Below are 56,110 nucleotides of genomic sequence, written 5' to 3' on the forward strand. Positions count from 1 at the left end.
CCGCCAGTTCATCGAGCACGAGATCAACCCCCACGTCGATGAATGGGAAAAGGCCGGTCGCTTTCCGATCCACGAAATTTTCCGCAAGGCCGGCGACCTCGGTCTGCTGGGGATTTCCAAACCGGAAAAATTCGGCGGCATGGGACTGGATTACAGCTATTCGATCGTCGCCGCCGAAGAATTCGGCACCATCCATTGCGGCGGCATTCCGATGTCGATCGGCGTGCAGACCGACATGTGCACGCCCGCCCTCGCCCGCTTCGGCTCCGATGAACTGCGCGAGGAATTTCTGCGACCGGCCATCACCGGCGAGCAGGTCGGCTGTATTGGCGTGTCGGAAGTCGGCGCCGGTTCCGACGTCGCCGGGCTCAAGACCACCGCCCGCAAGGATGGCGACGACTATGTGATCAACGGCAGCAAGATGTGGATCACCAACTCACCGAGCGCCGACTTCATCTGCCTGCTGGCCAACACGTCGGATGACAAGCCGCACGTCAACAAGTCACTGATCATGGTGCCGATGAACACGCCGGGCATCAGCCTCAGTTCGCACCTGGACAAGCTCGGCATGCGCAGCTCGGAAACCGCCCAGGTATTTTTCGACAACGTGCGCGTCCCCCAGCGCAATCGCATCGGCCACGAAGGCGCCGGGTTCATGATGCAAATGCTGCAGTTCCAGGAGGAGCGTCTGTTCGGCGCGGCGAACATGATCAAGGGTCTGGAATACTGCGTCGACAGCACTATCGAGTACTGCAAGGAGCGCAAGACCTTCGGCAGTGCGCTGATCGACAATCAGGTAATCCACTTCCGCCTCGCCGAATTGCAGACCGAAATCGAATGCCTGCGGGCGCTGGTCTATCAGGCCACCGAGCAATACGTCAAAGGCCACGACGTCACCCGGCTGGCCTCGATGGCCAAACTCAAGGCCGGGCGCCTGGGCCGCGAAGTCAGCGACAGTTGCCTGCAATACTGGGGCGGCATGGGGTTCATGTGGGACAACCCGGTGGCCCGCGCCTATCGCGACGTACGCCTCGTATCGATTGGCGGCGGTGCCGACGAAATCATGCTGGGCATCATCTGCAAACTGATGGGCATCCTGCCGGGGAAAAAGAAATGACGACCCTGCCCGATTGCCGGACGCTATTGCTCGAATCTCATAACGGCGTGCTGCACATCACCCTCAATCGCCCGGAAAGCCGCAACGCCATGAGCCTGCAAATGGTCGCCGAGTTGCGTGCGGTGCTGACCGCCGTGCGCGATGACCGCAGCGTGCGCGCCCTGGTGCTCAGTGGCGCCGGCGGGCATTTCTGTGCCGGGGGCGACATCAAGGACATGGCCAATGCCCGTGTCCAAGGCAGCGATGCCTATCGGGAGCTGAACCGCGCCTTCGGTTCATTACTGGAAGAAGCGCAGTACGCCCCGCAGGTGTTGATCACCGTTCTGCAGGGCGCGGTGCTCGGGGGCGGTTTCGGGCTGGCATGCGTCAGCGATATCGCAATGGCCGATCATCAGGCGCAATTCGGCCTGCCGGAAACCAGCCTTGGCCTTTTGCCGGCGCAGATCGCACCCTTTGTGGTGCAGCGCATCGGCCTCACCGAAGCCCGCCGTCTGGCGCTGACCGCTGCGCGATTCGACGGCCATCAGGCACGGCGCCTGGGGCTTGTGCACTTTGTCGAAGAAGATCCACAGGCGCTGGCCGAACGGCTGGAAGACGTGCTGCAACATGTTCTGTGCTGCGCCCCCGAAGCGAACGCCGCCACCAAAAAACTGCTGCTGGCCAGTGCTGGCCAGCCGTCGAGCGGACTGCTGGATGAAGCGGCGCAACGGTTCAGCGAAGCGGTAACCGGCGCCGAGGGGATTGAAGGCACGATGGCGTTTGTGCAAAAGCGCAAACCCGGATGGAGCACCTGACCCTGTGGGAGCGGGCTTGCCCGCGAAGAGGCCCTTCAATCCACCGCCAAAAACTCAGGAAAATCACCATGCCCGCCATCCATAAAATCCTGATTGCCAACCGCGGTGAAATCGCCTGCCGCATCCAGCGCACCGCCCAGGCCCTCGGCTATCGCACGGTTGCGGTGTTCAGCGACGCCGACGCCGATGCACTGCATGTGCGAATGGCGGATCAAGCGGTGTACATCGGCCCGGCGCCGGTGCAGCAGTCCTACCTGAACATCCCGGCCATCCTCGCCGCGGCCCGCCGCAGCGGTGCCGACGCGATCCATCCCGGGTATGGCTTCCTCTCGGAAAACGCCGAATTCGCCCGGGCCTGTCAACACGCCGGCCTGACCTTCATCGGTCCCGACGTCGACGCCATCGAGCTGATGGGCAGCAAGCGTCAATCGAAAATCGCCATGCTCGCCGCTGGCGTCCCATGCATCGACGGCTATCAAGGCGCAGATCAGGATGACACCACCCTGATCCGCGAAGCCGAACGCATCGGTTATCCGTTGATGATCAAGGCCAGCGCCGGCGGTGGTGGACGCGGCATGCGTCTGGTGCATCACGCAGAAGAACTGGCAGCGCAACTGCGCACCGCCCGTTCCGAAGCAATGAATGGATTCGGCAGTGACGAACTGATCCTGGAACAGGCGTTGATCGAACCGCGTCACGTCGAAGTGCAGTTGTTCGGCGACCGACACGGCAACCTGATCTACCTCGGTGAACGGGATTGTTCGATCCAGCGACGCCATCAGAAAGTCATTGAAGAAGCGCCGTGCCCGGTAATGACCGAGGCGCTACGGCAAGCGATGGGCGAAGCGGCGCTCAAGGCCGGGCGCGCAGTGAACTACGTGGGCGCCGGCACGGTGGAGTTTCTGCTCGATGCCCGCGGCCGGTTCTACTTTCTGGAGATGAATACCCGGCTGCAAGTGGAGCACCCGGTGACCGAATTGATTACCGGACTGGATCTGGTGGCGTGGCAGCTTCTGGTTGCCGAAGGTCAGCCACTGCCGCTGACCCAGGCGCAGGTGAAACTCGACGGCCACGCGATGGAAGTGCGCCTCTATGCCGAAGATCCGGCGCAGGAGTTTCTGCCGCAGACCGGTCGGATCGAAGGCTGGGAACCAGCGCTGGATCGCGGTGCGCGGATTGATCATGGCTTGCTCGAAGATCAGTCGATCACGCCGTTCTACGACCCGATGCTCGGGAAACTGATCGCCCATGGCGCCACTCGCGAGGAAGCCCGGCGCAAGCTGTTGTGCGCGGTGCAGGACAGCGTGTTGCTGGGGGTGCAGAGCAATCAGCGGTTGCTCTGCAGTCTGTTGCAGCATCCGCAGTTCATCAGCGGCGAATTCGGCACCGGGTTCATACCGCAATATTTCACCGACCATCCATGTCTGCATCCCCACACTCCGAACACCGAAGAACTGGCAATCGCGGCATTGCTGTTCTATCAAGCGGCCGCCGGTTCGCATCGCACACCTCTGGCCGGTTGGCGCAACAACGCCGGCGCACCGCTGCACTATCTTTTGGGCCTCGACGATCAGACGTGGAACGTGCAACTGCTGCCTGCCGCACATGGCATCGTTCGGGTTCAGGTCGCTGAACGTGACTTCGAACTGAAGCTCATCGAACACGGCGAACACTCGATATCGCTGGAAATCGAAGGCCTTCGTCAGCGCCACAGCTATCGTCTGCGCGACGACCGGCTCTGGCTGTTCACCCGTCCCGGCAGCCTGCACCTGGTGGATCGAACTCATGCCGTGATCGACAGTCAGACCAGCGTCAGCTCCGGCACCTTGAAAGCCCCGATGGATGGCGCAATCATCGACGTGCTTGTCACCGAAGGCAGCCCGGTCAGCAAGGGCCAGCTGCTGGTGGTGCTGGAGGCGATGAAAATGGAGCATCCGCTCAAGGCCGGCATCGACGGCGTGCTCAAGCGGGTGCAGGTCAAGGTCGGCGATCAGGTAAAAAATCGTCAGGTTCTGTTGCAGGTCGAGTGAGTCGCCGAACGTATCCGTAAGGTTTGACTACGCTCTGACTATCAGGACGCGGAAATCAGGAACCCTGCGATGCCCCATTGGCTGGTCATTGATCTGGAAGCCACCACCGACGAAGGTGGCTGGCCGGTAACGGAAATGGAGATCATCGAGATCGGCGCCACTCTGGTGGATCGTGCCGGTCGCGAGCAGGATCACTTTCAGCGCTTCGTCAAGCCGACGCGTCGGCCTCTGTTGACGCCGTTCTGTCGCGAACTCACCCACATCACCCAGGCCAATATCGACGCCGCCCAGACGCTGAGCGAAATGTGGCCGACGTTCGAGCGCTGGCTCGGCCAGCACCTTGCACGCCTTGAAGGCTGGGCCAGCTGGGGTGACTACGACCGCAAACAATTGCTTCAGGAATGGCAGCGCCTGCAACTCGACAGCGCGTTGAGCCGTACTCCGCACATGAACCTCAAACAGCGCTTTGCCAAGGCCAGGCGCCTCGAACGGCCTTTGGGGCTCAATGGCGCCCTGCAACTGGCAGGCATGCAGTTCAGCGGCCAACAACATCGTGCGCTGGAAGATGCACGCAATACCGCCCGATTATTGCCGCTGGTGCTGCCGCTCTAGCGCAGGTGACGGCGCCATGAGCCTTGTGCATACTGGCCGGCCCTTTTTAACCCTTTTACGCCCTTTTCGAGAGGAATCGCCCATGTTTAAAGTCAACGAGTACTTCGACGGCACCGTCAAGTCGATCGCCTTTGGCACTGCTGAAGGCCCTGCGACCATCGGCGTCATGGCCCCGGGCGAATACGAATTCGGCACCAGCCAGCGTGAAATCATGCATGTGGTATCCGGTGCGCTGACCGTCAAACTGCCGGACAGCAGCGACTGGGAAACCTTCGCTGCCGGCAGCCAGTTCAACGTGCCGGCCAACAGCAAGTTCCAGCTGAAAGTGGCCGTCGACACCGCTTACCTGTGCGAATACCGCGGCTGACACCCCGGTTTCCTGCGGCAATGAAAAATGCCCGTGTCCAGTGACACGGGCATTTTTCGTTTCGGGGCGGTTATTCGAGGATTTCCACCGGCATGCCGATTTCGAGGCGACCATTGCTGTCATTGACCAGGTTCTGCCCGAACATCGCGCCGTCGGCCTGGGCGCGGGTCTTCTGCAGGGTCGCCAGTGGCTCGCGGTCGGCGCTGCGCTCGCCGGTCTGCGGATCGATGGTGGTGAGAATGCAGCGAGAGCACGACTTGACCACGCGGAACTCGACATCACCGATGCGGATGCGCTTCCAGCCATCCTCGGCGTACGCTTCGCTGCCCTCGATTACCAGATTCGGACGGAACCGCAGCATTTCCAGCGGACGTCCGACTTCCTGCGAAAGATGCTGCAACGACGCCTCGCCAATCAGCAGCAGCGGGAAGCCATCGGCAAACGCGACCTGATCGTCATCTTTGCCATACCCGGCCTGAGTCGTCCGGGCGCGATCCAGCGGAACCTGTACCAGACGAGTCGGCTTGCCGATGAATCGACTGACCCACGCCGCAGCCTCATCACCGGCATCGGGCACCCGCAGGGTATCGCGCCAGATGGTCACGCCGCGCAGTTCAGCGTCGCTGCCAGGCAAGGCGATATCGATCGCCGAATGCCCCGGCGCATTGAGAGTCAGGCCACCAGCGGCATTCCACAGCGCCGACAACTGGCTCATCTTCGCTTCGGCGCGCTGGGTCAGGAATCGCCCGCTGGCCTCGTCCACCAGCATCCAGCGGCGGTCGCCTTCAAGCCCCAGTCTGTCCAGGCCGATCCCTTGCAGAACCTCGGCTCTGGCGGATTTCAACGGGTAACGATAAAGCGCGCTCAGACGCAGCATGGCCAGCTCCCTGGTGGCGGAAAAATGCCACCCTATACGAGCTTTCTCATCGAATCAAAGGCTGCCGCACGGTCAGCCCGCGACCGGAGCGTCAGGCAGGCACTCCATCAAGCATCAGACGCTGGCGCACTACATCGACCAGTTTGTCCGGCTGGAATTTGGAAAGGAAATTATCGCAGCCGACCTTCTTGACCATCGAATCGTTGAAGCTGCCGGACAACGAAGTATGCAGCACGACGTACAGACCACGCAGACGCGGATCATTACGGATTTCGGTGGTCAGGCGATAACCGTCCATTTCCGGCATTTCCGCATCGGTGAAGACCATCAACAGTTTGTCGGTCATGCTCACCCCGGTATCGGCCCATGCCTTGAGCATGTTCAAGGCTTTCAGACCGTCACTGGCAATGTGCATTTTCACACCCAACTGGCCGAGGGTGTCGCGCAACTGCGACAACGCCACATTGGAATCGTCCACCAGCAGCACCTCACGACCGCGGGCCTGCTCCAGAACCGGGTCTTCGAGCTTGTCGCGGGACACTTTGGCGTTGTAGGGAACGATTTCGGCGAGCACTTTCTCGACGTCGATGATTTCCACCAGTTGATTGTCGACCTTGCTGATGGCCGTCAGGTAATGTTGGCGGCCGGCGCTGCTCGGAGGCGGCAGGATGGCTTCCCAGTTCATGTTGACGATACGATCCACGCCACCGACAAGGAACGCCTGCACCGAGCGGTTGTACTCGGTGACGATGATCGTGCTGTCGGGGCCCGGCACCAGCGGGCGCATGCCGATCGCCTGAGACAGGTCGATCACCGGCAGAGTCTGGCCGCGCAGGTTGACCACACCGCAGACAAACGGATGACGCTGGGGCATCAAGGTCAGCTTGGGCAGTTGCAGGACTTCCTGGACCTTGAACACGTTGATCGCGAACAACTGGCGCCCGGCGAGTCGAAACATGAGAATTTCCAGGCGATTCTCACCCACCAGTTGCGTGCGTTGGTCTACCGTATCGAGAATGCCGGCCATCAAATGACTCCTGGGGCTTGTACTGGTGAATTCATTAAAGGGGTTTATCGGCTGATGACGGCCGATCTTGATGCCCGTTGCAAATCACCTACAAAATGCCATGAGAAAGCATTGATGTCACATTAACATCATGCTTTACTGACCCCGTGATTTCATCTGCTACATTCTCTGCGGCGCGACCTCGATTTGCACCGTAGGTTCCCGTGCCTAAGGGATTCCCCTAGTAACAATCAGGCCCAACCTGATGTTCGCAATATCCAATAGCCATTAATGTGACGCCATTCTCATTGCATGAACGGAGTCAGGCTTTTGTGTGTGATCGCAGGTCAGTGGAACCCCACCCTCTCGAAACCCCCGGCACACGCCTCGGCACAGCAGGGCGCGATCTCACGACGGTTCATGATCGTCGACACACACGACATTCGCTCATCAGACATGACGTTGTGGAGATAAGCATGCCGAACGACCGCAAAGAGTGGGCACAGCGATTCCCCGAATTTCTCGTCGAGGCTGAAACGCTCCTGGCCAAGTCCGAAGAATGCCTGAGCCACTTGCAGTTGATCAGCAATGACCGGGACGCCATCGATTGCATGCTCGGCACTCTGCTCAAACTGGCGAACAGGGCTGACGCCCTGGCACTGGGCGCGGTCTCGGAGTTTTCCCGTCATCTGCACGGGTTGCTCAGCCGGACTCAGGACGGCGTCGACCTGCATGCTCAGGCGCTGGAGGCCCTGAAGGACTGTTTCACCTTGATGGCCTGGCAGCTTGAGCTGGTCGACCCGAGTACCGGGCAGCTGAGTCTGGACGAAAGCGAACAGACTTCCCTCATCGAAGCATTCGCCTTTCAGGTCGGACAGAGCCAGTTTCAGCCACCGCTCCAAAGTAAAACCCTATCCCTCGTATCCTACTCGGAGCGACAGGCCTGAGCGGGAGCATTCCAGGCCCGGTGCAACACCGTTAGTTTGAACCATCGAATGTCGCAATTGATTAACTCATGCCTGCCAGCGACACCTGTGAACAATTAATAACGTTCCATGAATGCAACCTGACTGCCACGGATGTCAGGGTTTACCTGTGCGTTTGTGAAAAATGAATCTTCGGGCCGCCGCGATAATTATCAAATCCGGTAAATCAACTTTTCCATTATGGAACTCGCGTCCAACGTGGCGTATATCCTGACTCTTCGGACATATAGGCGAACGCGACCAACGGTATGTTAAGTGGTATTATGCCGCCCGTTAGTTGCTTTCAGTTAATGGCACCGTGACTTCAATGAGCGACCTGCAGCAAAAGTTGGCAGTCATTTATCGATCACTGAACCTTGTTGAAAACAGCAGCCTGAACCACATTATTTTCAGACAGAGACCGACAATCACACTGACCGGTCTGCCCGCAGCGAACATCCATTGGCTCCATCCGCTATGTACGCCAGCCTCAAGTCAATCACCACATGGCCTCCCTCCCGAGAAAACGCGCGCCGTTTCACTCTCTTGCTGTGCATTGGAGCGGCAACGGGCAGCCTTTTGACTTATGGTCTGTCGGCCCCGGTCTCGCTGGGTCTGCTGTTGATCAATATTGCAGCTGCCGGCTGTGTCTGGATACAACATCGCCTGTCGCGCAAATCGATCAAGCTCAAGCCTCAGGAGCTGGCCGACCGATTGCTTGAAGTCCAGGAGAACGAACGTCATCGTCTGAGCCGTGAACTGCATGACGATATCGGGCAACTACTGACCGCCGCCAAGTTGCAAAGCGAATGGCTCAAACGACGCCTGCCGGAAGACTTGCAGGAACAGTGCTCGGCTCTCTGCGACACCCTTGAGGAAACACTCAATAAAGTCCGTGACGTTTCGGCCATTCTCAATCCTCGGCAGTTGACCAGCCTCGGCCTCGAAGCCAGCCTGCGCGCGCACTTGCTCAAGACGCTGGCCAATACGCCGGTTCACTGGAGTCTCGACTGCCAGCAACGTCTGAACGGCATCCCCGAAGAAATGGCGGTCGCGGCCTTTCGAATCACTCAGGAAGCCGTGACCAATATCCTGCGTCATGCGCAGGCCAAAAATCTGCTGATCCGCCTGCAGCGTCTTCCGCAAGGGTTGACCTTGCTGATCAGCGATGACGGCTTGGGCTTCGCCCCGGCTGCCAATCCCGGCCTTGAAGGACAACGTGGCATGGCCGGAATGGCCGAAAGGATCGAGCAATTGGGGGGCACCCTGAGCGTGAGGAGCGAGCCGGGCAACGGCACTCAAATCGAAGCACTATTCCCGTGGGCGCCCCGGGCACTCGAGCGGGCCAGTACGAATAAGGTTATGCGTTGACTTGTAACTTACTTCTGGTGGATGACCACTCGCTGATCAGGGCCGGCGTGCGCGCTCTGGTGCTGGATATTCCGGGCTATGCGGTAATCGGCGAGGCCAATGACGGCTCGCAACTGCTCGAAATGGTCGAGCAGATGAACCCCGATATCGTCTTGCTGGATATTTCCATGAAGGAAACCGGCGGCCTGGAAGCCTTGCAACGGCTCAAACGGATTCGTCCGCACAGCAAGGTTCTGATTCTGTCGATGCACACGGACCCGGCGCTGATCATGCAGGCGCTGGAGTCCGGGGCCCATGGTTACCTGCTCAAGGACACGACCGCCACCGAGCTGGAACACGCCCTGGAAGCCCTGCGCAATAACGAACGTTACTTGAGCCCTGCCATCGCCCACACGGTGATCAATCAGGCATTGACCCGCAACCAGAAACAGCAACCGGAAGTCGCCGACTCTCACAATCTGACGGCGCGCCAACTGGAAATACTGCGCCTGATCGTGCGTGGCAAGTCCACACGCGAGATCGCCAACGGCCTGGGTCTGAGTATCAAGACCGTGGAAACCCACCGCTCGCAGATCATGAAACGTCTGCAGATCTACGACGTGGCGGGACTGGTGCTGTTTGCCGTGCGGGAACAGATCATCAGTCTTGACGACTGACAGGTCGGGGGTTGCCCAGCAGAGGCGAATCCTGTGGCAGATGCACGCGCAATGCCGCCGGGCGCGCCGAGAATCGCAGGCTCTCCCCTTCCAGTGGCTCTCCGTCAAGATTGATGCACAGTCCTTCGGCCACCTTGATTTCAACCCAAGGCAATCGCGTGCGCACGAACATGTTATCGAGGCCGAAACCATCGCTTAGCAGGGTTTTCAGGGTGCCAACCAACTCCTGAGGAGCCGGCAGGATACTGATATCCAGCAGGCCATCATCAACCTGTGCCTCCGGACACAGCACGTGTCCTCCGCCCGCCTGGCGACCATTGCCGATGCCCAGTGCCAGCAGCTCTCCACTCCAATGGAAACCCGGGCCCTGCAATTCGCCATACGCGGCATGCAACTCACTGAACCGGGACAGACCGGTGAACAGATAGGCAGCCCCTCCGAGGACCTTTTTCAAGTCCTCCGAGGTATTGGCGGTGACTTGACTGCCGAATCCACCGGTGGCCATGTTCAGGAATATCTGTCCGCCCACCTCCCCCAGATCAATGTCATACGCAGGCGTATCGAGCAGCTCGAGCGCCTCGGCCGGCTCCAGAGGAATGCCTGCAGCGCGGGAAAAATCGTTGGCAGTGCCCAACGGCAGCAACACCAGACTGGCCTTGCCGGGATCAGACGCCAAGGCTTCGGCGATGTCCCGCAACGTACCATCGCCGCCCCCGGCAATGATATGACTGAATCCTGCAGACAGGGCTTCCTTCACCAGACGCCGGGCGTCACCGTCCTCCCAGGTAAGACGCACCGCGATATCCCAACCCTGGCTGCGCTTGTATTCAACGGCCGCACGAACCGACTCGTTGAGTGCTTGCTTGCCATGCAAAATCAGCCATGCCTTGTGCTTTTCCATTGTTGGTCACTCCCGGAAATGAATCTGTTCGGGACATCTTGACCCTCAAGGTACAGAAAAGAGCCGTCGCAGTTTCAAGCAATTGCCGGGATCGGGCCTGCTCTTCCTGCAGGCCGGTATTTTTTCGTACGAAATGAAAGGAATCGGCTCAATTGACCTGTCCTTGTCATTGGTACACCGTGTCTCGGCAACATTAATCTTTCACCCGAACACACAGGGATGTGCAGGTAATGCGTGAGTACTTCACCGGGAATTTCGATCATTCGAACGGCATTTTTTGCCGGAGAAAAACAAGGGCGGCAGGCGGGCGGTTCAATGCGCAGTCATGAAGCAATAATGTCAGTGAGTCCGGTTGCCCCTTTCTCCGATGCTCGAACCAGCCCTGAAACTGAAATCAAAAGCGACGCCAACAGCAACGGAGAAACCATCATGGAACCCCGTTTCACCGAGCTCGAAACTCACCTCAAATACATCCGTCGTGACATGGATGAAGTCAGAGGGGACGTCAAAGCCATCAAATACCGTCTTGCCTACGCTGCTGGCGCTACAGCAGTGGTGATTACACTGCTTGGCTGGATAGCCAACAGCCGTTTCGACCAGGTGGTTGCACTGATCAGCCGTTGACAGTCTGAACTGCAGGCCCTCACCGGGCCTGCAGTTCAGGGTTCAGCCGAGCAGGTCGCTCAGCGGAATGAAGGGCACGCTCTCCCCCTGCTCCAGCGTGCGCCCTTCCTGGACCTCTACCAATCCATCGGCCCACGCAGCGCTACGCAGGACACCGGAACTCTGATTACGGTAAATCATCGCTTGTCCCTGCTCCAGGCGTCCCCGCAGAAACTCGCGCCGATTGCCGGCATGGGGCCAGACGAATCCTGCCGGAACCGGAAACTTCAACGGCTCGACATCCTGCACACCCTGGCGACGAAGCAGATACGGCTTGGTCAGCAAGGCGAAAGTCACAAGAGTGGATGCCGGATTACCAGGCAGGCCGATGACCGGAACGTTGCGAAAATGACCGACAGTCAAAGGTTTGCCGGGCTTTATTGCCAGTTTCCAAAGCGTCAGCTCACCCTCTTCCCTCAGCGCGACGCCAAGGAAATCCGCCTCTCCGACCGACACACCACCGGTGGACAGAATCAGGTCAGCCTCTTTGAATGCTCCAAGGCGCGCGCGAGTTGTGGCCAGATCGTCCGGCAGGATGCCGCCGTCGAGCACCTCACACCCCATGCGCCGCAGCCAACTGCACAGCACCACCCGGTTGCTGTTGTAGATCTGTCCCGGTCCCAGCGCCGTACCCGGTTCAACCAGTTCATCGCCAGTGGACAGTACCGCCACACGCACCTTGCGCACTACATCAAGTCCGGCACACCCCAGGGAAGCGGCCAGACCCAGCTCGATCGGACCCAGTCGGGTTCCGGCAGGCAGGATCAATTCGCCCGCAGTCGTTTCCTGGCCTTGCGGGCGTATGTTCTGCCCGGCACTCATTGTTTCGATGAACCGTACCCGCTCATCGGCCTCGATCACGGCGTTTTCCTGCATCTCGACGCAATCCGCACCCGGTGGCACCGGTGCGCCTGTGAAGATCCGCGCGCAGGTGCCTGGCAGCAGCGGCTCAGGCGCCTGACCGGCAAAGATCTTCTGACTGACCGGCATCGGCTCGCCGGTCCAGTCGGCCAGATTCAAGGCATAACCATCCATCGCGCTGTTGGGCCATGGCGGCAGATCCAGTGTCGAGATCAGATCCTGCCCCAGTACCCGTCCCTCGACCTGCGCCAGCGGCAAATATTCACACTCCGCAATCCTTGCGGCATCAGCCATTTCGAGCAGCCGCGCCAGTGCAACCTCGACAGGCATCAGGCTGCCGGTCTTGCCCGGCTTACCCACGGGTTTCACAGGGTGCCGCCTGTTTCAGATGAGGGACGAAATTGCACGGACGGTGCCGTGAATCCAGTTGCTCGGCCAAAATCCCGTCCCAACCGGTGCGCACTGCGTTGGTCGAACCTGGCAGGCAGCAAACCAGCGTACCGTTGGCCAGACCGGCCAGAGCACGGGATTGCACAGTGGAGGTGCCGATATCGGCCACCGAGATCTGCCGGAACAGTTCACCAAAACCATCAACCTGCTTGTCAAGCAGACAGGCAACGGCTTCCGGCGTACTGTCGCGACCGGTGAAGCCGGTTCCCCCGGTGATCAGCACCACCTGCACGACATCCTCGGCAATCCAGTGGGCGACTTGCGCACGGATCTTGTACAGATCGTCTTTGAGCAATACCCGCTCTGCCAGGTAATGACCGGCGGCGGTCAAACGATCGACGAAGACCTGGCCGGAAGTATCGGTTTCCAGAGTACGGGTATCACTGACTGTCAGTACCGCAATATTGAGCGGTACGAAAGGTACATCAGCCTTGGCTTTCATCGGCTCGTCCAGTTGTAGGGGAAACAGCCCGGTGTTATATCACAGCACTCCATTTTTTCGCCGAACCTGCGGAGCGTCTCCATGATTTCGAATACGCCATTGCCACCCTGTTCCGTCCTCCTGCTGGCCGGCGGACGCGGTGCGCGCATGGGCGGACAGGACAAGGGACTCATGGAATGGCAGGGCGAACCACTGATCGCTCATCTGCAGCGAAAAGTTCGCCCCTTGACGGACGATCTGATCATTTCCTGCAACCGCAATCATGAGCGTTATGGATGCTTCGCGGATCAATTGGTCAGTGATGATGTGGAGGACTTTCCGGGGCCGCTGGCCGGTATTCGCGCAGGTTTGCGCGCCGCCCGCCATACCCACTTGCTGGTCCTGCCTTGCGACGTGCCGCGAATCGACCTTCCCTTGCTTCAGGAAATGCGCGAGACCGCCAGCCTGAACCCTGAAAACCCTTTGATGCTGCGTCATGATGACCACTGGGAACCCCTGCTGTGCGTGATTCCCGTGGTACTGCTGCCCGCGTTCGAAGACGCCTGGCACCAGGGAGAACGGAGCCCCGGCCGACTCATGCGCAGCCTCGGCGCGAGGGCACTGATCTGCCCGGATAACGACCCGAGGCTGGCCAATCTCAACACCCCGGAACTGTTAAGCTCCCATGACACTGTGTCAGACTGATCGCATTCAAGGAACTCTCACGCCTTGTATACGTCTACAGCTTCAGTAACCAAATTTCCCTTCGGAGACAGACACATGACTCAACGGACTATCGCCACTTTCATGCTTGCACTGGGCCTGGCCACCCTCGCTGGTTGCGCTTCGCCAACGGTGATCACCTTGAATGACGGTCGCGAAATCCAGGCCGTCGACTCGCCAAAATTCGACAAGGATTCCGGCTTCTACGAATTCGAACAACTGGACGGCAAACAGACTCGCATCAACAAGGATCAGGTTCGCACCGTCAAAGAGCTGTAAGCGATCCCCGATATATGAAAAAGCCCGCAAATGCGGGCTTTTTCATGGGCGGTGGCCGACGCCTGCGATCACCAGTCCAGCGTAATCCGGCTTTCAAACTCTCGAGTCTGCCCCGTGACCGGATCAATGAACCGCAACCCCTGCGCCAGAAGCTTGAGCGGTTTGGCGTAATCATCCACAACGTCCCTGAGCACCTCTGGATAGAACGGATCATTGCAAATGCTCGCGCCCAGCGACGTCATGTGCACCCGCAACTGATGCTTCTTGCCGGTCACGGGATACAGACCATAACGCCAGAGCTCACCGTTCCGCTCCCTCACTTCCACTGCCGTTTCGGTATTGCTGACGCCCGACACTTCCTGCATGCGAAAAAAAGGCTCGCCATCGACCATCCGGCTTTTGTGCACCATCGGAAAGTCCAGCCCGGGGAGCGCGGGAGCGATGGCTTCGTAACGTTTTTCGATTTGCCTCGTCGGAAACAGCGACTGATACGCCGAACGGGTCTGCGGGTTGGCCGAGAAAATCACCAGGCCGGCCGTGTGCCGGTCAATTCGGTGCAGCGGCACCAGATGCGGATTGTCCAGGCGGCGAATCAACCGGCGCAGCAACGTCTGCTCGACATACTCGCCTGCCGGGGTCACCGGGAGGAAGTGCGGTTTGTCCGCCACGACCAGATGCTCGTCCGCGTAGAGAATCGACTCGACCACCGGAATCGGTTTCTCGTCCGGCACTTCGCGAAAGTAGTGAATACGCAGGCCTTCCTTGTACGGCAACTCCAGTGCGATCGGTCGCCCCTCGCCGTCCAGCACTCGTCCCCGGGCAATCCTGTCGCGCCATTGCTCGCGCCCGATCGTACTGAAGTGATCGCAGAGGCAATCGAACACTGTCCGCCAGTCACCAGGGGGCAGATAAAGCGTGCTGGCCTGACTCTGTGCGGCGGAAAACACTGATGCGCTGGACATACGGAACACTCGAACCACGAAACAGAGCCGCATTATCCAGCACAGGACACGACGGGCCTAGCGGATTCATGCCGGAATCGACTTCATCGCGGCGGCTTCGGTGAACTCCTTCAGCCAGCGCAAGACTTCGACCGCCTCCCAGCGACCCGGGTCGTACAGGGCATACAACAACCCCTGATAGCCCACCACATCCAGTTGCTTGTGATAACCGGCACGCTGGAACAGGGCTTCGATCTCGGCAAAACAGGTATTGAAATGCAGCTTGTTGAACGGCGTCTTGCCTTCCGTGACCAGACCATCCAGACGCAACTCGCGGACGGCCTCGCCAATCACATCCACCGACATCCGGTTCACACTGCTTTTCAATTGTTCGACATTGACCACGATTCATCCCTCCGGCGTCCTGCCTGCCCTGCGCATTGTCCAGATAGCGCCAGGCATGGCAGGATCACCCAATTACTGTATACACATACAGTAACCGAATAATCCGGCAAGCGCCAAGGAGGGAATGATCGCCGCGATGAATGGGCGCAGGAAAAATCAGCGAAGAAATGCCACCACCTGATCGGCGCTGAATGGCCATCCGAGCTCCGCACCGGTATCGGTTCGCCGCAAGACCGGAATCCGCAGGCTGTAAGCTTCGTACCAGGATTCATCGTCAGCGATGTCCACCAGCTCCACCAGCAGGCCATGCTCGACAAAGGGCATCAACTCGGCTTCGGCCACTTCACACAGGTGACACCCCAGGGTGCCGAACAGCTGGCATTCAGGAAGCATGTGCGCTCGATCCAGACATTTGATGGGACATTCTAGGCCCGCCCCGCAAACCCGTCGAGCCGCCAGCGTACTCGACTCGCGAACCCGGTTTCCCTGACAGAAAACCTGACATGAATCAGCTCCCGCCAGGACGAATTACGCCATGCTCCGGTGTTTTTTGCCTCTACGCTTGAAGAGCCCGCCCCATCGCCGGAGTGTTCTGTGTTTGCCAATCTGCTGATTATCCTCGCCTCCTCCCTGGTGGTGATTGCCCTGTTCCGACGCCTGCGCCTGCCGCCGGTGCTGGGCTATCTGTGCGTAGGACTGATGGTCGGCCCGAAGGCCTTCGACTGGATCAACGAAAGCGAGCATCTGCCGGACCTGGCCGAACTGGGCGTGGTGTTTCTACTGTTTTCCCTGGGGCTGGAATTCTCCCTGTCGAAAATGATTGCGCTTCGCCAGGTAGTGTTTCGCCTGGGCAGCCAGCAAGTACTGATCAGCGCTGGCCTGCTGGGAAGTGTACTGATGCTGCTGGGCATGCCTCTAGCCCCGGCGCTGCTGCTCGGCGCGGGCCTTTCGCTTTCATCCACGGCGATCGTCACCAAAGAACTGGGCAGCCTCGGCGAAATCTTCAGCAGCCATGGCCAGAATGCGGTCGGCGTCTTGTTGTTTCAGGATGTCGTGGCGGTGTTGTTATTGACACTGGTGCCCGTCTTCGCCGGCAGCAGCGACCAGGCGTGGTATTGGGCGTTGCCGCTGACACTGCTCAAGACAGTCGTGCTGTTCATGGGCTTGCTGCTGGCCAGTCGCTGGCTGTTGCCGCGCCTCTTCCAGGAAGTGGCCGCATCGCGTTCGGCCGAGCTGTTCGTACTGTTGGCGCTGGTCATCGTGTTGCTCACGGCATGGCTGACTCACCTGCTTGGCTTGTCCCCTGCCCTCGGCGCGTTCCTGGCGGGCATGCTGCTGGGGGAAAGTCATTATCGGCACCAGATCGAAGCCGATATCCGGCCGTTCCGCGACATCCTGCTCGGCCTGTTTTTCGTCAGCATCGGCATGCTCATTGACCTGCAACTCTTCATCAGTCACAGCCTTCTGATCATCGCCATGACCCTGGGCCTGCTGGTGATCAAGGGCTCCGTGGTGGCGCTGCTGGTGAAATGGCGTGGCAGCGACAATGAAACCGCCTGGCGCAGCGGCCTGGCCCTGGCGCAGGGTGGCGAGTTCTGTTTCGCCCTGATGGCGCAGATGCAGCAGAATAATTTGATGCCCGCCGATCTCGGCGCCCTGCTTCTCGCGACGACGTTCTGCTCAATGCTGCTGACACCGCTGATGTTGCGCGCCGCCCCTCGCATCGCCGCGGCCCTGCATCGCAAACCCAATGAGGAAGCACAGATCGAGCAGATCAGTGCCCTCAATGCCGGTCTCGATCAGCATGTGGTGATCTGCGGCTACGGGCGTGTCGGTCAGTCGATCGGACGCTTCATGCGCAATGCCGGGCAACCTTACATCGCCCTGGACAACGACCCCGTACGTATCCAGGAGGCAGCCACCGTCGAACGCGACGTGCATTACGGCGACTCTGCACGCGCCGACCTTCTGACAGCAGTCGGTTTGCTGCGTGCAAGGCTGCTGGTGATTGCCGTGGATAAAAGCGATGTAGCGTTGCGGGTGCTCAAGGAGGCGCGGCGACTCAACCCGAAAGTGCCGATTCTGGTGCGCACCCGCGACGACAGCCAGTGGTCCGAACTCAAAGCCGCCGGCGCCAGCGAAGTGGTTCCTGAATTGCTGGAGTCAAGCCTGATGCTCGCCGCCCACGCCCTGATTCTTCTCGGCCTGCCGGCGCACCAGGTGCAGGAGAAAGTCGATCGGGTGCGCATCGACCGCTACCGCCTGCTGCATGGCTTTTACCCGGGTGCCGACGATGAGGAGACCTAGTCCTGACTCACCGCGCCGATCTTGTGCAAAGACAGGTCCGCGCCGTAGTACTCCTGTTCCTGGCTCAGGCGCAGGCCATGCAATGCCTTGATCGAGCCATAGACGGCGAAGCCACCGACCAACGCCACCACAACGCCCGACGCCGTGCCGATCAACTGACTGATCAGGCTGACGCCGCCGAGCCCGCCCAATGCGGTCGAGCCGAAGATCCCGCAGGCGATGCCGCCCCACACGCCACATACTCCGTGCAGTGGCCAAACCCCCAGCACATCATCGATCCGCCATTTGACCTGCGCCGCCGTGAAGCACCAGACAAACAGGGCGCCGGCAATCGCACCGGTGACCAGCGCGCCCACCGGGTGCATCAGGTCGGAGCCCGCGCAAACCGCCACCAGACCGGCCAACGGGCCGTTGTGCAGAAAGCCCGGGTCATTGCGCCCGACGATCAGTGCCGCCACCGTTCCGCCCACCATCGCCATCAATGAATTGACCGCCACCAGGCCACTGACACCTTGAAGGGTCTGCGCGCTCATCACGTTGAAGCCGAACCAGCCGACGATCAGGATCCACGATCCCAACGCCAGAAACGGAATGCTCGACGGCGCAAACGCCACCAGCCGGCCATCGCGATAGCGACCGTTGCGCGGCCCCAGCAACAATACCGCCGCCAGCGCCAGCCAGCCGCCCATGGCGTGAACCACCACGGAGCCGGCGAAATCATGGAACGATGCGCCGAATCGCGCGGCCAGCCAGGCTTGCAGCCCATGGTTGCCGTTCCAGATCAGGCCCTCGAAAAACGGATAGATGAACGCCACGATCAGCGCTGTTGCGCACAGCTGTGGAACGAACCGGGCCCGCTCGGCAATGCCGCCGGAAATGATCGCCGGAATCGCTGCCGCAAAGGTCAGCAGGAAGAAAAACTTCACCAGTGCGTAACCATGATCGGCACTGAGCACGGTTGCCGGTTGCAGAAACGTCACCCCGTACGAGATCCAGTAGCCTATAAAGAAATAGGCCAGCGTCGACACCGCGAAGTCGCTGAGAATCTTCGACAGGGCATTGACCTGATTCTTCTGGCGAACCGTGCCGACCTCCAGAAAGGCGAAACCGGCGTGCATGGCCAGCACCATGACCGCACCGATCAGAATGAATAACGTGTTGGAACCATGAACGAGCGTATCCACAGCGCTTTGCAGATTTTCCATGAAGAGGCAGACCCAAGGCTGAAAAAGGCACCAAAGCGGTTCATGCGGACATTTCACGCACCAAGTTGCGACCGCGCAGATCACCAGCCCACGGAGCGGGTGAACCGTTTTGGCGCACTAGGCCGATGTCCTGCGCTGAACCCGTGTCATCCGGGCTATGATTCCCGGTTTCGCGCCCGGCAATGGCGCACCATGGCCAGACGACGCACCACGCCACAGCAAAAGATGTACCAGTCATTCGTACTGAACCTTCACGCAAGGCGCATACTCGAAAGTTTCAGAAGCCGCTTCAGACCGCCACTTACGGAGATCCCCAATGGCCAGCATCAAGGCAAAGACTGCTCAAGAAATCCTGATGAACGACTTCCAGACCCTGGTCAGCGACACCGAACGGTTGCTGGAACATACCGCCACACTCGCCGGCGATCAGGCTGACGAGTTGCGCGAACAGATCCATGAAAGCCTGCTGCGCGCACGGGAAACCCTGAAGTTGACCGAAGACACTCTGCGCCAGCGCGGTCAGGCTGCGGTCAATGCCACTGAAGATTACGTATCGGCCAATCCGTGGCAATCGGTGGGCATCGCCGCCGGGGTAGGCTTTCTGCTTGGCCTGCTGGCCACGCGGCGCTGATCATGTCGATCGGTGAATCCGGCCCGACTGCGGGCACTGCCTCTTCCACACGGCGCCTGGGCGCTGCCGTCCTCGGTCTTCTGCACAGTCATGTCGAGCTGTTCGGCATCGAACTGCAAGAGCAAAAGGCGCGCACTGTCAGCCTGTTACTGTTCGCCGGTCTGGCACTGGTATTCGCGCTGCTGTTGCTGGTCGGCCTGTCGACACTGGTCCTGATCGTGTTCTGGGACACCTATCGTCTCGCCGCGATCATCGGCCTGTGCGTGTTCTACACCCTGGCGGCGATCTTCTGCGGGCTGCGCTTGAAGGCTGCAATATTCGATGAATCCTCGCCCTTCCACGGCACCCTGGAAGAACTGGCCAACGACCGGGAGCGCCTGTTGCCATGAGCCTGCCTGAACTTCCGCGCAACAGCTCGCGCCAGGAAATGCGCAAGGCCCTGATTCGCCTGCGCATGGAAATGCATCGCCAGGAAATACGCCACGAAACCGGACAACTGATGGAGCCTTTGCAACGCATGCGTGGCATGAAGCAGAACCTGCAGGAGGGTTTCGGCATCAAGCACGCCCCGTTGTGGGGCGTGGCAGCAGTGACGTTGCTGGGTTTTCTCACCGGCAAGGGCGCCAAAAGCGGTGGCATCGGCGGCGTGAGCCGTTTGATCCGCCTCGGCACCAGCCTCGCACCGCTGATCAGACTGATCATGCAGAATTCCGGCAAGCGCTGAGTTTCACATCTGGCTGCATTCTTGCACTGCACGCGGGATCGAATCTCTTTATCAGGAGATTCGATCCCGCTCGCCTGTACGGCTGGCAGGACCCGACCAAAACAATAATGACCAAGGAGGCCCCGTGATCGACGGGCAACCGCTCGCCTGCTTTCAGCCTTTCATCGATACCGCCACCGGACGCATTGCAGGCGTCGAGGCTCTGGGTCGCCTGCGCCAGGCGCAAGGGCAACTGGCGTCGGTCGGGCCGTTGTTCGCCGATCCAAGAACGCCCGCTACCGCACTGCGCCGCCTCGACCGGCAGATTCGTGACAATGCGCTGAGCCGGTTTCACGACGCACCACCGGACTGGTTTCTCAGCCTGAACATGTCACCGCGCTGGATCAGCCGTTTGCGCCCCGACCAGGCGCTGCCAAGTCTCAAGCAATTGGCCCGGCATGGCGTCGATCCGCAGCGGATTGTCTTCGAAATCACCGAACTGAGTGGCAACAGCCAGCGCTTGTCTGAAGTGGTGGCGCGCTACCGCGATGCCGGGGCTCGAATCGCCATAGACGATTTCGGCGCCGGGTACTCACAGCTCGATCGCGTGCTGGCCCTGCAACCGGACATCCTCAAGCTCGACATGCGCCTGTTTCAGGCCGCCGCTCTCGGTGGGCCCAGCAGCGATGTGGTCAAGGCGCTGGCGCAGATGGCGGAAAAAACCGGTTGCCGGATCATTGCCGAAGGGGTGGAAACCGAGGCCCAGCTGAATTTCGCCCTGGAGGTAGGCTCACGTTATGTACAGGGGTTTCTGTTCGCCCGCGCGCAGCAGGCTTTCTTTGCAGCGGACGCTTTCGTCCCGCGCTTCGCTGAACTGCGCCAGGCCTATGTGAAGCAGAAGCTCGCCGAGCGTGGCAAGCTGATGTCGATGCGCCAACAACTCGCTGAGCTGATGACGATCCTGCAGAACTGGGCTCAGACCCGCGCCCCGCTCAGTGCCTTGCCGCAACTGGATGCCTTTCCGTGGCTGCTGCGTTTTTACCAGTGCGATCGTCAAGGCACCCAACTGACACCGAACCTGGAATGGCGCCAGAGTGGCTGGGTTGCCGACAACCGTTATCTGGGTCACAACTGGTCGTGGCGTCCTTACTTCTACCATTTGCTGGCCGAAGGCCGGGAAGAACGGCGACTGATGCTTTCCAACACGTATCGCGATGCCACCACCAACCAGTATTGCCTGACTGCCGGACAGTTCTTCGACAATGGCGAACGCCTGTTGCTGATCGACATCGACGCCGCCGGGCTGTAGTTGCACTTGCAGACGTCCCCCCGAACCGGGAAGCTAGGGCACCAGTCACCCGACGGAGAGAATCAGCCTTGGATTGGCAAACCCTGCTCAACCGCGAACGTCTCGGCAAGCCGCTGCACAGCCCGCAGGAACTCGGCCGCAGCCCGTTCCACAAAGACCACGACCGCATCATTTTTTCCGGTGCCTTCCGCCGTCTGGGCCGCAAGACACAAGTGCATCCCGTCTCGAGCAACGACCATATCCACACGCGCCTGACCCACTCGCTGGAAGTCAGTTGCGTCGGACGCTCGCTCGGCATGCGCGTCGGTGAAACCCTGCGTCGCGCCCTGCCCGAGTGGTGTGAGCCGAGCGACCTGGGCATGGTCGTGCAGTCCGCCTGCCTGGCCCATGACATCGGCAACCCGCCCTTCGGCCATTCCGGCGAAGACGCTATCCGCCATTGGTTCCAGCAGGCCGCCGGGCGTGGCTGGCTGGATGCGATGAGTGACGCCGAACGCGGTGACTTCCTGAACTTCGAAGGCAATGCCCAGGGTTTCCGGGTTCTCACGCAGCTGGAATATCACCAGTTCGACGGTGGCACCCGCTTGACCTATGCGACCCTCGGCACGTACCTCAAGTACCCGTGGACCGCGCGTCACGCCGACTCCCTGGGGTACAAGAAACACAAGTTCGGCTGCTACCAGAGCGAGTTGCCATTGCTGGAGCAGATCGCCCACAAGCTGGGCCTGCCGCAACTCGAAGAACAGCGCTGGGCACGTCATCCGCTGGTGTATCTGATGGAGGCCGCGGACGACATCTGCTATGCGCTGATCGATCTGGAAGACGGACTGGAAATGGATCTGCTGGACTATGCCGAGGTCGAGTCATTGCTGCTTGGCCTGGTCGGCGACGACTTGCCGGAAACCTATCGGCAGCTGGGACCGCAGGATTCGCGTCGGCGCAAACTGGCGATCCTGCGGGGCAAGGCCATCGAACACTTGACCAACGCCGCTGCCCGGGCCTTCGTCGAACAACAGGACGCGTTGCTGGCCGGGACGCTGCAGGGTGACCTCGTGGAGCACATGCATGGTCCGGCCAAACGTTGCGTGCTGAATGCCAAGGACATCGCCCGCAAGAAAATCTTTCAGGACAAACGCAAGACGCTGCATGAAATCGGCGCTTACACGACCCTGGAAATTCTGCTCAATGCGTTTTGCGGCGCGGCTTTGGAACAACACAATGGCCGCACGCCGTCCTTCAAGAGCCGCAGGATCCTCGACTTGCTGGGCAACAATGCGCCGGACCCGCATGGCCCGTTGCACACCTCGTTTCTGCGCATGATCGACTTCATCGCCGGCATGACCGACAGCTATGCCAGCGACATGGCACTGGAAATGACCGGGCGCTCCAGCCATTGATAACCGGCCGCCCGACCGATCAGCCATGGATCGGTCGGGTCAGGGATCGCAATCAATAACCGAAACAACAGTCCATGAATGGACGACAAACATTAAACAAGCCGATTTTCGGCCATACACAGATTTCCAGCGGGAATTCCGAAGAGGACACCGCGTCTCTCTACCTACGCCAAAACTAGTTATTGCGTAGTCTCATTCCTCTTTACTTGTAGGAACAATCCTAGATTGCTGCTGAGACCCTGTGGGTTCATGCGACCGCTCATCCAACTGAGCTAAGGTGCGCCCTTTAATCGCGCTCGCATGGGACTTTATATGAACTCCGTTTTTATCGTCGACGATCATCCCGTTATTCGTCTTGCCGTTCGAATGCTTTTGGAACATGAAGGTTATAAAGTCGTCGGGGAAACCGATAATGGCGTCGATGCCATGCAAATGGTTCGTGAATGCGCTCCCGACCTGATCATTCTCGACATCAGTATTCCGAAACTGGACGGACTGGAAGTTCTGGCCCGCTTCAATGCCATGAGTTCTCCCTTCAAGACGCTGGTCCTGACTGCACAGTGCCCTACACTGTTCGGTATCCGCTGCATGCAGTCCGGTGCATCGGGCTATGTGTGCAAACAGGAGGACCTGAGTGAACTCGTAAGCGCAATAAAGGCTGTTCTTTCCGGTTACAACTATTTTCCCAGCCAGGCACTGAATCCGGTTCGCAATGATGATATTCGCTACGTGGAACTGGAACTTTTCAAGTCGGTAAACGACAGGGAGTTGATGGTGTTGCAACTGTTTGCCCAGGGCCGGACAAACAAGGAAATTGCCAAGGGCATGTTTCTCAGCAACAAGACCGTCAGCACTTATAAAAAACGCCTGATGCAGAAACTCAAGGCCAAATCCCTTGTAGAACTTATCGAAATGGCCAAACGTAACGCACTCGTGTGAGAGCCAACATGTCCAGCCATTTAAAGAAGTGTCTGATCATTGCGAGTACATGCCTGGGGTTAAGTGCTTCAGTAACAGCCACGCCCGCCTCGCCACAAGACTTGACCCTGCTCAGCCGTTCGACCGGCAGATCACTGCCGGTAGTGCTCGAACCTACGCAAAGAGACTGGCTGAACAGGCGCAACGAACTGATTCTGGGCACCTCCGCTCCCGACTATCCGCCATTCGACATGACCGCCAGCGGTCGTGATTACGAAGGTTTCACCGCGGACTACGCCGGAATCATCGGGCAGGCAACCGCCCTGCCGATCAAGGTGAAGCGGTTTTCCAGCCGAGAAGCCGCCATTGCGGCCTTGATCGACGGCAGCATCGACATGCTCGGGACATCCAACGGGCTGGAAGCGGAGAACGTCAGTCTTGTCCTGTCCAGCCCCTACGCCATCGATCAACCCGTGCTGGTGACCCGCGAAGGCGAAACCCGTTCATTGAGCGAAGGTCTGGCCGGTTTGCGTCTGAGCATGCTGTATCACTACCTGCCGCTGGACGAGATCAAGACCCTGTACCCCAAGGCGCTCGTTACGGCCTACCCGTCCTACCAGAACGCTATCAATGCAGTGGCGTTCGATCAGGCGGACGTGTTTCTCGGCGATACCATTTCCACCCACTACATGATCAGCAAGGGCTACCTGAACAACATCCGCATGGCCAATTTCGGCAAGCACGAAGCGCACGGTTTCAGTTTCGCCGTGCGTCGTGACAACCCGCAATTGCTGGGCATCATCAATAACGTGCTCAAGGCCGTCCCGGCGAGCGAACGGGAGCATATCGCCAAACGCTGGAGTGCCGGCAGCGACACCTTGCTGACCGATCAGAAACTGCAACTGACCCACCGCGAAGAGCAATGGCTGAAAAAACACCCGGTGGTCAGCGTGGTGGTCAACGAGGCCTTCGCTCCCCTGACATTCTTCGATACCGATGGCAACTTTCGCGGCATCAGCGCCGACCTGCTCGAACTCATACGCCTGCGCACCGGTCTGCGCTTCGACGTACGCCGCAGCCGCAGTGACGCCGAGATGATCAAGCAGATCGAAAACCGGCAGGTCGACCTGATTGCCGCTCTGCTGCCGACACCCCGAAGAGAGGAAACCCTCCGATTCAGCCGCCCCTATCTCGAAAACTCCTACGTCCTGCTGACGCGCAAGGCAGCCGACAGTCCGACACACCTCGGACAACTCAAGCGCAAGCGCCTGGCCATTGCCCAGGGCAACCCGATGATCGAATATCTGCGCCGCGAGTTTCCCCACATCCAGTTGATTGAAACGCCGGACACCTTCAGCGCGGTGGCCTTGCTCGACGAAGGTCAGGTCGACGGAGCCGTGAATTCGCTGGTGATCGCCAACTACTTCATCGCTTCACACATTTTCGAACAGCCGCTACAGATCACCACCACCATCGGTACCCGCCAGGCAGCGTTTTCTCTGGCAACAGCGCGAGACAACCCCGAACTGAGTTCGATCATCGACAAGACGCTGATGAGCATCACGCCCGAGGAGCTGGGTATCATCAATGGTCGCTGGCGTGGTTATTCAAGTGTTTCCCAGGGTGCCTGGCACCAATATCGGCGTCTGTTCTATCAGGTCATAGGCGGTGCCGGCCTGCTTCTGCTGCTTTCACTGTTCTGGAATGCCTACATGCGCCGCCAGATCAGGCAGCGAAAATCAGCCGAACGCGCCCTGAGCGACCAGCTGGAATTCATGCGCTCGCTGCTCAACGGCACGCCGCATCCAATCTATGTGCGTGACCGGCAGGGATTGCTGCAAAGTTGCAACGACAGCTACCTGGAAACCTTCAATGTCCGGCGCGAAGACGTCATCGGCAAAAGCGTCATGGATGGAGCCCTCAACAACGCATACGAAGCCAGGGTTTTCCAGGCCGATTACCAGCGAGTGGTGACCGAGGGCAAGCCGCTTGTGCTCGACCGGCCACTGCACATCGGCGACCGACGCCTGACGATCTATCACTGGATCCTGCCGTATCGCGACTCCAGCGGTGACGTTCAGGGCATCATCGGCGGCTGGATCGACATCAGCGAGCGCCATGAACTGTTCGATGAACTGCGCACCGCCAAGGAGCGGGCGGACGATGCCAACCGGGCCAAGAGTACGTTTCTGGCGACCATGAGCCACGAAATCCGTACACCGATGAACGCGGTGATCGGCATGCTCGAGTTGTCCCTCAAACGCATGGACAAAATGCACCCGGACCGCGCCAACATCGAAACCGCCTACAGTTCGGCCAAGGACCTGCTGGGGTTGATCGGTGACATCCTGGATATCGCCCGGATCGAATCCGGACGTCTGAGTCTGAGCCCCCAGCGCGTCAACCTCGTCGGGACCGTCGGTTCGGTGATCAGGATTTTCGAAGGTCTGGCCCGTCAGAAACATCTGGACCTGACGCTGAATGTCTCCCCTCCCGGACTGGACGTCGACGTGCACCTGGACCCTCTGCGCTTCAAGCAGGTACTGTCGAATCTGATCAGCAATGCCATCAAGTTCACCGAGCATGGCCAGGTGCAGATCTCGCTGGAAGTGCTGGCCGGCGATCGCCCCGATTGCTCCCGGGTGAAATTGACCGTACAGGACAGCGGCATCGGTATCACGGCCGAGGATCAACGGCGTCTGTTCGAACCTTTCGCCCAGGCCCGCCATGGCAAGTGCCGGGCAATCGGCGGTGCCGGGCTGGGCCTGGTCATCAGCCGAAATCTTTGCGAAATGATGGGTGGCGAACTGCAATTGAGCAGCCAGCCGGGTGTCGGCACCCGAGTCAGTGTGTCGTTGCCCCTGGCGACCCTGCCCGCGCAAGCGACCGGCCCGGAACAGGAACCGCAGATCCAGACCGCCCTCACCCCTCTGAACGTGCTGGTCGTCGACGATCATCCGGCCAACCGCCTGCTGATGTGTCAGCAACTGGAGTATCTCGGTCATCGATACAGCATCGCCGAAGAGGGACGCAGCGCGTTGGAACAATGGAAAGGCAGCACATTCGACCTGGTCATCGCCGACTGCAACATGCCCGTCATGAACGGATATGAGCTGACCCGGGCGATCCGTCGCCACGAAAGGCTCACGCAGCGGCCTGCCTGCGTGGTACTAGGGTTTACGGCCAATGCCCAGCCGGAAGAGATCCTGCGCTGCAAGCAGGCCGGCATGAACGAATGCCTGTTCAAACCCCTGAGCCTGAGCGTCCTGAGCCAGTGGGTCGACAACGTACGCCCCCTGTTTCGTGCGCCGCCGTTCAACTTGCAGGCAATGCAATCGCTGACGGGGGGAAATCCGGCGCAGATGCGGCGACTGCTGAGCGAGTTGCTCAACAGCAGTCGGCAGGATCGCCAGGACCTGCAGACCCTGTCCCGAAGAGGTGACCCCAAGGCGCTGGCCGAGATTGCGCACCGGATCAAAGGCGCTGCACGCATCGCCCAAGCCGCACGCCTGATCGACCGTTGCGATGCGCTTGAACAAGCATGTCTGCAGGCATTGCCGCAATGCGAGATCGAACGCCGGTGCGAAGACGGCCATAACGCCATCCTCGAACTGGAAATGGCACTGGAGAGAGCACTTGAGCAACAACAGGCGCAGTCGGGACAGAGCAGAGTGAGCGGGCCTTAACTATGCTTGAGCGCTGAGCAGTGTGTTTTTTCAACACGGAGAGTCCGCAATGCCCAGCCCACTGCGCCCGGAACAACGCCGGTTTCCCTTGCATGTGCACATCAGCGTCATGTTCACCTTTCTGCTGTTGCTCACCGGTGTAGTACTGGGGCTGTTCAACTATCGGCAGACCACGCAGATCATCCTGTCGAGCGGCGAAAAACTGTTTGAACGCATCGAACAGGATGTGCGCGTCGATCTGCAATCGACCTACGCACCGATCCGGCACTTGCTCAGCCTGCTCGCGGACACGGCGGGAACCCGGGCCGTCACATTGGAACAGCGTCTGACGCTGCTCAAGCCATTCAGCCAGTCGCTGGCGGACAATCCCGACCTGGCTTCGCTGTATCTGGGGTACGACAACGGTGATTTCTTCATGGTGCGGCCATTGCGCACCGCGCCACTGAAGACAATTCTCAAGGCCCCGGATGCGGCGGCCTATCAGGTCTGGAGCATCGAACATGACACCAGCGGCAAGGCCCGCTCGCAATCACTGTTCTTCGATCGTGAACTGACAGCGATCGGTCGTACCGACAATCAGGACGACGCCTACGATCCAAGTGGCCGGGCCTGGTACAAACTCGCGCAGCAGCAGGACGAGCAAGTCACCACCGAGCCCTACGTATTTTTTTCCACGCACAATGTCGGTACCACCCTTGCCCGGCGCAGCGGCGAACACGCAGTCATCGGCGCCGACCTGACCCTCGATGCGCTGTCGGCGACCCTGATCAAGCATGTGGTGACACCGGCGACCGAAATTGTCCTCTATGATGCCGATGGCAACGCCGTGGCATACCCTGACAGCCGCCGATTGATCGTCGATGACCAGAGCGCGCGACTGGCCCGCGCGGCAGACCTGAGCCCGAGCCTGCATGCCCTGTTGACCGGCGAACACCCGGGCAATCGGCTGAACGCCGACGGACGACGCTGGATCTTCGCCCGCAGCCACTTGCAGGAAGGTGGACCCAAAGGCCTGCAGATGGCCTTGCTGGTGCCGGAGGACGAGTTACTGGTCGATGCCTATCGCATGCGCTGGCAAGGTGCGTTGATCACGCTCGCTACGTTGTTGCTGTGTCTGCCGCTGGGCTGGCTGATTTCACGGATTCTGGTCAAGCCGCTGCACGCACTGGTCAGGGAGGCCGATGCGATTCGCAGTTTCGACTTCAACTTCCCCGTGACACGGCGCTCGCCGGTGCTGGAGGTCGATCAGTTGAGCCTGTCGATGGCGCGCATGAAAGACACCTTGGCCAGTTTCTTTCGCATCACCGACAGTCTGACTGCCGAAACTCGCTTTGCCCCGCTGCTGCAACGGGTGCTGTTCGAAACGGTGCAGATCGCCCAGGCCCAGGCAGGACTGATTTATCTGCGCGAAAGCGATGGCAAGCGCATCGAACCTTATGGTCTGGTGATCAATGGTGTTTCCCGGACGCTGTCCGAGTTCGATGTTCAAGGCTACGACCTTGACGCCACTCAACGTCCCGATTGGTTCGGGCAACTGGTACAGGCCGACAACACCGTGACCGGTCTGGGCTTCGAACAGGCCGCCGATCTGCAAAAAGTCCTGCTGGCCATGGCCACGCCCAGGGTTCATCTGATCGGCCTGCGCCTGCACAATCGACACAACGAGACGGTCGGCCTGCTGTTGCTGCTGATCAACGACAGCGGCACGGTTGCCGACCAGGAAAAACTGCGCCCGGACCGCATCGCATTCCTGCAGGCCGTGTCCGGCGCCGCGACAGTGAGTATCGAAAGTCAGCGCCTGCAGGCCCGGCAGAAACAACTGCTGGATGCGTTCATTCAACTGCTGGCCGGTGCGATCGATGCCAAGAGTCCTTACACCGGCGGACACTGCCAGCGCGTGCCGGAACTGACCCTGATGCTCGCTCGTGCCGCCGCAGCCAGCGAGGCGCCGGCCTTCAGCGATTACCAGCCCGGTGAGGACGAATGGGAAGCCTTGCACATCGCCGCGTGGCTGCACGACTGCGGCAAGGTCACGACTCCGGAATACGTCGTCGACAAAGCCACCAAACTGGAAACCCTGAACGACCGCATCCATGAAATCCGCACCCGGTTCGAAGTGCTCAAGCGCGATGCCTGGATCAGTTACTGGCAGGCGCTGGCGTCGGGTGGCGATGAACAGCAACTGGCCGGTTTGCGAGACGCGACACTGATGGCTCTGGATGATGACTTCAGTTTTGTCGCCCGTTGCAATCTGGGCAGCGAAGCCATGGCCGATACCGACCTGCAGCGTCTCGAGGGTATCGCGCAGCGCACCTGGACGCGCACCCTGGATGATCGCCTGGGTGTGTCCTGGGAAGAAAACCGGCGTCAGGCGCGCACGCCGCCACCGACCTTGCCGGTCAGCGAAAAACTGCTGGCGGACAAGCCCGAGCACTTGCTCGAACGCAGCGACGGCGAGCTGATCCCGGAAGATAATCCTTGGGGATTCAAACTCGACGTCCCGCGTTACAAATACAACCGAGGCGAGCTTTACAACCTGAGCATTCCTCGCGGCACCCTGACCCGCGAAGAACGCTACATCATCAACCACCACATGGTGCAGACGATCCTGATGCTCAGTCATCTGCCCTTCCCCGGCCACCTGAACAACGTGGCGGAAATTGCCGGCGGCCACCATGAAAAAATGGACGGCACCGGTTACCCGAAACGTTTGAAACGCGAGGAAATGAGCCTGCCTGCGCGAATGATGGCGATCGCCGATATCTTTGAAGCCCTGACCGCCGCCGACCGCCCTTACAAAAAGGCCAAGACGCTCAGCGAAGCGCTGGCAATCATGGCCACCATGTGCCGCGAAGCCCATATCGACGCCGAGCTGTTCGGCCTGTTCATCCGCGAAGGTGTTTACCTGCAATATGCCGGCCGCTTCCTCGACCCGCATCAGGTCGATGCGGTAGACCCCGCCGGCGTGTTGCGCAAGGCGGGACTGGCGGCGTGATCAGCAGTCGGTCAGGCGCAGGAAAATCGCCGCCAGTCGTTCGATACCGGCCTGATCTTCTGCGCCGAAACGGGCAAGTTTCGGACTGTCGAGGTCGAGTACGCCAATCAGACGACCGTCCTTGACCAGCGGAACCACCAGTTCGCTGTTCGATGCGCTGTCACAGGCGATGTGACCGGGGAATGCGTGAACGTCTTCGACCCGTTGGGTCTGCAGGCTGGCCGCCGCCGCGCCACACACGCCGCGACCGAATGGAATGCGTACGCAGGCGATCTGGCCCTGGAACGGGCCCAGCACCAGCTCTTCATTGCGATTGAGGTAGAAACCGGCCCAGTTCAGGTCGTCGAGCTGGTTGAACAGGAACGCCGAAAACTGTGCGGCGTTGGCGATGAAATCGCGCTCGTCCGCCAGCAGCGACTCCAGTTGCGCGGCCAGCATCCCATAGCCTTCCAGACCCTGGCCGCTTTGTTGCAAATCAATCATGCCTTGTGCTCCAGCAATTTCAGTCCCACCCAATAGCGGGCGAATTGATACGCGCAACGTCCGTTGCGGTTGCCGCGGCCGGTCGCCCAGCGTACGGCTTGAATGTCCAGTTGTTCGTCGCGCTGCCAGCTCAGCCCGGCTCTGGAGGCCAACTGGCCGATCCAGTGTTCGACAACATTGAGGAAGTGTTCCTGGGTAAACGGATAGAACGACAGCCACAGGCCAAAGCGATCCGACAGGGCAATCTTGTCTTCCACCGCCTCGCTGGGATGCAGCTCGCCATCGACGCGCTTCCAGTTTTCGTTGTCGCTTTCCTTTTCCGGCACCAGGTGACGACGGTTGGAAGTCGCGTAGAGCAACACGTTGTCCGGCGCCTGTTCCAGCGAGCCATCCAGCACGCTTTTCAGCACCCGGTAATCGCCTTCGCCGGACTCGAACGACAGATCATCGCAAAACAGCACGAAACGCTGTGGCAGTTTGGCAACCTGCTCCACCACCCGCGGCAGGTCCGCCAGATGATCGCGCTCGATCTCGATCAGGCGCAGGCCGGCCTTGGCGTGCTCGGCCAGCAGCGCCCGCACCAGCGAGGATTTACCGGTCCCGCGCGAGCCCCAGAGCAGCGCATGGTTGGCCGGCATGCCGTCGAGAAACTGTTGGGTATTTCGGCCCAGTTGCTCCAGTTGCCGATCGACACCGATCAGGTCCGACAAACGCATGTCGAGGCTGACCTCCAGTGGCAGCAGGTAGCCGCTGCGCCCGTCGCGCTGCCAGCGGGCAGCCAGGCAAGTACCCCAGTCGATGAGCGGGCGTGGCGCCGGCAGCAACGGTTCGATTCGCGCCAGAACCGACTCTGCGCGCTCAAGAAAAGCATTCAATCGGGAATCCACGTCTTCTCCTCGGGCGGGTTGGCAGTGATGATGACAAAGCAGCGACAGACAATAGCGTTCGACACCCGTCCCGGCCCTTGTTACAAGGCTATGCGGGAACTCCGGTATCCATGCATGATCGACTATGCTTGAGCAGCGAAGGGAAACGTAAGTGGTTCAACACCCCATGGATATCAAATTCACCCACCGGCTGTCGTACAAGCAAGCCAGGCTTACCGTGCTGGTCGGGTTCATTCTGGGCACACTGCTCAGTCTGCTGCAAATCGGCATCGATTATGCCAGCGAAGACGCCTCCATCAACCGTGAAATCCTTTCCCTGCTGGAAATCAGCCACAATCCGGCCTCGCGCATCGCCTACAACATCGACGCGGAACTGGCCCAGGAGCTTACGCTGGGTTTGCTGCGATCGCCGGCGATCATTTCCGCGCGATTGACCGACAACAACCAGACGGTGCTGGCCAGCGTCAAGCGTCCGGAGCTGCAAAGTGGCTACCGGGTGCTGAGCGACTTCCTGTTCGGCGCCAAGCGCGAGTTCGAGGACCGGCTCTATCTCGACCATTTGCCCGGCGAGTCTCTCGGCACCCTGAGCCTGGAAGTGGACACCTATGCCTTCGGCAGCCGTTTTCTGCGCCGGGCCGAAGTCACCTTGCTCAACGGCTTTGCCCGCAGCCTGATCCTGACCGGCATCCTGCTGGCGCTGTTCTATGTGATGCTGACCAAGCCGCTGGTGCGGGTGATCCGTGAACTCAGCGGGCGCGATCCGCGCAGTGCCGAACCGACCACTCTGGAGTGCCCGGCCGGCCATGCCAACGACGAGATCGGTGTGCTGGTAAAGGTCGCCAATCAGCAGTTCGAAAATATCGCCACGGAAATCCGGCAACGGCGCAACGCAGAAAACCGCCTCACCGACTACCTCGCACAACTGGAAGATATCGTTTCCGCACGCACCGCCGAACTCAAGGCAATCAACGCCCGCCTCAGCCAGTCCAACGAGGAACTGGAAGTCGCCCGCAGTACGGCACTGGACATGGCCGAGGCGCGCTCGGCTTTCCTGGCCAATATGAGCCATGAGATCCGCACTCCGCTCAACGGCCTGCTGGGCATGATCGCGCTGTCCCTGGACGGTCCGCTCAATGCTGAACAGCAACAGCAATTGTCCATCGCCCACGACTCGGGCAAGGTACTGGTGGAATTGCTCAACGATATTCTTGATCTGTCGAAATTCGATGCCGGACAACTGGAGCTCGAGCACATCCCGTTCGACCTCGGCTCGCTCATCGAAGACACCGCCAACCTGCTGTCGCAGAATGCCGCGCCTAGCGTCGAACTGACCTGCCTGATCGATCCGCACTTCCCGGCGCTGGTGCTCGGCGATCCGACCCGGGTCCGGCAGATCGTCAGTAACCTGCTGTCCAACGCCCTGAAGTTCACCCGTTTCGGTCGGGTCGATGTCCGGTTGTCGACATGGAAGGATGGCGTGCGTATCGAGGTGTGTGACACCGGCATCGGCATCGCCCAGGAAGCCCAGGTGAGAATCTTCCAGCCTTTCACCCAGGCCGGGGCCGGCATTACCCGGCAGTACGGCGGCACCGGGCTGGGCCTGGCGTTGACCTACAATCTTTGCGAAGCCATGCAGGGACGCCTGACGATCAGCTCCGAAGTCGGATTCGGCAGCCAGTTCTGCGCCGAACTGCCATTGCCCTGCCACACCCGCGCAGTCATTCCGGCACCGCTGCATGGCAACGTGCTCGCCATTACCACGGCCGCCAGCGGTCTCTCGGAGCTGCTGAAAAACCTGCTGCCGGTCTGGGGCCTGACCTATGAACAACGCACGATCGACGACTCATTGCTCGGCCTGAAGCCGGACATCATCGTCACCGACTGCCCCGAATGCCTGTTCGGCCTGCGCCCGACCATGAGCGCCCCGATCCTGCTGGTGACGGCCTACGGTAGCTTCCTGCCCGGCGAAGAGGCCGCCGCCCTCGCCCCGCTGCAACAGCAGGCGCGCCCGCTGGCACGCAATGCCCTTTACCAGAATCTGCGCCGGACCCTGCAACCGGAGATCGTCACGATCGATCGCGCACGGCTCGAAAACGTCCCCTCGCAACGCCGCGGGCGGGTATTGCTGGTGGAGGACAATCCGGTCAATCAACTGGTAGCCAAGGGCATGCTCGGCAAACTCGGGTGCGAGGTCATCGTGGCAGCCCATGGTGCAGAAGCGCTGGATCAACTGGAACACCACGAATTCGATCTGGTATTGATGGACTGCAACATGCCGGTGATGGATGGCTACGAAGCGAGCCGGCAGATCCGCCAGAGCGGTCGCTGGCCGCATCTGCCGATCGTGGCGCTGACGGCCAACGCCATGTCCGAGGAACGCGAACGGTGCCGGGCGGCGGGCATGAGCGACTACCTGGCCAAACCCTTTCGCCGCGAAGAACTGGCAGCGTTGCTGGATCAGTGGATCCCGACTACGACAGCGCTATGATCTGCCCCAACAGATGGTCGAGCCCCGTGCGCAATTCATTGAGCCGATCCAGATCCACACCGCTGTCACACAACAACCGATCCTTCAAAGGCCCGACCTGCGCACGCAGCGCCTGACCCTGGGCGGTGAGGCTCAGATGGACCTCACGCTCGTCCCGCGCCGAACGCCGGCGTTGTACCAGTTGCAGTTGCTCCAGACGCTTGAGCAGCGGCGTGAGCGTTCCGGAATCCAGCGCCAGACGCTCGCCCAACGCCTTGACCGTCGGTTGTTCCGGCGCGGTCTCCTGCCATTCCCACAGCACCAGCATCACCAGGTACTGCGGATACGTCAGACCGAGCTGATCGAGCATCGGCTTGTAGGCACGGATCACCGCCCGGGACGCGGCGTACAGCTTGAAACACAACTGACTGTCGAGCTTCAAGGCATCGGCGGACAGCGTGTTCATTTGAGCAGGGCTTCGATCTCGCGGCTCAGGTCCTGCGGCTTGGTGGCCGGGGCGAAGCGCTTGACCACCTGGCCATCCTTGCCGATCAGGAATTTGGTGAAATTCCACTTGATGCCCTGGGAGCCCAGAACGCCCGGTGCACGTTTCTTCAATTGCACAAACAGCGGATGCGCACCGTTGCCGTTGACTTCAATCTTCTTGAACAGCGGGAAGCTGACGCCGTAATTGAGCTCGCAGAACTCGCTGATTGCGCCCTCGTTGCCGGGCTCCTGCTTGCCGAATTGATTGCACGGAAAGCCCAGCACCACCAGGCCTTGATCCTTGTAGGTCTGCCACAACGCTTCGAGCCCTTTGTACTGCGGAGTGAAACCACACTTGCTGGCGGTGTTGACCACGAGCACCGCCTTGCCGGCGAAATCGGCGAGGGTCTTTTGCTCGCCCTTGATGGTGGTGCACGGGATGTCCAGCAGGTTATCGCTCATGGTGCGCACTCCGGAAAGTTGAGAAGCTGCAAAGGTAGCGAGCAATTGAATTGCGTGCAATTTAATTATCCGAAAGGCGATCCGTGGATCGCCTGCATTCGGTTATTCGCGCGGCACCAGGTCCAGGCACACCGAGTTGATGCAATAACGCAGGCCGGTTGGCGGCGGCCCGTCGGGGAATACGTGACCGAGGTGCGCATCGCAACGGGCGCATTTCACTTCGGTACGGATCATGCCGTGGCTGGTGTCACGGATTTCGGTCATGGCACTTTCACCGATCGGTGCATAAAAGCTCGGCCAGCCGCATCCGGAGTCGAATTTGGTCGTGGAGTCGAACAGCGGCGCGTTGCAGCAGACGCAGTGATAGACGCCGTCCGTCTTCGTGGCGTTGTACTTGCCGGAGAACGGTCGTTCGGTAGCACTGAGACGACACACGTTGTACTGCTCCGGATCGAGCATCGCGCGCCATTCTTCCAGGGTCTTTTCTATCTTTTCCATCATCACACCTCAGCGGCTGAAAAAGCCCGATCTGTACCTTTTCCACGGATCGGGCGGCACGTATGATTGCGCCTCGTCATACGCCAGTCTGGCAGCGGGATCCGGCGCATTCAAACGGATTGTCGGAAACCGCCGCTCAAGAGGCCTGCCTGTGTAAAGACGCAGGATTCCCAGCACGGTTGTCCACCCGCCGTCTGGATCGTTCATTTTCGGGATCACATCACCATGCAGTTCAGCAAATCGAACAAGCTCGCCAACGTCTGCTACGACATTCGCGGCCCGGTGCTCAAGCACGCCAAACGCCTGGAAGAGGAAGGCCACCGCATCCTCAAGCTGAACATTGGCAACCCGGCGCCCTTTGGTTTCGAAGCGCCTGACGAAATTCTCCAGGATGTGATCCGTAACCTGCCGACCGCCCAGGGCTACAGCGACTCCAAAGGCCTGTTCAGCGCGCGCAAGGCGGTGATGCAGTACTACCAGCAGAAGCAGGTCGAAGGTGTCGGCATCGAAGACATCTACCTGGGCAACGGCGTGTCCGAACTGATCGTGATGTCGCTGCAGGCCTTGCTCAACAACGGCGACGAAGTGCTGGTGCCGGCGCCTGACTATCCGCTGTGGACCGCTGCCGTCAGCCTGGCCGGTGGCAATGCCGTGCATTATCTGTGCGACGAAGGCGCCGGCTGGTTCCCGGATCTGGCCGACATGAAAGCCAAGATCACCCCGAACACCAAGGCCATGGTGATCATCAACCCGAACAACCCGACCGGCGCCGTCTATTCGAAGGAAGTGTTGCTGGGCATGCTGGAACTGGCCCGTCAGCACAACCTGGTGGTGTTCTCCGACGAGATCTACGACAAGATCCTTTACGACGATGCCGTGCATATCTGCACGGCATCGCTGGCCCCGGACCTGCTGTGCCTGACCTTCAACGGCCTGTCGAAGTCTTATCGCGTGGCGGGTTTCCGCTCCGGCTGGATCGCCATCTCCGGGCCCAAGCACAATGCCCACAGCTACATCGAGGGCATCGACATGCTGGCCAACATGCGCCTGTGTGCCAATGTGCCCAGCCAGCATGCCATTCAGACCGCACTCGGCGGCTATCAGAGCATCAACGATCTGGTGCTGCCGCAAGGGCGCCTGCTGGAGCAGCGCAACCGCACCTGGGAGTTGCTCAATGACATTCCCGGCGTGAGCTGCGTGAAGCCGATGGGCGCGCTGTATGCCTTCCCCAGGATCGACCCGAAAGTCTGCCCGATTCACAACGACGAGAAATTCGTCCTCGACCTGTTGCTGTCCGAGAAACTCCTGGTGGTTCAGGGCACGGCCTTCAACTGGCCATGGCCGGATCACTTCCGTGTCGTGACCCTGCCCCGTGTCGATGATCTGGACATGGCCATCGGACGCATCGGCAACTTCCTCAAGAGCTACCGCCAATAGCCGGCCATCGGTGCGCAACGCGCCTTGCGTTGCGCACTGACTGATTCAGCAACACTTCTGCCCCGCCACCTTGCGTAAGCCTTCTACACTGTCGACTCGTACCCATCGCTTGAGTCTGACGCACTGGCGTGGGTGGCGCACGGCGGTCGTCCATAGCGGCGCAGAGGACGGGAAATGTCCCACGCACTGCAGAATTCGATGCAGGACACAGTTTGAAATAGTCACCCGGTTGAATCGCCCGGTGCAGCACCTTATATACCCCGCAGTACGCTACATCTTTAGCTCGAGGAGATTTCTACAACCATGATGCGCATCCTGCTGTTTTTGGCCACTAACCTGGCGGTCGTGCTGATAGCCAGCATCACCCTGAGCCTGTTCGGCTTCAACGGGTTCATGGCGGCCAACGGGGTTGACCTCAACCTCAATCAGCTGCTGGTTTTCTGTGCAGTCTTTGGTTTCGCCGGTTCGCTGTTCTCATTGTTCATCTCCAAGTGGATGGCGAAGATGAGCACCGGCACACAGATCATCACCCAGCCGCGCACCCGCCACGAACAATGGCTGCTGCAAACCGTCGAGCAACTGTCCCGGGAAGCCGGGATCAAGATGCCCGAAGTCGGGATTTTCCCGGCCTACGAAGCGAACGCTTTCGCCACGGGCTGGAACAAGAACGATGCGCTGGTCGCCGTCAGCCAGGGCCTGCTGGAGCGTTTCTCTCCGGACGAAGTGAAAGCCGTGCTGGCCCACGAAATCGGCCACGTCGCCAACGGCGACATGGTCACCCTGGCACTGATCCAGGGCGTGGTGAACACCTTCGTGATGTTCTTTGCACGGATCATCGGCAACTTCGTTGACAAGGTGATCTTCAAGAACGAAGAAGGACAGGGTATCGCGTACTACATCGCGACCATCTTCGCCGAACTGGTTCTGGGCATCCTGGCCAGCGCGATCGTGATGTGGTTCTCGCGCAAACGGGAATTCCGTGCCGACGACGCCGGCGCCCGTCTGGCCGGCACCAGCGCGATGATCGGCGCCCTGCAACGCCTGCGTGCCGAACAGGGTCTGCCGGTGCACATGCCTGACACCCTGAATGCCTTCGGCATCAACGGTGGCATAAAACAAGGGCTCGCCCGCATGTTCATGAGTCACCCGCCGCTGGAAGAGCGTATCGACGCCCTGCGTCGTCGCGGTTGATCAACTCGGCAAATACAGAAGGCCCGCAGAAATGCGGGCCTTTTTCATACCTGTTACCGGCCAGTCAGCCGATACACTCGCTCCTGCAACTGCGTGACACCCGCTTGCAGGAACTTCCCGCTTTCGTTCAACACGTCCTGTTCTTCCAGCGCCTGCACCGCCCAATCATTACCGAAAAGCCGCTGCACCTCGGCATCTGTCACTGCAAATGGCGGACCGGACATCTGTGCCTGATCGTAATCCAGCGTGATCAGCAAACCACGCAGGCCCGCCGGCAGGATTTCGAGCAAATGTGTCGCATAACGCTCGCGCATCGGCGACGGCAGGGCGATCAGTGCAGCCCGGTCATACAGCGCCGTGCAATCAGCCACGTCGCTCGCGGACAAGGCAAAGAAATCCCCGCACCACAACTCGATACTTCCGGCCCGATAGATCCTGAACCCGCCCTCCTCGCTGATTTGCGGCTGTAATGCCTGCTCGCGGAAGAAATCCTCGATGGCCTTTTCGGACAACTCGACACCGAGAACCCGATGCCCCTGACCGGCCAGCCACAACAGATCCAGGCTTTTACCGCACAACGGCACCAGTACCCGTGCCTGCGCCACAATGGCCAGATCGGCCCAATGCCGCTGCAAATATGGATTCACCTCAGGCTGATGAAAGCCGATCTGGTTCGTTTCCCATTTCTTGTGCCAAAACTCCGGCTGCATGCTTACTCCCAAAAACTCGATCAAAAAGCGTTAAAACTTATATTGGAATCAGATCAATGATCTGACTGAAGATGAGCCATCTTAACGCTCAGGAATCCTTTCATGTTTCCCAGCCTGTTCATCTCTCACGGCTCGCCCATGCTGGCTCTGGAGCCCGGCGCCAGCGGTCCGGCCCTGGCGCGCCTGGCTGCCGAAATGCCACGCCCGAAAGCCATCGTCGTCGTTTCCGCTCACTGGGAAAGCCAGGAACTGTTGGTCAGCAGCCATCCGCAACCGGAAACCTGGCATGATTTCGGCGGTTTCCCTCGCGCACTGTTTGAAGTGCAGTACCCCGCCCCGGGCAATCCACAACTGGCCCAAGAGGTCGCCGACCTGCTGACCGCCAACAACCTGCCGGCGCGCCTCGACCCGCAACGACCCTTTGACCATGGCGTGTGGGTGCCGCTGTCGCTGATGTACCCGCAGGCCGATATCCCGGTGGTGCAAGTTTCCCTGCCCAGCCGTGGCGGCCCGACGTTGCAGACCCGCGTGGGCCAGGCGTTGGCCGGCCTGCGCGAACAAGGCATTCTCCTGATCGGATCCGGCAGCATTACCCATAACCTGCGTGAACTGGACTGGCACGCAGGTCCGGAAAGCGTCGAGCCATGGGCCCGGAACTTCCGCGACTGGATGATCGCCAGGCTTGCAGCCGATGACGAAGTCGCCTTGCATGATTACCGTCAGCAAGCGCCGAACGCCGTTCGCAGTCATCCGAGCGATGAACACCTGTTACCGTTGTACTTCGCTCGCGGCGCCGGCGGTGAGTTCAGCATTGCGCACCAGGGATTCACCATGGGTGCGCTGGGCATGGACATTTACCGGTTCGGCTGATGCACTCGCACCTGAAATCGCAGGCATAAAAAATCCCCGAACCAGTCGGGGATTTTTTTGTTTCGATCAATCAGCCCAAGGGCGGATCAATCTTCGCGGTAGCGACGCAGCTTCAATTGCTTGCCGGCAACGCGAGTGTCCTTCAGCTTGGCCAGGAGTTTATCCAGGCCCTCTTCCGGCAGCTCGACGAGGCTGAAGCTGTCACGCACCTGGATGCGACCGATCGCTTCACGTGCCAGACCACCTTCGTTGAGGATGGCACCCAGCAGGTTTTTCGCCGCGATACCGTCACGCGCGCCCAGCGCGGTACGGCAACGGGCACGGCCTTCACCCAGCGGCATCGGCGCACGGCGCTCGCGGTCACCGCGATCCGGACGCTCGCCACGATCAGGACGGTCGCCGCGCGGTGCAGGCACCAGCGGACGCTCCTTCTCGATCGCTGCCAGGTTCAGCGCCTGACCGTTGGTGGCCTTGCGCAGCAGAGCGGCAGCCAAGGCACGCGGGGTGCAACCGATATCGGCGGTCAGGCGATCGAGCAGATCACCGTGAGTCGATTCGGCGTCAGCCACCAGCGGCGACAGGCTGTTGGTCAGCTTCTTGATGCGGGCATCGAGAACGGCCTGGGCGTCCGGCAGACGCACTTCGGCCACTTTCTGACCGGTGACACGTTCGATCACCTGCAGCATGCGGCGTTCACGCGGCGTCACCAGCAGCAGCGCGCGACCTTCGCGACCGGCACGGCCGGTACGGCCGATACGGTGCACGTAGGATTCCGGATCGTACGGCATGTCCACGTTGAATACGTGAGTGATGCGCGGTACGTCCAGACCACGGGCGGCTACGTCGGTCGCCACAACGATGTCCAGACGGCCATCCTTGAGCGAGTCGATCACGCGCTCACGCTGGTTCTGGGCGATGTCGCCGTTCAACGCGGCGGCTTTGTAGCCTTTGGCGTCGAGGGCGCTGGCCAGATCCAGGGTCGCTTGCTTGGTGCGCACGAACATGATCAGAGCGTCGAAATCTTCCACTTCCAGCAAGCTGAGAACGGCAGAAGTCTTCTGGTCGGCGTGAACCAACAGGTGAGCCTGTTCGATCGCGGTGACGGTCTGGGTCTTGCTCTGGATCTTGACGTGCTTCGGATCCTTGAGGTGACGCTCGGCGATCGCACGGATCGACTGCGGCAAGGTGGCCGAGAACAGTACGGTCTGACGGGTTTCCGGCATGGCCTTGAAGATGACTTCGAGGTCGTCCATGAAGCCCAGTTTGAGCATTTCGTCCGCTTCATCGAGAACCAGGTGGTTCACGGTGGCGAGGACTTTTTCGTCGCGACGCAGGTGGTCGCACAGACGGCCCGGAGTGGCGACAACGATCTGTGCGCCATTACGGATTGCTTTCAGTTGTGGGCCCATCGGCGCGCCGCCGTAGACAGCCACAACAGTCACGCCCGGCATTTGCTTGGCGTAGGTTTCGAAAGCGGTTGCAACTTGCAGCGCCAACTCACGAGTTGGGGCCAGGATCAGAGCTTGCGGCTCGCGCTTGGACGGATCGATGCGGTGCAGGATAGGCAGGGCAAAGGCAGCGGTTTTACCGGTACCGGTTTGCGCCTGGCCAATCATATCGTGACCGGCGAGGATGATCGGGATCGACTGCTGCTGAATGGCCGAAGGCTCTTCATAGCCGGTAGCGACTACTGCAGCGACAATATTGGGATGAAGTTCAAGAGCGGCGAAGCCGCCGATTTCCTGGGTCATGGGTCTGCCTCTAAGTGCATCCGCAAAGACCCATGCTCCAAAGCTGCACATGCCGTGTTGAGACTCAAGAGTCGCCCTGGCAGCTTTGTCGGCGGGGATTTGCGAAAACGAATGGATGGAAAAGAATCGTCAAGGAAGAGCCCGCAGTGCGGACGTGCAGCCGAAGCTGACTTCGGGGAATTGCGCTACCTAAACGCGGCCCGGTTAAAGGCCGGCGCGCACTATACCGGAATTTGCCCAAAAAGGGAGCTTTTTTTATCCGCGCAGGACAGTTGTCACCGCTGTGTAACGGGGTTTTGCGGATAATCGTGCGCAGGTCTATTTTTCAAAGGCCCGGACTTGCGGGTGATGACGCTTAAACGATTCACCGATGTGCGGCATGTGGTCGCTGCACCCATTCTTCCCGTCCGAGGAAACACTCATGAATCAGCCCTGTCCCGGCCGCGTCAGCCGCGAGCGCCATGGTCACGTGCATTTGATCGGTCTGGACCGAGCAGCCAAACGCAATGCCTTCGACCTCGACCTGCTCAATGAGCTGGCCCTGGCCTACGGCGAATTCGAAGCCGACAGCGATGCGCGAGTGGCGGTGGTGTTCGGCCATGGCGAGCATTTCACCGCCGGGCTCGATCTGGTCAACGCCAGTTCCGCCCTCGCCCAAGGCTGGCAAGTGCCGACCGGCGGTTGCGATCCCTGGGGTGTATTCGTCGGACCGCGGGTCAGCAAACCGGTGATCGTCGCCGCGCAGGGTTATTGCCTGACCATCGGCATCGAGCTGATGCTCGCAGCCGACATCAACCTGTGCGCCAGCAATACCCGTTTCGCCCAGATGGAAGTACAGCGCGGCATCTTTCCGTTCGGCGGAGCCACGTTGCGTTTTCAGCAGGTGGCCGGCTGGGGCAACGCCATGCGCTGGCTACTGACAGGCGACGAGTTCGACGCCCATGATGCGCTGCGCCTGGGCCTGGTTCAGGAAGTCATGGCCAGCGAGGACTTGCTGCCGCGCGCCGTCGAACTGGCCGAACGGATAGCCCGACAGGCGCCATTGGGCGTGCAGGCAACACTGATGTCGGCGCGTCAGGCGCGGTATGAAGGCGAGACTGCGGCGGCGCGAAGCTTGCCGCCACTGGTCAGGAAGCTGCTGTCAACCGAGGATGCCAAGGAAGGTGTGCGCTCGCTGGCGGAGCGCAGACCGGGGGTTTTCAAAGGCCTGTGAAGATCAGGTCGCCGGACGAATGCAGTTGATCAACGACTGCAACGAGTAACCCAGTTTCGGTGCGAGCGCTTCAGCCCGGGTGGTGAGGGCCTGCAGGTCCAGCGACTGCTCGAGGTCTGCCGGTACGATCAGAATCACGTTGCCCTCCTTCACCGGCAGCTCCCAATAGTGTCGGTGATAGAGCCCGCGCAACAGTGCTGCCCCCAACGGCTTGCCGTCATCGGTGGCCCACTGGTTGATCACCAGCCAGCCACCGGGATTCAGGCGTTTCTGACAGTCACCGAGGAAATTCCACGCAAGATGCGCGGCGCCCGGACCGACATCGGTGTACAGGTCGACGAAGATCAGATCCGCCGGTTCGGCCGTCGGCAGCAGTTCGATTGCATCACCGACACGGATATACAACCGCGGATCGTCGTCCAGCCCGAGGTATTCGATCGCCAGCCGCGGCACGTCCGGACGCAACTCGATGGCCTCGACATCTTCCAGCGGCAGAAACCTGAGACAGGCCTGGGTCAGCGTGCCGGCACCCAGCCCGAGAAACAGCGCGCTCTCCGGTTGTTCATGGCACAACGCGCCGATCAGCATCGCCCGGGTGTAGTCGTACTCCAGCCAGCTCGGATCGGCGGTGAATACGCAGCTTTGCTCGATGGCATCACCGAACTCCAGAAAGCGGTAATCGGCCACTTCGAGCACGCGAATCACGCCGAACTCATCCTGTACCTCGGCGAGCAACCGCTCGACGCGCTCCTCAGTCATTTCGTCTCCAGATCATTACCGCAACGGCACCGTAGCAAAGCGGCGATTGTCCGCGATGCGGCGGGAACAGGTCACGCACTAATTGCTGCTAACATGGCCGTCCGTGCGAAGAACCTTAGAGACCGTGATGAGCCAACCCTGGAGTCCTGACAGCTGGCGTGCCTTGCCGATCCAGCAACAACCCCAATATCCCGACGCCGCGCACCTGCACCAGGTCGAACAGACACTGGCCAGCTATCCGCCGCTGGTGTTTGCCGGCGAAGCGCGCGAGCTGCGCCGTCAGTTTGCCGAAGTCACCCAGGGCCGGGCGTTCCTGCTGCAGGGCGGCGATTGCGCGGAAAGCTTCGCCGAGTTCTCTGCCGCAAAAATCCGCGACACCTTTAAAGTGTTGCTGCAAATGGCGATCGTCATGACCTTCGCCGCCGGCTGCCCGGTCGTCAAGGTCGGGCGCATGGCCGGTCAGTTTGCCAAGCCGCGTTCGGCCAACGACGAGACCATCGATGGCGTGACCCTGCCGGCCTACCGGGGCGACATCGTCAATGGCATTGGCTTCGACGCAGCCAGTCGTGTACCGGACCCGGAGCGCCTGCTGCAGTCCTATCATCAGTCCACCGCGACCCTCAACCTGCTGCGTGCCTTTGCCCAGGGCGGTTTTGCCGATCTGCATCAGGTGCACAAGTGGAACCTCGATTTCATCGCCAACTCGGCCCTGGCGGAGAAATACAGCCACCTCGCCGACCGTATCGATGAAACCCTGGCCTTCATGCGCGCCTGCGGCATGGACAGCTCGCCGCAATTGCGCGAGACCAGTTTCTTCACCGCCCACGAAGCGCTGCTGCTGAACTACGAAGAAGCCTTCGTGCGCCGCGACAGCCTGACCAACGATTATTACGATTGCTCGGCGCACATGTTGTGGATCGGCGACCGCACCCGTCAGCTCGACGGTGCCCACGTCGAATTCCTGCGCGGGGTGAACAACCCGATCGGGGTGAAAGTCGGCCCGAGCATGAACCCCGACGACCTGATCCGCCTGATCGACGTGCTCAACCCGGACAACGATCCGGGCCGTTTGAACCTGATCGCGCGCATGGGCGCGAACAAGGTCGGCGATCACCTGCCGGCGCTGATCCGCGCGGTGCAGCGTGAAGGCAAGCAGGTGCTGTGGAGTTCCGACCCGATGCACGGCAACACCATCAAGGCCAGCAGCGGTTACAAGACCCGCGACTTCGCGCAGATCCTCGGCGAGGTGAAGCAGTTCTTCCAGGTTCACGAAGCGGAAGGCAGCTACGCCGGCGGCATTCACATCGAAATGACCGGGCAGAACGTCACCGAATGCATCGGTGGCGCACGACCGATTACCGAGGATGGTCTTTCGGATCGCTATCACACCCATTGCGACCCGCGGATGAACGCCGATCAGTCACTGGAGCTGGCGTTCTTGATTGCCGAGACGCTGAAGCAGGTTCGACGCTAACGCCCGAAACCCTCAGTGTTTGACCGGCCCCCATCGCGGGCAAGCCCGGTTCCCACAGGATTGCTGTCGTACATTTGACTTGTGAACGACCCGGTCACTGTGGGAACTGGCTTGCCAGCGATGAGGCCGGTTCAATCGCAGCTGATCTGGATCATAGCCATTCGGAGTCGTCCCGCACTTTCGCGCTGACAATTGAGTTGCACCTGTTCAAGCCCCAGCCAATCCGCCATCCGCCGCAGAGTCGCAGCCAGCGCCAGCATCCCCGCGTCGTCCAGCCCCGACTCTTCCTCGTGTACCGCGTGCACCGCCAATCGCCCCGCCGCCCGCTCGGCGCGCAGATCGATCCGCGCCGCTATCCGTTCGTTGTGCAGGAACGGCAGCACGTAATAGCCGTAAACGCGTTTGTCCTGCGGCGTATAGATCTCCAGTCGGTAACGGAAATCGAACAGCCGCTCGGTGCGACTGCGTTCCCAGATCAGTGAGTCGAACGGCGACAACAGCGCACTGGCTTCAACTTTTCGCGGGACTTTCGGCTCGGGCAGGCAGTAGGCGATCTGGCGCCAGCCTGCGACTTCGCAGGTCAGCAACTGCCCGGCTTCGACCAGTTCAGCCAGACGCGGACGGGCATCGGAAGGGTTCAGACGGAAGTAATCGCGCAGGTCTTTTTCCGTCGCCACACCCAACGCCTCCGCCGCATGCAGCAGTAAACCGCGCTGCGCCTCGGCCTCATCGGGCAACGGTTGCTGCAACACGGAAGCCGGAATCACCCGCTCCGGCAAATCGTACAACCGCTCGAAACCACGGCGCCCGGCCACGGTGACTTCGCCGGCGGCGAACAACCATTCCAGTGCATGCTTTTCCGCGCTCCAATCCCACCACGGTCCGGCTTTTTCCTTGCGGGTCGACAAGCTGCCGGCGCCCAGAGCGCCCTGCTCCTCGACCGACGCCAGCACCCGGCGAATGGTGTCCTGTTGCTCACGACCGAATCGCGCCAGTTGCTGATAGATGTCTTCGCCGCGTCTGGCCCGCTGCATTCGCCAGCCCATCAACGGATACATCGACAGCGGTAACAGTGACGCCTCATGCCCCCAGTATTCGAACAGAGAGCGGCGCCGACCCGAGCTCCAGGCAGCCTGGTCAAGCAAGTCAGAAGAATAGGAACCGAGACGGGAAAACAGCGGGAGGTAGTGCGAGCGCACCACAGCGTTGACGGAATCGATCTGCAACAGGCCGAGGCGTTCGATCAGCCGGTTGAGGTGTGTCGTCTTGACGACCGGCGGCTGGCGCCCGTTGAACCTTTGGGCAGCCAGTGCCAGACGTCGAGCCTGTTTAAGGGAAAAGGACAATGTCGCGGGCATGTGTACCTCCATGTCTGCTCGCAACCTACCTCACCTGAAAGGGATTTGTGTAGCGTTCGCCCCATCATTTATGCATCGGATCGTCCCAGAACGGCCGCACCGCTTCGTGCTCGACATCGGCGCGGCTGACCCCGATGTCCTTCAACGCTTCGTCGCTCAGACTGGCGAGCAGTTCACGTTCGCGATGCAGTTCGTACCAGCGGCTGAACTTGTGCAACAGATCGGAAACGATATGACCGGAAAATTTTTCTTCACCTGCATACTCTCTTTGACCTTTCATCGTGTTGCCTCCTTTTTGGGATGGCTCAAGTCTCGCGCCGGCGCTACGATCAATCCAACGAATGTTTCTGATGGCATGCATCACGGAGATTCATCAATTGTCGGCCTACCCCAGTATCGATACCGATGTCCTGCGTACCTTCGTCGCCATTGCCGATCAGGGCGGGTTCACCCGCGCCGGTGAAATGGTCAACCGCACACAGTCGGCAGTGAGCATGCAGATGAAGCGCCTGGAGGAGGACGTGTTGCAGCGCCAGTTGTTCGAGCGCGACGGACGTCAGATACGCCTTACTGCCGAAGGCCAGGTGCTGCTCGGTTACGCGCGGCGCATCCTGAAACTGCACAGCGAAGTGTTCAATACCCTGCGCGAACCGCATATGGTCGGCACCGTGCGCATCGGCACGCCGGACGATTACGTGATGCGGTTTCTGCCGGGAATCCTCTCGCGCTTCGCCCAGTTCTATCCGCTGATCCAGATCGAAGTGCATTGCGAATCCACCCGCCAATTGCTGCAACGCACCGACCTGGACCTGTCGATCGTCACTCGCGAGCCGGGCAACGAAATCGGCCAGTTGCTGCGCAAGGAACGTTTCGTGTGGGCCGAGGCGCAGAATTTCAGCGCCCACGAACAAACCCCGTTGCCGCTGGCGATGTTCAACAGCGATTGCTTCTGTCGTCTGTGGGCCTGCAATGCGCTGGATGCCATGGGTCGCGAATACCGCATCGCCTACAACAGCACCAGCCTGTCGGCGTTGATGGCGGTGGTGAGCGCGGGCCTTGCGATCACCGCGCAACTGGAAAGCCTGATCACGCCGGACATGCGCATTCTCGGCGCGGCCGAGGATCTGCCGCTGTTGCCCGAGGCCAGCATCATGCTGATCCGCAACCTGAACAACCCGTCGCCGATCACCGAATGCCTGGCCGAGCACATCGTCGAAGGTTTCAAACTTTAAAGGCGAGCATCACCGCACAGAGCACCAGGAACCCGCAGAACAGTCCACGCAGGAGCTTTTCCGGCATTGCGTGGGCGACCTTCACGCCCCAACTGATGCTGGCCAGACCACCGATGGCCAACGGCAGCCCGATCATCCAGTTCACTTCGTGATGCACCGCGTACGTGACCAGCGTCACACCGGTGCTCGGCAATGCCAGCGCCAGCGACAGTCCCTGAGCAACCACCTGAGTGGTGCCGAACAGACTGGTCAGCACTGGCGTCGCCACCACCGCCCCGCCGACACCGAACAAGCCGCCCATGGCGCCCGACGCCGCGCCCAGTACACCCAGCCACGGCCATGAATAACGCATTTCGGAACTCGCTGAAGGGCGCGTGCCGAACATGCGCACCAGATTGTAGGCGGACAACGCCACGAGGAACGCGACAAAACCGATGCGCATGGTTTGCGCGTCGATACCCACGGCCCAGATCGAGCCGATCCACGCAAAACAGAACCCCATGACCGCCAGCGGCAAAGCATGTCGGAGTTCGATGCGGTTTCGCTGGTGATAACGCCACAGCGCCAGCATCACGTTAGGCACGACCATCACCAGCGCCGTGCCTTGGGCAATCTGTTGATCGAGACCGAACCACACGCCCAGTAGCGGAATGGCGATCAGACCACCGCCAATGCCGAATATCCCGCCCAGGGTGCCAAGGGCAGCGCCGAACAACAGGTACAGCAAAAATTCGATCACAGCCGGACTCCTCATACGTCAGGCGGTTCATCCTACGCAGTCGGCGCTGGCACGGAAACGCACAGCAACGCACAATGGCTGTGCGAAATCCGCATAAGCACTGGATTGATTCATGAACCCCAATCAATTGACCGAACAGCTCGGATTGTTTCTCGACGTGCTTGAGAGCGGCAGCTTTTCTGCCGCTTCACGCCGGCACCCGCTGACGCCTTCCGCTGTCGCCCGGCGCATCGATAGTCTGGAAAGCGTTGTCGGCAGCCAGTTGTTTATCCGCAGCACCCATGCAGTGCGAGCGACACCGGCCGGTCTGGCATTTGCCGAACGGGCGCGGCGAATCGTTGCCGAGCTGCAATTGGCCCGCGCTGAAGCGGTGTCCCTGAGCAGCGCGCCGGAAGGTCTGATTCGAGTAGATGCTCCGGCAGCGTTCGGGCGGCGGCATCTTGCGCCGGTGATTGCCGATTTTCTGGTCCTGTATCCGGGCCTCGATGTGCAGTTGCATCTGATCGACAGCTTCGTCGACATGGGCGGCTCAAACCTGGGCAAGGTCGATCTGGTGCTGCGTGCCGGGCAAATGGCTGATACCCGGCTGGTCGCCACCCCGTTGGCGAGCATAGTGCGCATCGCCTGTGCCAGTCCAGACTATCTCAAGCGTCGCGGCGTGCCGGGCGAGCCCGCTCAGTTGGGCGAACATGACGGCCTCGATTGGGACGGCCTCGCTCCACCCTTCGCCTGGCGGTTCGAACGGGACGGTCAGATGCAGCTGCACCGTCCGGCGCGGATCCGCATGAGTGCCAATAACGCCGAGGCGCTGGTCTGCGGTGCGCTCGCGGGACTCGGGATCGCGCATCTGCCGACCTGGCTGGCCAGTGAATACCTGTTGCGTGGCGAGTTGCTGCCGCTGTTCTGCGAAAACGGCCTGCCGAAACCGGAGAGCAGCGGCATCTATGCGCTGCGCCTGGAACAGCAGGCCAGTTCCCGCAGCCGCCTGCTGCTGGAGTACCTCAAGACCCGCTTCAGCCCCGTGCCGCCGTGGGATCTGGCGCTGCAACGGGAGCTGGGCCGCCAATGATCGAGCCGTCACCGCCACAATTGTCTGGCGCATTAAAGATTCGAGCGCTAGATTCAACTGCATTATCGTTCAAGGCACCGACATGACCACCGATCGCAACACCACCGATCACTGCGAAGAACTGCTGCTCGACAATCAGGCCTGCTTCGCCCTGCATTCCACCTCGCTCATGATGACCAAGGTCTACAAGCCACTGCTGCAAGCGCTTGGGCTGACTTATCCGCAATATCTGGCAATGATGGTGCTGTGGGAGAAGGATGGTCTGACCGTCGGAGAAATCAGCACGCGCCTGCTGACGGATCCAGGTTCCCTGACACCCCTGCTCAAGCGTCTGGAAGGTGAAGGCTTGCTGAGCCGGACCCGCAGTCGCGAGGATGAACGGGTGGTGATCGTCGAGCTGACCGCACAGGGACGCGCCTTGAAGGACAAGGCCCGAAGTGTTCCGCCCTGCATTCTGGGAGCCAGCGGATTCACCGTGGAGCGTCTGCAAAACCTGCAAGCCGAGTTGCAGGCCTTGCGTGGTCATCTGCAGGACAGCCTGATTTAAGCGTCCCCTTCCTTGCAGGAGCAGCCTCGCACCTGCAGGGAAATCGCATTTTTCTCTGCCTTACCCCTCCCCCGAAAATTATTTTCTCTCGTTCTTCTATCAAAAAAACCTTTCATATCAAGAGGTTGAGATTTCATCTCGAGCTTATCCACGTCTCGTTTCCATGCTTCTTAAAAAATTATCTTGCGCACTAAATATTAGCGAAGTACATTTACTTCGCACCTGGTTAGCGCGCAAACAATTAGCGCAACAAATCACACAATCGACGAGGATCACTCCATGCAAACTCTCTACACCGCAATCGCAACCTCCACTGGCGGCCGTGACGGTCGTGCGATCTCCAGCGACAACGTACTCGACGTGAAACTCGCCACCCCGAAAGAACTCGGCGGTGCCGGTGGCGCGGCCACCAATCCCGAGCAACTGTTCGCCGCCGGTTATTCGGCCTGTTTCATCGGCGCCCTGAAATTCGTTGCCAGCCAGACCAAACGCAAGATCCCGGACGACGCGTCGATTACCGCTCACGTCGGCATCGGTCAGATTCCTGGCGGTTTCGGTCTGGACATCGACCTGCACATCAGCCTGCCAGGTCTTGAACAGGCCGACGCACAGAGCCTGGTCGACGCTGCGCACCAGGTCTGCCCGTATTCCAACGCCACTCGCGGCAACGTCGATGTGCGTCTGCACGTCACCGTGTAATCACTGACACTCAGGCCCGTACAGGAAATGAACATGAACACTTTCAGCAAAGTCTTGACCGGTACCCTTCTCGCTCTGTCCATCCACAGCGCATTTGCCGGGGAGGTTGAACACAACACCCAGGCGTTCCTCGATGTGCTGAATGCCGGCACCGGCAAACCGATGGAACAGCTGACCCCCAAGGATGCCCGAGCCGTTCTGACCGGCGCACAGTCCGGGGTCAAACTGACGTTGCCCAAGGCGGACGTCAGCGAGAAGACCATCCAGGTCGATGGCCAACCGTTGAGCCTGACCATCGTCCGGCCGGCCGGAGTCAAGGGCGAGCTGCCGGTGTTCATGTTCTTCCACGGCGGTGGCTGGGTGCTCGGGGATTTCCCGACCCACGAACGTCTGGTGCGGGATCTGGTGGTCGGTTCGGGGGCGGCGGCGGTGTTCGTCAACTACACCCCTTCGCCGGAAGCGCATTACCCGGTGGCGATCAACCAGGCTTACGCGGCGACCAAGTGGGTGGCCGAACACGGCAAAGAAATCAACGTCGACGGCAAACGTCTGGCGGTGGCGGGCAACAGTGTTGGCGGCAACATGGCGGCAGTCGTCGCCCTGATGGCCAAAGACAAAGGCACCCCGGCGATCAAATTCCAGGTGCTGCTGTGGCCGGTAACCGATGCCAATTTCGATACGGGTTCGTATAACCAGTATGCCGAGGGGCACTTCCTCACCCGCAACATGATGAAGTGGTTCTGGGACAACTACACCACCGACGCCAACCAGCGTAACGAGATCTACGCCTCGCCGCTGCGGGCCACCACCGCGCAGTTGAAAGGTCTGCCGCCTGCACTGGTACAGACTGCGGGGGCCGACGTACTGCGTGACGAAGGCGAAGCCTACGCCCGTAAACTCGACGAAGCCGGCGTGCCGGTTACCTCGGTACGCTACAACGGCATGATCCACGACTACGGTTTGCTCAACGTGGTCAGCCAGGTGCCGGCGGTGCGTTCGGCGATGCTGCAGGCTTCGGAAGAACTGAAGCAACACCTGAAGAACTAATTTTCATCAGGTACAAAAAAGCCCGACTCAATGGTCGGGCTTTTTTGTGCGACTCGGCAGAAGAATTACTTCTTGCTGCGGCTCTTGAAAGAACCGTCGCGGGTGTCGATATCGATCCATTCGTCGATTTCGATGAAGTCGGCAACCTGGACTTCAGTACCGTTCGCCAGCTTGGCAGGCTTCATGACTTTACCGGAGGTATCGCCGCGAGCAGCGTTTTCGGTGTAGACAACCTGACGGCTGATGGTGGTCGGCAGTTCTACCGATACCACTTTCTCTTCGTACATGGTCAGGGCGCAAACGTCCTGCATGCCTTCTTCGATGTACGGCAGAACGGCTTCGATGTCCTCGGCGTTCAGTTCGTACATGGTGTAGTCGGTGGTGTCCATGAACGTGTAGGCGTCACCGCTGATGAAGGACAGGGTCACTTCCTTGCGGTCGAGGATCACGTCGTCCAGTTTGTCGTCTGCAAAGTAAACGGTTTCAGTCTTGTAACCGGTCAGCAGGTTCTTCAGCTTGGTCTTCATGATCGCGCTGTTGCGACCTGACTTGGTGAATTCAGTTTTCTGAACCAGCCAAGGATCGTTGTCGATACGCAGCACGGTACCAGGTTTGAGTTCTTTACCAGTTTTCATTGCGAATATCCGAATTTGGATGGGATGTACAAAAATCTAGGCCGCGTATCATAGCCAATTTCGGTAAAAATGTACCAGCGCCGTCGCAAGATCGGCTTGCAAGGCTTGTTCCAGAGACCATGCTTCGGCGTGTGACTGCAACTGTGACCAGTGCTCACGAACCGCGAGCCAGTGCTGCCCGACCGGCTGGCCGCTGCACCATGCACGCCAGAAACCGCTCGTCGCATCGGCCGCTGCGGGTGAAAGAGCTCCCGTGTACAGGGCCAGGAAGGCATCGAGCTTGTCCATGTGGATGTCCTCATCCTGCTGGTAGATGTGCCACAGCATCGGTCGCCCCGCCCATTGCGCCCGAACGAAAGAGTCCTCGCCACGAACTGCGTTGAAATCGCAGCACCACAACAGGCGATCGTATTGATCCTGATGGATGAACGGAACGACCTGTACGGTGAGCGCCCCGCGAATCTGCAAGTCCCCCGCTTTCAGCGACTCCACCTCCAGCCAGCGGGCGACATCACCGACAATCCGCCCTTCCGGCACCAACAGATGAGTGGGTGACACATCGGCAGCCAGCACATCCAGCCAACTGGCCAGGCCCGGGTTTTCGTAGGCGAACAATGAAATCAATAGCGCGTCGGATGCAGGCGCAATCCCCAGCCCTTGCAGGAATTGCCGCTGCGACGCCCGATCACGTTGAAATGCCTGACGCTGCTCGATCAGATTTCGCTCGCGCAGCAATCCGCCCGTATCCGGTTGAAACCCGGGAAAAAAGAAATAGCGCTGCACCGACTTGTATTTCACCGAGGGTAAACGGTGACATCCGACGACCCAGTCTTCGGCGCTGAGATAGTCGAGGTTCAACCACAACGGACGCTGTTGGCGCTCAGCCATGGCATCCATGTATCGAGTCGGCAACTGACAGGCAAACGCAGCGATCACCACATCGGCAGCGTCCGTTTCCGGCCATTCAGCAGGCCAGTGCCGAACCTCGACACCTTGCTGCCACTGCGTATCGAGATGGATGTCGAGTTCGGGACACAGCCGCTCGAACGCTCGCAGATCATCGACCCAAAGCCGCACCGTCAGCGCATGCTCGGCCACCAGTTGCCGGGCCAGGCGCCAGGTCACTCCGATGTCGCCGTAGTTATCGACCACGGTGCAGAAGATGTCCCAGCGGGTTTTCGGTTGCGGCATTCAAGACTCCCGTTGGCAAAAGCGACGATTGTCCGCATAAATGTCCGGGTACAGAAGAGCCGACGGCAATTAATCTTCGTGCGACAATTGCATTCGCCCGCAATCATCCGCCAGGAGGCCGCCATGCCCTACCGCCCCACTCCTCGTCGCCCGTTGTCCGTTCAGCTTAGTCCGCTGCAATTGACCGGCAGCATTGCCCTGGGCCTGTGGCTGGGTTTCCTGGCCATTGTGCTGACATGCTGGCTCGCTTCGATGTTGTTCAGCCGTCAATTGCAACCGGTGGCCGATGCAGTGCAACAACTGAGCAAGCCTGCGGCAGTCGCCCAGCCGCAGCCGGAGGCCGAGCCGCAAAACCGCCTGTTCGAACAATACGAAGAAAACCTGCGCAAGAACGAGCAGCAGAATCGACTGGATCAGGCCCGCAGCAATACACGCAACCAGTCGAACCCGAAATGCCAGTTCTGGCTCCAGCAGGATCAGACCGCACCAAGCGAAAAGAGCCGCGCCAACGTCCTGCAATTCTGCGATTGATCATGAACAAGCACACGGTCCACCAACTGATTATCGACAAGCTGCGCGCTGATCTCGAGATCGCCGAACGCGCTGCGTTGACGGCATACGAAACCGCGACTCACGAAGAGAACATTGCGGAGAACAAGTACGACACCCTCGGGCTCGAGGCGTCTTACCTGGCAGCCGGACAAGCAAGGCGGGTCGATGAAATCCGCCAGTCACTGGCGCGGTGCCAGAACCTGATACTGCGAGCTTATGACGAACGACGCGGTATCGAGCTCGGCGCCCTGCTCGGCCTGGAAGACGAAAACGGCCGCGAACAATGGCTGTTTCTGGCGCCGGATGCGGCGGGCCTGAAAGTCGACGTGGTGGGTCAGCCGATCACCGTCATCACCCCGCGTTCGCCGCTGGGCCAAAGCCTGCTGGGCAAGGCCGAGGGTGATGAGGTGGAGGTTCTGGTGGCGGGCACCCGGCAACAGTTCGCTGTCACCGAGGTGCTGTAGAGAGGAACTCAGTGGACGGGCAGTTCGACGCCTTCGAACAGCTCTTCCAGCTCCTGCTTGTTGTGGCACTGAATGGCCTTGGCCATCACTTCACGAGTCAGGTGCGGTGCAAATTTCTCGATGAAGTCGCACATGAAGCCGCGCAGGAAGGTACCGCGACGGAAACCGATCTTGGTCACGCTGGATTCGAACAGTTCGCTGGCATCGAGCACCACCAGGTCGTTGTCGAGTTTGGTATCGACGGCCATTTTGGCCACGATGCCCACACCCAGCCCCAGGCGCACATAGGTCTTGATTACGTCAGCGTCGGCAGCGGTGAACACTACCTTCGGTGTCAGGCCGCGATGGCTGAAGGCTTCGTCGAGTTTCGAACGGCCAGTGAAACCGAACACGTAAGTCACGATCGGGTATTCGGCCAGCGCTTCGAGAGTCAACTTCGGCAATCGGGTGAGCGGGTGGCCCTGAGGCACCACCACGCAGCGGTTCCAGCGATAGCACGGCATCATCACCAGATCGCCGAACAGCTCCAGCGCTTCGGTGGCGATGGCGAAATCCACGGTGCCATCAGCGGCCATTTCAGCGATCTGCATCGGCGAACCCTGATGCATATGCAGCGCCACATCCGGGTATTGCTTGATGAAATTGCTGATGACCGGCGGCAGTGCATAACGCGCCTGGGTGTGGGTGGTGGCGATCGACAGGGTACCCTTCTTCTCGTTGGAGAATTCCTGGGCAATCTGCTTGATGCTTTCGACCTTACGCAGGATTTCGCCGGCGGTGCTGATAATGCGCTCGCCGGCCGGGGTTACGCGGGTCAGGTGCTTGCCGCTGCGGGCGAACACTTCGACGCCCAGTTCGTCTTCCAGCAGGCGGATCTGTTTACTGATGCCCGGTTGCGAGGTGTAAAGGCTTTGGGCTGTAGCGGAAACGTTGAGGTCGTGGTGCGCCACTTCCCAGATGTAGCGCAATTGTTGAAGCTTCATATGTATCCCTCAAAGCAGGTAGACGCCACGGGCATCAGCGACGGTATATAACTATATTAATGGTTTGGAGAATAAATCTAGAACTTTTTATCAAAAGGCCATTATTCCTGCTTCAGCGATCCCCCCGCCGCCGACGCTCCACGAGCGGCACCATGTAAACCGGCACCTTGGACAATTGCAGCAGGCGGGTCGCCGTGCGCCCCAAGGGTGTTTCCGCCCCGACCCCGTGGCTGTGACTTCCTACGATCAGCAAATCGACGGAGAGTTTCTGGACCTGGTCGAGAATCACCTGCGACGGATCGCCCTGCAGCACCCG

At 60.1% G+C, this 56,110-nt stretch carries 56 protein-coding genes and 1 pseudogene (2 of these 57 cut by a window edge); 33 read left to right on the forward strand and 24 right to left on the reverse strand.

The window, feature by feature from the left end; genetic code table 11:
- The 5 genes from atuD to NWV16_RS19595 all read left to right on the forward strand — a co-directional run.
- Positions 1-1,117 carry the 3' portion of a citronellyl-CoA dehydrogenase gene (atuD, locus tag NWV16_RS19575; protein WP_260520404.1) on the forward strand. Its footprint begins 41 nt before the window's first position, so only the last 1,117 of its 1,158 coding nucleotides appear in the window; its start codon lies off the left edge, out of view; it ends in the stop codon at positions 1,115-1,117.
- A complete protein-coding gene (locus NWV16_RS19580) occupies positions 1,114-1,911 on the forward strand; it encodes an enoyl-CoA hydratase/isomerase family protein (protein ID WP_260520405.1) in 798 nt (265 codons plus the stop codon). Before atuD ends, NWV16_RS19580 begins: the two co-directional genes overlap by 4 nt.
- A gap of 68 nt (positions 1,912-1,979) precedes the next feature.
- On the forward strand, positions 1,980-3,941 hold the full coding sequence (locus tag NWV16_RS19585; protein ID WP_260520406.1) for an acetyl/propionyl/methylcrotonyl-CoA carboxylase subunit alpha: 1,962 nt from the start codon (positions 1,980-1,982) through the stop codon (positions 3,939-3,941).
- Positions 3,942-4,010: 69 nt separating this feature from the next.
- Entirely contained in the window at positions 4,011-4,553 is a 543-nt protein-coding gene (locus tag NWV16_RS19590; protein ID WP_260520407.1) for an exonuclease domain-containing protein, read from the forward strand.
- Positions 4,554-4,635: 82 nt separating this feature from the next.
- A complete protein-coding gene (locus tag NWV16_RS19595; protein ID WP_007940055.1) occupies positions 4,636-4,920 on the forward strand; it encodes a pyrimidine/purine nucleoside phosphorylase in 285 nt (94 codons plus the stop codon).
- A 70-nt stretch (positions 4,921-4,990) separates the two neighbouring features.
- Here the strand turns inward: NWV16_RS19595 and NWV16_RS19600 are convergent, their stop codons facing one another.
- Together NWV16_RS19600 and NWV16_RS19605 are read right to left on the reverse strand one after the other, a co-directional pair.
- The gene (locus tag NWV16_RS19600; RefSeq protein WP_260520408.1) at positions 4,991-5,797 is read right to left on the reverse strand and encodes an MOSC domain-containing protein; all 807 of its coding nucleotides are present in this window, start codon (positions 5,795-5,797) and stop codon (positions 4,991-4,993) included.
- A 91-nt stretch (positions 5,798-5,888) separates the two neighbouring features.
- Positions 5,889-6,824 carry a chemotaxis protein CheV gene (locus NWV16_RS19605; protein ID WP_260520409.1) on the reverse strand — a complete coding sequence of 312 codons (936 nt, stop codon included), beginning with the start codon at positions 6,822-6,824 and terminating at the stop codon, positions 5,889-5,891.
- A 455-nt stretch (positions 6,825-7,279) separates the two neighbouring features.
- On the opposite strand from NWV16_RS19605, the gene NWV16_RS19610 reads away from it, so the two are divergent.
- From NWV16_RS19610 to NWV16_RS19620, 3 genes are all read left to right on the forward strand, one after another.
- On the forward strand, positions 7,280-7,750 hold the full coding sequence (locus NWV16_RS19610; RefSeq protein ID WP_260520410.1) for a hypothetical protein: 471 nt from the start codon (positions 7,280-7,282) through the stop codon (positions 7,748-7,750).
- A gap of 495 nt (positions 7,751-8,245) precedes the next feature.
- Positions 8,246-9,139: a sensor histidine kinase gene (locus tag NWV16_RS19615; RefSeq protein WP_260523554.1), complete on the forward strand. Its 894-nt coding sequence runs from the start codon at positions 8,246-8,248 to the stop codon at positions 9,137-9,139.
- Positions 9,136-9,795 carry a response regulator transcription factor gene (locus NWV16_RS19620; RefSeq protein ID WP_065257063.1) on the forward strand — a complete coding sequence of 220 codons (660 nt, stop codon included), beginning with the start codon at positions 9,136-9,138 and terminating at the stop codon, positions 9,793-9,795. The genes NWV16_RS19615 and NWV16_RS19620 overlap by 4 nt, the downstream gene beginning before the upstream one ends.
- Here NWV16_RS19620 and yegS read toward each other — a convergent pair.
- On the reverse strand, positions 9,779-10,696 hold the full coding sequence (yegS, locus tag NWV16_RS19625; RefSeq protein ID WP_260520411.1) for a lipid kinase YegS: 918 nt from the start codon (positions 10,694-10,696) through the stop codon (positions 9,779-9,781). The genes NWV16_RS19620 and yegS overlap by 17 nt on opposite strands.
- A gap of 315 nt (positions 10,697-11,011) precedes the next feature.
- Here yegS and NWV16_RS19630 point away from each other — a divergent pair, with 315 nt between their 5' ends.
- Complete coding sequence (locus NWV16_RS19630; protein WP_260523555.1) at positions 11,012-11,320, forward strand: hypothetical protein; 309 nt, start codon at positions 11,012-11,014, stop codon at positions 11,318-11,320.
- Positions 11,321-11,362: 42 nt separating this feature from the next.
- Here the strand turns inward: NWV16_RS19630 and glp are convergent, their stop codons facing one another.
- Both glp and moaB read right to left on the reverse strand, forming a co-directional pair.
- Positions 11,363-12,589 carry a gephyrin-like molybdotransferase Glp gene (gene glp / locus NWV16_RS19635; protein WP_260520412.1) on the reverse strand — a complete coding sequence of 409 codons (1,227 nt, stop codon included), beginning with the start codon at positions 12,587-12,589 and terminating at the stop codon, positions 11,363-11,365.
- Positions 12,573-13,112, reverse strand: coding sequence for a molybdenum cofactor biosynthesis protein B (gene moaB / locus NWV16_RS19640; RefSeq protein ID WP_065257066.1), 540 nt, complete (start codon positions 13,110-13,112; stop codon positions 12,573-12,575). The genes glp and moaB overlap by 17 nt, the downstream gene beginning before the upstream one ends.
- A gap of 81 nt (positions 13,113-13,193) precedes the next feature.
- On the opposite strand from moaB, the gene mobA reads away from it, so the two are divergent.
- On the forward strand, positions 13,194-13,796 hold the full coding sequence (gene mobA / locus NWV16_RS19645; RefSeq protein ID WP_260520413.1) for a molybdenum cofactor guanylyltransferase MobA: 603 nt from the start codon (positions 13,194-13,196) through the stop codon (positions 13,794-13,796).
- A 75-nt stretch (positions 13,797-13,871) separates the two neighbouring features.
- Entirely contained in the window at positions 13,872-14,093 is a 222-nt protein-coding gene (locus NWV16_RS19650; RefSeq protein ID WP_065257068.1) for a YgdI/YgdR family lipoprotein, read from the forward strand.
- A 68-nt stretch (positions 14,094-14,161) separates the two neighbouring features.
- Here the strand turns inward: NWV16_RS19650 and NWV16_RS19655 are convergent, their stop codons facing one another.
- The 3 genes from NWV16_RS19655 to NWV16_RS19665 all read right to left on the reverse strand — a co-directional run bounded on the left by NWV16_RS19655 (position 14,162) and on the right by NWV16_RS19665 (position 15,832).
- A complete protein-coding gene (locus NWV16_RS19655) occupies positions 14,162-15,055 on the reverse strand; it encodes a pseudouridine synthase (RefSeq protein WP_260520414.1) in 894 nt (297 codons plus the stop codon).
- 66 nt (positions 15,056-15,121) lie between these two features.
- Positions 15,122-15,439: a transcriptional regulator gene (locus NWV16_RS19660; protein ID WP_260520415.1), complete on the reverse strand. Its 318-nt coding sequence runs from the start codon at positions 15,437-15,439 to the stop codon at positions 15,122-15,124.
- Positions 15,440-15,595: 156 nt separating this feature from the next.
- Positions 15,596-15,832, reverse strand: coding sequence for a glutaredoxin family protein (locus tag NWV16_RS19665; protein ID WP_065257070.1), 237 nt, complete (start codon positions 15,830-15,832; stop codon positions 15,596-15,598).
- Positions 15,833-16,033: 201 nt separating this feature from the next.
- Here NWV16_RS19665 and NWV16_RS19670 point away from each other — a divergent pair, with 201 nt between their 5' ends.
- Positions 16,034-17,746 (forward strand): cation:proton antiporter, encoded by a 1,713-nt coding sequence (locus NWV16_RS19670; protein ID WP_260520416.1) that lies wholly within the window; start codon positions 16,034-16,036, stop codon positions 17,744-17,746.
- On the opposite strand, the gene NWV16_RS19675 is transcribed toward NWV16_RS19670, so the two are convergent.
- On the reverse strand, positions 17,743-18,951 hold the full coding sequence (locus NWV16_RS19675; RefSeq protein WP_260520417.1) for an ammonium transporter: 1,209 nt from the start codon (positions 18,949-18,951) through the stop codon (positions 17,743-17,745). The two genes, NWV16_RS19670 and NWV16_RS19675, sit on opposite strands and share 4 nt — an antisense overlap.
- A gap of 316 nt (positions 18,952-19,267) precedes the next feature.
- Here NWV16_RS19675 and NWV16_RS19680 point away from each other — a divergent pair, with 316 nt between their 5' ends.
- The 8 genes from NWV16_RS19680 to NWV16_RS19715 all read left to right on the forward strand — a co-directional run bounded on the left by NWV16_RS19680 (position 19,268) and on the right by NWV16_RS19715 (position 30,590).
- Complete coding sequence (locus NWV16_RS19680) at positions 19,268-19,582, forward strand: YqjD family protein (RefSeq protein ID WP_260520418.1); 315 nt, start codon at positions 19,268-19,270, stop codon at positions 19,580-19,582.
- A 2-nt stretch (positions 19,583-19,584) separates the two neighbouring features.
- Complete coding sequence (locus tag NWV16_RS19685; protein ID WP_065257074.1) at positions 19,585-19,971, forward strand: phage holin family protein; 387 nt, start codon at positions 19,585-19,587, stop codon at positions 19,969-19,971.
- Positions 19,968-20,306, forward strand: a complete 339-nt coding sequence (locus NWV16_RS19690) for a hypothetical protein (RefSeq protein ID WP_260520419.1) — start codon at positions 19,968-19,970, stop codon at positions 20,304-20,306. The genes NWV16_RS19685 and NWV16_RS19690 overlap by 4 nt, the downstream gene beginning before the upstream one ends.
- Positions 20,307-20,430: 124 nt before the next feature.
- Complete coding sequence (locus NWV16_RS19695) at positions 20,431-21,594, forward strand: EAL domain-containing protein (RefSeq protein WP_260520420.1); 1,164 nt, start codon at positions 20,431-20,433, stop codon at positions 21,592-21,594.
- A gap of 68 nt (positions 21,595-21,662) precedes the next feature.
- Positions 21,663-22,991: a deoxyguanosinetriphosphate triphosphohydrolase gene (locus NWV16_RS19700; protein WP_260520421.1), complete on the forward strand. Its 1,329-nt coding sequence runs from the start codon at positions 21,663-21,665 to the stop codon at positions 22,989-22,991.
- 312 nt (positions 22,992-23,303) lie between these two features.
- Entirely contained in the window at positions 23,304-23,930 is a 627-nt protein-coding gene (locus tag NWV16_RS19705; RefSeq protein WP_065257078.1) for a response regulator transcription factor, read from the forward strand.
- Between the two features lie 8 nt (positions 23,931-23,938).
- Positions 23,939-27,595, forward strand: a complete 3,657-nt coding sequence (locus tag NWV16_RS19710) for a transporter substrate-binding domain-containing protein (protein ID WP_260520422.1) — start codon at positions 23,939-23,941, stop codon at positions 27,593-27,595.
- Positions 27,596-27,644: 49 nt separating this feature from the next.
- The gene (locus NWV16_RS19715; protein ID WP_260520423.1) at positions 27,645-30,590 is read left to right on the forward strand and encodes an HD domain-containing phosphohydrolase; all 2,946 of its coding nucleotides are present in this window, start codon (positions 27,645-27,647) and stop codon (positions 30,588-30,590) included.
- On the opposite strand, the gene NWV16_RS19720 is transcribed toward NWV16_RS19715, so the two are convergent.
- Entirely contained in the window at positions 30,591-31,073 is a 483-nt protein-coding gene (locus NWV16_RS19720) for a GAF domain-containing protein (RefSeq protein WP_260520424.1), read from the reverse strand.
- Entirely contained in the window at positions 31,070-31,960 is an 891-nt protein-coding gene (locus tag NWV16_RS19725) for an ATP-binding protein (protein WP_065257082.1), read from the reverse strand. Before NWV16_RS19725 ends, NWV16_RS19720 begins: the two co-directional genes overlap by 4 nt.
- 166 nt (positions 31,961-32,126) lie before the next feature.
- Here NWV16_RS19725 and NWV16_RS19730 point away from each other — a divergent pair, with 166 nt between their 5' ends.
- Positions 32,127-34,448: a response regulator gene (locus tag NWV16_RS19730; protein WP_260520425.1), complete on the forward strand. Its 2,322-nt coding sequence runs from the start codon at positions 32,127-32,129 to the stop codon at positions 34,446-34,448.
- On the opposite strand, the gene NWV16_RS19735 is transcribed toward NWV16_RS19730, so the two are convergent.
- The 3 genes from NWV16_RS19735 to msrB all read right to left on the reverse strand — a co-directional run bounded on the left by NWV16_RS19735 (position 34,432) and on the right by msrB (position 35,873).
- Positions 34,432-34,893 (reverse strand): MarR family winged helix-turn-helix transcriptional regulator, encoded by a 462-nt coding sequence (locus NWV16_RS19735; RefSeq protein ID WP_260520426.1) that lies wholly within the window; start codon positions 34,891-34,893, stop codon positions 34,432-34,434. The two genes, NWV16_RS19730 and NWV16_RS19735, sit on opposite strands and share 17 nt — an antisense overlap.
- Complete coding sequence (locus NWV16_RS19740) at positions 34,890-35,375, reverse strand: glutathione peroxidase (RefSeq protein WP_065257085.1); 486 nt, start codon at positions 35,373-35,375, stop codon at positions 34,890-34,892. Before NWV16_RS19740 ends, NWV16_RS19735 begins: the two co-directional genes overlap by 4 nt.
- Positions 35,376-35,477: 102 nt before the next feature.
- Positions 35,478-35,873 (reverse strand): peptide-methionine (R)-S-oxide reductase MsrB, encoded by a 396-nt coding sequence (gene msrB / locus NWV16_RS19745; RefSeq protein WP_065257266.1) that lies wholly within the window; start codon positions 35,871-35,873, stop codon positions 35,478-35,480.
- Between the two features lie 225 nt (positions 35,874-36,098).
- On the opposite strand from msrB, the gene NWV16_RS19750 reads away from it, so the two are divergent.
- Together NWV16_RS19750 and htpX are read left to right on the forward strand one after the other, a co-directional pair.
- The gene (locus NWV16_RS19750; protein ID WP_260520427.1) at positions 36,099-37,310 is read left to right on the forward strand and encodes a pyridoxal phosphate-dependent aminotransferase; all 1,212 of its coding nucleotides are present in this window, start codon (positions 36,099-36,101) and stop codon (positions 37,308-37,310) included.
- Between the two features lie 303 nt (positions 37,311-37,613).
- Complete coding sequence (gene htpX, locus NWV16_RS19755; protein WP_260520428.1) at positions 37,614-38,501, forward strand: protease HtpX; 888 nt, start codon at positions 37,614-37,616, stop codon at positions 38,499-38,501.
- Between the two features lie 53 nt (positions 38,502-38,554).
- Here the strand turns inward: htpX and NWV16_RS19760 are convergent, their stop codons facing one another.
- Positions 38,555-39,211, reverse strand: a complete 657-nt coding sequence (locus NWV16_RS19760) for a thiopurine S-methyltransferase (RefSeq protein ID WP_260520429.1) — start codon at positions 39,209-39,211, stop codon at positions 38,555-38,557.
- A gap of 102 nt (positions 39,212-39,313) precedes the next feature.
- On the opposite strand from NWV16_RS19760, the gene NWV16_RS19765 reads away from it, so the two are divergent.
- Positions 39,314-40,081 carry a class III extradiol ring-cleavage dioxygenase gene (locus NWV16_RS19765; protein WP_260520430.1) on the forward strand — a complete coding sequence of 256 codons (768 nt, stop codon included), beginning with the start codon at positions 39,314-39,316 and terminating at the stop codon, positions 40,079-40,081.
- A gap of 86 nt (positions 40,082-40,167) precedes the next feature.
- On the opposite strand, the pseudogene NWV16_RS19770 reads toward NWV16_RS19765, so the two are convergent.
- Positions 40,168-41,866: pseudogene (locus NWV16_RS19770) on the reverse strand (DEAD/DEAH box helicase).
- Positions 41,867-42,253: 387 nt separating this feature from the next.
- Here NWV16_RS19770 and NWV16_RS19775 point away from each other — a divergent pair.
- Positions 42,254-43,045: a crotonase/enoyl-CoA hydratase family protein gene (locus NWV16_RS19775; RefSeq protein WP_260520431.1), complete on the forward strand. Its 792-nt coding sequence runs from the start codon at positions 42,254-42,256 to the stop codon at positions 43,043-43,045.
- A 3-nt stretch (positions 43,046-43,048) separates the two neighbouring features.
- Here the strand turns inward: NWV16_RS19775 and NWV16_RS19780 are convergent, their stop codons facing one another.
- Positions 43,049-43,804, reverse strand: coding sequence for a spermidine synthase (locus NWV16_RS19780; RefSeq protein ID WP_065257092.1), 756 nt, complete (start codon positions 43,802-43,804; stop codon positions 43,049-43,051).
- 127 nt (positions 43,805-43,931) lie between these two features.
- On the opposite strand from NWV16_RS19780, the gene NWV16_RS19785 reads away from it, so the two are divergent.
- Complete coding sequence (locus NWV16_RS19785; RefSeq protein ID WP_260520432.1) at positions 43,932-45,278, forward strand: class II 3-deoxy-7-phosphoheptulonate synthase; 1,347 nt, start codon at positions 43,932-43,934, stop codon at positions 45,276-45,278.
- Positions 45,279-45,409: 131 nt separating this feature from the next.
- On the opposite strand, the gene NWV16_RS19790 is transcribed toward NWV16_RS19785, so the two are convergent.
- Positions 45,410-46,636, reverse strand: a complete 1,227-nt coding sequence (locus NWV16_RS19790; RefSeq protein WP_260520433.1) for a winged helix-turn-helix domain-containing protein — start codon at positions 46,634-46,636, stop codon at positions 45,410-45,412.
- A gap of 64 nt (positions 46,637-46,700) precedes the next feature.
- The gene (locus NWV16_RS19795) at positions 46,701-46,916 is read right to left on the reverse strand and encodes a DUF1127 domain-containing protein (protein ID WP_065257095.1); all 216 of its coding nucleotides are present in this window, start codon (positions 46,914-46,916) and stop codon (positions 46,701-46,703) included.
- A 97-nt stretch (positions 46,917-47,013) separates the two neighbouring features.
- Here NWV16_RS19795 and NWV16_RS19800 point away from each other — a divergent pair, with 97 nt between their 5' ends.
- Positions 47,014-47,868 carry a LysR substrate-binding domain-containing protein gene (locus tag NWV16_RS19800; RefSeq protein ID WP_176704397.1) on the forward strand — a complete coding sequence of 285 codons (855 nt, stop codon included), beginning with the start codon at positions 47,014-47,016 and terminating at the stop codon, positions 47,866-47,868.
- Here NWV16_RS19800 and NWV16_RS19805 read toward each other — a convergent pair.
- Positions 47,858-48,607 carry a sulfite exporter TauE/SafE family protein gene (locus NWV16_RS19805; RefSeq protein ID WP_260520434.1) on the reverse strand — a complete coding sequence of 250 codons (750 nt, stop codon included), beginning with the start codon at positions 48,605-48,607 and terminating at the stop codon, positions 47,858-47,860. The two genes, NWV16_RS19800 and NWV16_RS19805, sit on opposite strands and share 11 nt — an antisense overlap.
- 112 nt (positions 48,608-48,719) lie before the next feature.
- Here NWV16_RS19805 and NWV16_RS19810 point away from each other — a divergent pair, with 112 nt between their 5' ends.
- The 4 genes from NWV16_RS19810 (at position 48,720) to NWV16_RS19825 (ending at position 51,969) form a co-directional block, all read left to right on the forward strand.
- Positions 48,720-49,676: a LysR family transcriptional regulator gene (locus tag NWV16_RS19810; protein ID WP_260520435.1), complete on the forward strand. Its 957-nt coding sequence runs from the start codon at positions 48,720-48,722 to the stop codon at positions 49,674-49,676.
- A gap of 82 nt (positions 49,677-49,758) precedes the next feature.
- A complete protein-coding gene (locus NWV16_RS19815; RefSeq protein WP_065257099.1) occupies positions 49,759-50,223 on the forward strand; it encodes a MarR family winged helix-turn-helix transcriptional regulator in 465 nt (154 codons plus the stop codon).
- Between the two features lie 279 nt (positions 50,224-50,502).
- A complete protein-coding gene (locus tag NWV16_RS19820) occupies positions 50,503-50,922 on the forward strand; it encodes an organic hydroperoxide resistance protein (RefSeq protein ID WP_007940002.1) in 420 nt (139 codons plus the stop codon).
- 33 nt (positions 50,923-50,955) lie between these two features.
- Positions 50,956-51,969: an alpha/beta hydrolase gene (locus tag NWV16_RS19825; RefSeq protein WP_260520436.1), complete on the forward strand. Its 1,014-nt coding sequence runs from the start codon at positions 50,956-50,958 to the stop codon at positions 51,967-51,969.
- Positions 51,970-52,034: 65 nt separating this feature from the next.
- On the opposite strand, the gene efp is transcribed toward NWV16_RS19825, so the two are convergent.
- On the reverse strand, positions 52,035-52,604 hold the full coding sequence (gene efp / locus NWV16_RS19830; RefSeq protein ID WP_065257100.1) for an elongation factor P: 570 nt from the start codon (positions 52,602-52,604) through the stop codon (positions 52,035-52,037).
- 48 nt (positions 52,605-52,652) lie between these two features.
- Positions 52,653-53,795: an elongation factor P maturation arginine rhamnosyltransferase EarP gene (gene earP, locus NWV16_RS19835; RefSeq protein ID WP_260520437.1), complete on the reverse strand. Its 1,143-nt coding sequence runs from the start codon at positions 53,793-53,795 to the stop codon at positions 52,653-52,655.
- Positions 53,796-53,918: 123 nt separating this feature from the next.
- On the opposite strand from earP, the gene NWV16_RS19840 reads away from it, so the two are divergent.
- Both NWV16_RS19840 and NWV16_RS19845 read left to right on the forward strand, forming a co-directional pair.
- A complete protein-coding gene (locus NWV16_RS19840) occupies positions 53,919-54,326 on the forward strand; it encodes a hypothetical protein (RefSeq protein ID WP_260520438.1) in 408 nt (135 codons plus the stop codon).
- Positions 54,327-54,328: 2 nt separating this feature from the next.
- Positions 54,329-54,811 (forward strand): GreA/GreB family elongation factor, encoded by a 483-nt coding sequence (locus tag NWV16_RS19845; protein WP_260520439.1) that lies wholly within the window; start codon positions 54,329-54,331, stop codon positions 54,809-54,811.
- A gap of 8 nt (positions 54,812-54,819) precedes the next feature.
- On the opposite strand, the gene cysB is transcribed toward NWV16_RS19845, so the two are convergent.
- Positions 54,820-55,794, reverse strand: coding sequence for an HTH-type transcriptional regulator CysB (gene cysB / locus NWV16_RS19850; protein WP_260520440.1), 975 nt, complete (start codon positions 55,792-55,794; stop codon positions 54,820-54,822).
- A gap of 112 nt (positions 55,795-55,906) precedes the next feature.
- Positions 55,907-56,110, reverse strand: partial view of a universal stress protein gene (locus tag NWV16_RS19855; protein ID WP_260520441.1) — the 3' portion only. Its footprint extends 300 nt past the window's final position; the window shows 204 of its 504 coding nt (coding positions 301-504); its start codon lies off the right edge, out of view; its stop codon occupies positions 55,907-55,909.

Source organism: Pseudomonas sp. BW7P1, from assembly GCF_024981055.1.
GTDB classification, from domain to species: Bacteria; Pseudomonadota; Gammaproteobacteria; order Pseudomonadales; family Pseudomonadaceae; genus Aquipseudomonas; species Aquipseudomonas bananamidigenes.

What these genes read in the sequence shown, in the direction of transcription:
- mobA (WP_260520413.1), top strand. Translation starts at nt 13,194, where the DNA reads ATGATTTCGAATACGCCATTGCCACCCTGTTCCGTCCTCCTGCTGGCC.
- NWV16_RS19585 (WP_260520406.1), top strand. Translation starts at nt 1,980, where the DNA reads ATGCCCGCCATCCATAAAATCCTGATTGCCAACCGCGGTGAAATCGCC.
- NWV16_RS19615 (WP_260523554.1), top strand. Translation starts at nt 8,246, where the DNA reads ATGTACGCCAGCCTCAAGTCAATCACCACATGGCCTCCCTCCCGAGAA.
- NWV16_RS19685 (WP_065257074.1), top strand. Translation starts at nt 19,585, where the DNA reads ATGTCGATCGGTGAATCCGGCCCGACTGCGGGCACTGCCTCTTCCACA.
- NWV16_RS19680 (WP_260520418.1), top strand. Translation starts at nt 19,268, where the DNA reads ATGGCCAGCATCAAGGCAAAGACTGCTCAAGAAATCCTGATGAACGAC.
- NWV16_RS19795 (WP_065257095.1), bottom strand. Translation starts at nt 46,916, where the DNA reads ATGAAAGGTCAAAGAGAGTATGCAGGTGAAGAAAAATTTTCCGGTCAT.
- NWV16_RS19765 (WP_260520430.1), top strand. Translation starts at nt 39,314, where the DNA reads ATGTTTCCCAGCCTGTTCATCTCTCACGGCTCGCCCATGCTGGCTCTG.
- NWV16_RS19600 (WP_260520408.1), bottom strand. Translation starts at nt 5,797, where the DNA reads ATGCTGCGTCTGAGCGCGCTTTATCGTTACCCGTTGAAATCCGCCAGA.
- NWV16_RS19580 (WP_260520405.1), top strand. Translation starts at nt 1,114, where the DNA reads ATGACGACCCTGCCCGATTGCCGGACGCTATTGCTCGAATCTCATAAC.
- cysB (WP_260520440.1), bottom strand. Translation starts at nt 55,794, where the DNA reads ATGAAGCTTCAACAATTGCGCTACATCTGGGAAGTGGCGCACCACGAC.
- NWV16_RS19715 (WP_260520423.1), top strand. Translation starts at nt 27,645, where the DNA reads ATGCCCAGCCCACTGCGCCCGGAACAACGCCGGTTTCCCTTGCATGTG.
- NWV16_RS19675 (WP_260520417.1), bottom strand. Translation starts at nt 18,951, where the DNA reads ATGGAAAATCTGCAAAGCGCTGTGGATACGCTCGTTCATGGTTCCAAC.
- NWV16_RS19610 (WP_260520410.1), top strand. Translation starts at nt 7,280, where the DNA reads ATGCCGAACGACCGCAAAGAGTGGGCACAGCGATTCCCCGAATTTCTC.
- NWV16_RS19655 (WP_260520414.1), bottom strand. Translation starts at nt 15,055, where the DNA reads ATGTCCAGCGCATCAGTGTTTTCCGCCGCACAGAGTCAGGCCAGCACG.
- NWV16_RS19810 (WP_260520435.1), top strand. Translation starts at nt 48,720, where the DNA reads ATGAACCCCAATCAATTGACCGAACAGCTCGGATTGTTTCTCGACGTG.
- NWV16_RS19775 (WP_260520431.1), top strand. Translation starts at nt 42,254, where the DNA reads ATGAATCAGCCCTGTCCCGGCCGCGTCAGCCGCGAGCGCCATGGTCAC.
- NWV16_RS19785 (WP_260520432.1), top strand. Translation starts at nt 43,932, where the DNA reads ATGAGCCAACCCTGGAGTCCTGACAGCTGGCGTGCCTTGCCGATCCAG.
- NWV16_RS19820 (WP_007940002.1), top strand. Translation starts at nt 50,503, where the DNA reads ATGCAAACTCTCTACACCGCAATCGCAACCTCCACTGGCGGCCGTGAC.
- NWV16_RS19730 (WP_260520425.1), top strand. Translation starts at nt 32,127, where the DNA reads ATGGATATCAAATTCACCCACCGGCTGTCGTACAAGCAAGCCAGGCTT.
- NWV16_RS19815 (WP_065257099.1), top strand. Translation starts at nt 49,759, where the DNA reads ATGACCACCGATCGCAACACCACCGATCACTGCGAAGAACTGCTGCTC.
- NWV16_RS19710 (WP_260520422.1), top strand. Translation starts at nt 23,939, where the DNA reads ATGTCCAGCCATTTAAAGAAGTGTCTGATCATTGCGAGTACATGCCTG.
- NWV16_RS19590 (WP_260520407.1), top strand. Translation starts at nt 4,011, where the DNA reads ATGCCCCATTGGCTGGTCATTGATCTGGAAGCCACCACCGACGAAGGT.
- earP (WP_260520437.1), bottom strand. Translation starts at nt 53,795, where the DNA reads ATGCCGCAACCGAAAACCCGCTGGGACATCTTCTGCACCGTGGTCGAT.
- htpX (WP_260520428.1), top strand. Translation starts at nt 37,614, where the DNA reads ATGATGCGCATCCTGCTGTTTTTGGCCACTAACCTGGCGGTCGTGCTG.
- NWV16_RS19845 (WP_260520439.1), top strand. Translation starts at nt 54,329, where the DNA reads ATGAACAAGCACACGGTCCACCAACTGATTATCGACAAGCTGCGCGCT.
- NWV16_RS19825 (WP_260520436.1), top strand. Translation starts at nt 50,956, where the DNA reads ATGAACACTTTCAGCAAAGTCTTGACCGGTACCCTTCTCGCTCTGTCC.
- NWV16_RS19595 (WP_007940055.1), top strand. Translation starts at nt 4,636, where the DNA reads ATGTTTAAAGTCAACGAGTACTTCGACGGCACCGTCAAGTCGATCGCC.
- NWV16_RS19690 (WP_260520419.1), top strand. Translation starts at nt 19,968, where the DNA reads ATGAGCCTGCCTGAACTTCCGCGCAACAGCTCGCGCCAGGAAATGCGC.
- NWV16_RS19740 (WP_065257085.1), bottom strand. Translation starts at nt 35,375, where the DNA reads ATGAGCGATAACCTGCTGGACATCCCGTGCACCACCATCAAGGGCGAG.
- NWV16_RS19605 (WP_260520409.1), bottom strand. Translation starts at nt 6,824, where the DNA reads ATGGCCGGCATTCTCGATACGGTAGACCAACGCACGCAACTGGTGGGT.
- NWV16_RS19705 (WP_065257078.1), top strand. Translation starts at nt 23,304, where the DNA reads ATGAACTCCGTTTTTATCGTCGACGATCATCCCGTTATTCGTCTTGCC.
- msrB (WP_065257266.1), bottom strand. Translation starts at nt 35,873, where the DNA reads ATGGAAAAGATAGAAAAGACCCTGGAAGAATGGCGCGCGATGCTCGAT.
- NWV16_RS19760 (WP_260520429.1), bottom strand. Translation starts at nt 39,211, where the DNA reads ATGCAGCCGGAGTTTTGGCACAAGAAATGGGAAACGAACCAGATCGGC.
- NWV16_RS19665 (WP_065257070.1), bottom strand. Translation starts at nt 15,832, where the DNA reads ATGCTTCCTGAATGCCAGCTGTTCGGCACCCTGGGGTGTCACCTGTGT.
- NWV16_RS19790 (WP_260520433.1), bottom strand. Translation starts at nt 46,636, where the DNA reads ATGCCCGCGACATTGTCCTTTTCCCTTAAACAGGCTCGACGTCTGGCA.
- NWV16_RS19735 (WP_260520426.1), bottom strand. Translation starts at nt 34,893, where the DNA reads ATGAACACGCTGTCCGCCGATGCCTTGAAGCTCGACAGTCAGTTGTGT.
- moaB (WP_065257066.1), bottom strand. Translation starts at nt 13,112, where the DNA reads ATGAAAGCCAAGGCTGATGTACCTTTCGTACCGCTCAATATTGCGGTA.
- yegS (WP_260520411.1), bottom strand. Translation starts at nt 10,696, where the DNA reads ATGGAAAAGCACAAGGCATGGCTGATTTTGCATGGCAAGCAAGCACTC.
- NWV16_RS19720 (WP_260520424.1), bottom strand. Translation starts at nt 31,073, where the DNA reads ATGATTGATTTGCAACAAAGCGGCCAGGGTCTGGAAGGCTATGGGATG.
- NWV16_RS19630 (WP_260523555.1), top strand. Translation starts at nt 11,012, where the DNA reads ATGCGCAGTCATGAAGCAATAATGTCAGTGAGTCCGGTTGCCCCTTTC.
- efp (WP_065257100.1), bottom strand. Translation starts at nt 52,604, where the DNA reads ATGAAAACTGGTAAAGAACTCAAACCTGGTACCGTGCTGCGTATCGAC.
- NWV16_RS19750 (WP_260520427.1), top strand. Translation starts at nt 36,099, where the DNA reads ATGCAGTTCAGCAAATCGAACAAGCTCGCCAACGTCTGCTACGACATT.
- NWV16_RS19650 (WP_065257068.1), top strand. Translation starts at nt 13,872, where the DNA reads ATGACTCAACGGACTATCGCCACTTTCATGCTTGCACTGGGCCTGGCC.
- NWV16_RS19780 (WP_065257092.1), bottom strand. Translation starts at nt 43,804, where the DNA reads ATGACTGAGGAGCGCGTCGAGCGGTTGCTCGCCGAGGTACAGGATGAG.
- NWV16_RS19840 (WP_260520438.1), top strand. Translation starts at nt 53,919, where the DNA reads ATGCCCTACCGCCCCACTCCTCGTCGCCCGTTGTCCGTTCAGCTTAGT.